The organism is Methylobacterium sp. Leaf112, assembly GCF_001423295.1.
Taxonomy (GTDB): Bacteria; Pseudomonadota; Alphaproteobacteria; order Rhizobiales; family Beijerinckiaceae; genus Methylobacterium.
Window position 1 is genome coordinate 57,672 of sequence record NZ_LMNG01000003.1, and the last position, 56,955, is coordinate 114,626.

Annotated in this window: 51 protein-coding genes (2 of these 51 running past the window's edge); 20 read left to right on the top strand and 31 right to left on the bottom strand. The window is 69.3% G+C overall.

The window, feature by feature from the left end; genetic code table 11:
- The 4 genes from ASF52_RS03200 to ASF52_RS03215 form a co-directional block, all read right to left on the bottom strand.
- On the bottom strand, nt 1–633 hold the 5' portion of the coding sequence (locus ASF52_RS03200; protein ID WP_056167491.1) for an MlaD family protein. 450 nt of this gene lie to the left of the window's left edge; the window shows 633 of its 1,083 coding nt (coding positions 1–633); its start codon is at nt 631–633; its stop codon lies off the left edge, out of view.
- 62 nt (nt 634–695) lie between these two features.
- Entirely contained in the window at nt 696–1,418 is a 723-nt protein-coding gene (locus ASF52_RS03205; RefSeq protein WP_244474187.1) for an ABC transporter ATP-binding protein, read from the bottom strand.
- 121 nt (nt 1,419–1,539) lie between these two features.
- Complete coding sequence (locus tag ASF52_RS03210; RefSeq protein WP_056167493.1) at nt 1,540–2,682, bottom strand: ABC transporter permease; 1,143 nt, start codon at nt 2,680–2,682, stop codon at nt 1,540–1,542.
- 47 nt (nt 2,683–2,729) lie between these two features.
- On the bottom strand, nt 2,730–3,956 hold the full coding sequence (locus ASF52_RS03215; protein ID WP_056167496.1) for an MFS transporter: 1,227 nt from the start codon (nt 3,954–3,956) through the stop codon (nt 2,730–2,732).
- Between the two features lie 139 nt (nt 3,957–4,095).
- Between ASF52_RS03215 and ASF52_RS03220 the strand changes: the two genes are divergently transcribed.
- Entirely contained in the window at nt 4,096–5,082 is a 987-nt protein-coding gene (locus tag ASF52_RS03220; protein ID WP_056167499.1) for a hypothetical protein, read from the top strand.
- Between the two features lie 78 nt (nt 5,083–5,160).
- The gene (locus tag ASF52_RS03225) at nt 5,161–5,601 is read left to right on the top strand and encodes a DUF1489 family protein (RefSeq protein WP_056167504.1); all 441 of its coding nucleotides are present in this window, start codon (nt 5,161–5,163) and stop codon (nt 5,599–5,601) included.
- Nucleotides 5,602–5,658: 57 nt separating this feature from the next.
- Here ASF52_RS03225 and ASF52_RS03230 read toward each other — a convergent pair whose 3' ends face one another.
- Nucleotides 5,659–13,662 carry a hypothetical protein gene (locus ASF52_RS03230; RefSeq protein WP_056167506.1) on the bottom strand — a complete coding sequence of 2,668 codons (8,004 nt, stop codon included), beginning with the start codon at nt 13,660–13,662 and terminating at the stop codon, nt 5,659–5,661.
- 286 nt (nt 13,663–13,948) lie between these two features.
- On the opposite strand from ASF52_RS03230, the gene ASF52_RS03235 reads away from it, so the two are divergent.
- Both ASF52_RS03235 and ASF52_RS03240 read left to right on the top strand, forming a co-directional pair.
- Entirely contained in the window at nt 13,949–14,260 is a 312-nt protein-coding gene (locus ASF52_RS03235) for an Hpt domain-containing protein (protein WP_056167508.1), read from the top strand.
- Nucleotides 14,261–14,456: 196 nt separating this feature from the next.
- Nucleotides 14,457–14,777 (top strand): 2Fe-2S iron-sulfur cluster-binding protein, encoded by a 321-nt coding sequence (locus ASF52_RS03240; protein WP_056167511.1) that lies wholly within the window; start codon nt 14,457–14,459, stop codon nt 14,775–14,777.
- Here the strand turns inward: ASF52_RS03240 and ASF52_RS03245 are convergent.
- On the bottom strand, nt 14,746–15,219 hold the full coding sequence (locus tag ASF52_RS03245; RefSeq protein ID WP_082515168.1) for a bleomycin resistance protein: 474 nt from the start codon (nt 15,217–15,219) through the stop codon (nt 14,746–14,748). The two genes, ASF52_RS03240 and ASF52_RS03245, sit on opposite strands and share 32 nt — an antisense overlap.
- Nucleotides 15,216–16,391 carry a vWA domain-containing protein gene (locus tag ASF52_RS03250; protein ID WP_056167515.1) on the bottom strand — a complete coding sequence of 392 codons (1,176 nt, stop codon included), beginning with the start codon at nt 16,389–16,391 and terminating at the stop codon, nt 15,216–15,218. The genes ASF52_RS03245 and ASF52_RS03250 overlap by 4 nt, the downstream gene beginning before the upstream one ends.
- A 272-nt stretch (nt 16,392–16,663) precedes the next feature.
- Here ASF52_RS03250 and ASF52_RS03255 point away from each other — a divergent pair, with 272 nt between their 5' ends.
- Nucleotides 16,664–17,098 (top strand): hypothetical protein, encoded by a 435-nt coding sequence (locus tag ASF52_RS03255; protein WP_056167519.1) that lies wholly within the window; start codon nt 16,664–16,666, stop codon nt 17,096–17,098.
- Nucleotides 17,099–17,102: 4 nt separating this feature from the next.
- On the opposite strand, the gene ASF52_RS03260 is transcribed toward ASF52_RS03255, so the two are convergent.
- The gene (locus ASF52_RS03260) at nt 17,103–19,241 is read right to left on the bottom strand and encodes a TonB-dependent receptor domain-containing protein (protein WP_082515169.1); all 2,139 of its coding nucleotides are present in this window, start codon (nt 19,239–19,241) and stop codon (nt 17,103–17,105) included.
- Between the two features lie 270 nt (nt 19,242–19,511).
- On the opposite strand from ASF52_RS03260, the gene ASF52_RS03265 reads away from it, so the two are divergent.
- The 4 genes from ASF52_RS03265 to ASF52_RS03280 all read left to right on the top strand — a co-directional run bounded on the left by ASF52_RS03265 (nt 19,512) and on the right by ASF52_RS03280 (nt 23,079).
- Nucleotides 19,512–19,787, top strand: coding sequence for a ferredoxin (locus tag ASF52_RS03265; protein WP_056167522.1), 276 nt, complete (start codon nt 19,512–19,514; stop codon nt 19,785–19,787).
- A complete protein-coding gene (locus ASF52_RS03270) occupies nt 19,784–21,064 on the top strand; it encodes an NAD(P)/FAD-dependent oxidoreductase (protein ID WP_056167526.1) in 1,281 nt (426 codons plus the stop codon). The genes ASF52_RS03265 and ASF52_RS03270 overlap by 4 nt, the downstream gene beginning before the upstream one ends.
- Entirely contained in the window at nt 21,061–22,308 is a 1,248-nt protein-coding gene (locus ASF52_RS03275) for a cytochrome P450 (protein ID WP_056167529.1), read from the top strand. Before ASF52_RS03270 ends, ASF52_RS03275 begins: the two co-directional genes overlap by 4 nt.
- 168 nt (nt 22,309–22,476) lie before the next feature.
- Nucleotides 22,477–23,079: an AprI/Inh family metalloprotease inhibitor gene (locus tag ASF52_RS03280; protein ID WP_056167758.1), complete on the top strand. Its 603-nt coding sequence runs from the start codon at nt 22,477–22,479 to the stop codon at nt 23,077–23,079.
- A gap of 10 nt (nt 23,080–23,089) precedes the next feature.
- On the opposite strand, the gene ASF52_RS03285 is transcribed toward ASF52_RS03280, so the two are convergent.
- Entirely contained in the window at nt 23,090–24,811 is a 1,722-nt protein-coding gene (locus ASF52_RS03285) for an outer membrane beta-barrel protein (protein WP_056167532.1), read from the bottom strand.
- A 329-nt stretch (nt 24,812–25,140) separates the two neighbouring features.
- Between ASF52_RS03285 and ASF52_RS03290 the strand changes: the two genes are divergently transcribed.
- Entirely contained in the window at nt 25,141–26,097 is a 957-nt protein-coding gene (locus tag ASF52_RS03290) for a KpsF/GutQ family sugar-phosphate isomerase (RefSeq protein WP_244472918.1), read from the top strand.
- Between the two features lie 101 nt (nt 26,098–26,198).
- Here the strand turns inward: ASF52_RS03290 and ASF52_RS03295 are convergent, their stop codons facing one another.
- Nucleotides 26,199–27,260 (bottom strand): glycosyltransferase family 61 protein, encoded by a 1,062-nt coding sequence (locus tag ASF52_RS03295; protein WP_162241012.1) that lies wholly within the window; start codon nt 27,258–27,260, stop codon nt 26,199–26,201.
- A 107-nt stretch (nt 27,261–27,367) separates the two neighbouring features.
- Between ASF52_RS03295 and mutL the strand changes: the two genes are divergently transcribed.
- Entirely contained in the window at nt 27,368–29,347 is a 1,980-nt protein-coding gene (gene mutL / locus ASF52_RS03300) for a DNA mismatch repair endonuclease MutL (protein WP_056167539.1), read from the top strand.
- Between the two features lie 54 nt (nt 29,348–29,401).
- Here mutL and rsmD read toward each other — a convergent pair whose 3' ends face one another.
- The 3 genes from rsmD to ASF52_RS03315 form a co-directional block, all read right to left on the bottom strand.
- The gene (rsmD, locus tag ASF52_RS03305) at nt 29,402–29,959 is read right to left on the bottom strand and encodes a 16S rRNA (guanine(966)-N(2))-methyltransferase RsmD (RefSeq protein ID WP_056167542.1); all 558 of its coding nucleotides are present in this window, start codon (nt 29,957–29,959) and stop codon (nt 29,402–29,404) included.
- A complete protein-coding gene (locus tag ASF52_RS03310; protein WP_056167545.1) occupies nt 29,956–32,202 on the bottom strand; it encodes a pseudouridine synthase in 2,247 nt (748 codons plus the stop codon). Before ASF52_RS03310 ends, rsmD begins: the two co-directional genes overlap by 4 nt.
- Nucleotides 32,203–32,363: 161 nt before the next feature.
- The gene (locus ASF52_RS03315; protein WP_056167761.1) at nt 32,364–32,567 is read right to left on the bottom strand and encodes a CsbD family protein; all 204 of its coding nucleotides are present in this window, start codon (nt 32,565–32,567) and stop codon (nt 32,364–32,366) included.
- A 156-nt stretch (nt 32,568–32,723) separates the two neighbouring features.
- Between ASF52_RS03315 and ASF52_RS03320 the strand changes: the two genes are divergently transcribed.
- Complete coding sequence (locus ASF52_RS03320) at nt 32,724–33,200, top strand: nucleoside deaminase (RefSeq protein ID WP_056167549.1); 477 nt, start codon at nt 32,724–32,726, stop codon at nt 33,198–33,200.
- A gap of 2 nt (nt 33,201–33,202) precedes the next feature.
- Here ASF52_RS03320 and ASF52_RS03325 read toward each other — a convergent pair whose 3' ends face one another.
- Both ASF52_RS03325 and ASF52_RS03330 read right to left on the bottom strand, forming a co-directional pair.
- On the bottom strand, nt 33,203–33,505 hold the full coding sequence (locus ASF52_RS03325) for a hypothetical protein (protein WP_056167554.1): 303 nt from the start codon (nt 33,503–33,505) through the stop codon (nt 33,203–33,205).
- Between the two features lie 90 nt (nt 33,506–33,595).
- Nucleotides 33,596–35,071, bottom strand: a complete 1,476-nt coding sequence (locus ASF52_RS03330) for an MFS transporter (RefSeq protein WP_056167557.1) — start codon at nt 35,069–35,071, stop codon at nt 33,596–33,598.
- Between the two features lie 123 nt (nt 35,072–35,194).
- Between ASF52_RS03330 and ASF52_RS22905 the strand changes: the two genes are divergently transcribed.
- Entirely contained in the window at nt 35,195–35,512 is a 318-nt protein-coding gene (locus ASF52_RS22905; protein ID WP_056167560.1) for a hypothetical protein, read from the top strand.
- On the opposite strand, the gene ASF52_RS03340 is transcribed toward ASF52_RS22905, so the two are convergent.
- The 7 genes from ASF52_RS03340 to ASF52_RS03370 all read right to left on the bottom strand — a co-directional run bounded on the left by ASF52_RS03340 (nt 35,496) and on the right by ASF52_RS03370 (nt 42,495).
- A complete protein-coding gene (locus ASF52_RS03340) occupies nt 35,496–36,587 on the bottom strand; it encodes an ABC transporter permease (protein ID WP_056167562.1) in 1,092 nt (363 codons plus the stop codon). The genes ASF52_RS22905 and ASF52_RS03340 overlap by 17 nt on opposite strands.
- A complete protein-coding gene (locus ASF52_RS03345; RefSeq protein WP_056167565.1) occupies nt 36,584–37,507 on the bottom strand; it encodes an ABC transporter permease in 924 nt (307 codons plus the stop codon). The genes ASF52_RS03340 and ASF52_RS03345 overlap by 4 nt, the downstream gene beginning before the upstream one ends.
- Complete coding sequence (locus ASF52_RS03350) at nt 37,504–39,099, bottom strand: peptide ABC transporter substrate-binding protein (protein ID WP_056167764.1); 1,596 nt, start codon at nt 39,097–39,099, stop codon at nt 37,504–37,506. The genes ASF52_RS03345 and ASF52_RS03350 overlap by 4 nt, the downstream gene beginning before the upstream one ends.
- 342 nt (nt 39,100–39,441) lie before the next feature.
- Complete coding sequence (locus tag ASF52_RS03355) at nt 39,442–39,876, bottom strand: GlcG/HbpS family heme-binding protein (RefSeq protein WP_056167568.1); 435 nt, start codon at nt 39,874–39,876, stop codon at nt 39,442–39,444.
- 18 nt (nt 39,877–39,894) lie between these two features.
- Nucleotides 39,895–40,935, bottom strand: a complete 1,041-nt coding sequence (locus ASF52_RS03360; protein ID WP_244472919.1) for a 5-(carboxyamino)imidazole ribonucleotide synthase — start codon at nt 40,933–40,935, stop codon at nt 39,895–39,897.
- A 104-nt stretch (nt 40,936–41,039) separates the two neighbouring features.
- The gene (gene purE / locus ASF52_RS03365; RefSeq protein ID WP_056167572.1) at nt 41,040–41,537 is read right to left on the bottom strand and encodes a 5-(carboxyamino)imidazole ribonucleotide mutase; all 498 of its coding nucleotides are present in this window, start codon (nt 41,535–41,537) and stop codon (nt 41,040–41,042) included.
- Nucleotides 41,538–41,805: 268 nt separating this feature from the next.
- Entirely contained in the window at nt 41,806–42,495 is a 690-nt protein-coding gene (locus tag ASF52_RS03370; protein WP_156629951.1) for a PAS domain-containing protein, read from the bottom strand.
- A 120-nt stretch (nt 42,496–42,615) separates the two neighbouring features.
- On the opposite strand from ASF52_RS03370, the gene ASF52_RS03375 reads away from it, so the two are divergent.
- Complete coding sequence (locus tag ASF52_RS03375; protein ID WP_056303913.1) at nt 42,616–42,972, top strand: hypothetical protein; 357 nt, start codon at nt 42,616–42,618, stop codon at nt 42,970–42,972.
- Nucleotides 42,973–43,048: 76 nt separating this feature from the next.
- On the opposite strand, the gene ASF52_RS03380 is transcribed toward ASF52_RS03375, so the two are convergent.
- Entirely contained in the window at nt 43,049–43,378 is a 330-nt protein-coding gene (locus ASF52_RS03380; protein WP_244473678.1) for a hypothetical protein, read from the bottom strand.
- 178 nt (nt 43,379–43,556) lie between these two features.
- Here ASF52_RS03380 and ASF52_RS03390 point away from each other — a divergent pair.
- Nucleotides 43,557–44,770 (top strand): IS3 family transposase gene (locus tag ASF52_RS03390; protein ID WP_156629952.1). Its coding sequence is split into 2 segments (ribosomal slippage): nt 43,557–43,836 and nt 43,836–44,770, totalling 1,215 coding nucleotides; the frame shifts between segments, so codons are not numbered across the junction.
- 214 nt (nt 44,771–44,984) lie between these two features.
- On the opposite strand, the gene ASF52_RS03395 is transcribed toward ASF52_RS03390, so the two are convergent.
- On the bottom strand, nt 44,985–45,758 hold the full coding sequence (locus tag ASF52_RS03395) for a dicarboxylate transporter/tellurite-resistance protein TehA (RefSeq protein ID WP_244473685.1): 774 nt from the start codon (nt 45,756–45,758) through the stop codon (nt 44,985–44,987).
- 106 nt (nt 45,759–45,864) lie between these two features.
- Nucleotides 45,865–47,253, bottom strand: coding sequence for an aminotransferase-like domain-containing protein (locus tag ASF52_RS03400; RefSeq protein WP_056167588.1), 1,389 nt, complete (start codon nt 47,251–47,253; stop codon nt 45,865–45,867).
- A 197-nt stretch (nt 47,254–47,450) separates the two neighbouring features.
- Between ASF52_RS03400 and ASF52_RS03405 the strand changes: the two genes are divergently transcribed.
- The 5 genes from ASF52_RS03405 to ASF52_RS03425 all read left to right on the top strand — a co-directional run bounded on the left by ASF52_RS03405 (nt 47,451) and on the right by ASF52_RS03425 (nt 51,801).
- The gene (locus ASF52_RS03405; RefSeq protein WP_056167591.1) at nt 47,451–47,855 is read left to right on the top strand and encodes a DUF983 domain-containing protein; all 405 of its coding nucleotides are present in this window, start codon (nt 47,451–47,453) and stop codon (nt 47,853–47,855) included.
- Between the two features lie 100 nt (nt 47,856–47,955).
- Nucleotides 47,956–49,182: a 5-aminolevulinate synthase gene (gene hemA / locus ASF52_RS03410; RefSeq protein WP_056167594.1), complete on the top strand. Its 1,227-nt coding sequence runs from the start codon at nt 47,956–47,958 to the stop codon at nt 49,180–49,182.
- A 45-nt stretch (nt 49,183–49,227) separates the two neighbouring features.
- Nucleotides 49,228–50,646: a cytochrome ubiquinol oxidase subunit I gene (locus tag ASF52_RS03415; protein WP_056167597.1), complete on the top strand. Its 1,419-nt coding sequence runs from the start codon at nt 49,228–49,230 to the stop codon at nt 50,644–50,646.
- Nucleotides 50,647–50,656: 10 nt separating this feature from the next.
- Nucleotides 50,657–51,664 (top strand): cytochrome d ubiquinol oxidase subunit II, encoded by a 1,008-nt coding sequence (cydB, locus tag ASF52_RS03420; RefSeq protein WP_056167601.1) that lies wholly within the window; start codon nt 50,657–50,659, stop codon nt 51,662–51,664.
- Complete coding sequence (locus ASF52_RS03425; protein ID WP_056167603.1) at nt 51,664–51,801, top strand: DUF2474 domain-containing protein; 138 nt, start codon at nt 51,664–51,666, stop codon at nt 51,799–51,801. Before cydB ends, ASF52_RS03425 begins: the two co-directional genes overlap by 1 nt.
- A 203-nt stretch (nt 51,802–52,004) precedes the next feature.
- On the opposite strand, the gene ASF52_RS03430 is transcribed toward ASF52_RS03425, so the two are convergent.
- From ASF52_RS03430 to ASF52_RS03455, 6 genes are all read right to left on the bottom strand, one after another.
- Nucleotides 52,005–53,087, bottom strand: coding sequence for an acyl-CoA dehydrogenase family protein (locus ASF52_RS03430; protein WP_056167608.1), 1,083 nt, complete (start codon nt 53,085–53,087; stop codon nt 52,005–52,007).
- Nucleotides 53,084–53,632, bottom strand: a complete 549-nt coding sequence (locus tag ASF52_RS03435) for an OsmC family protein (RefSeq protein ID WP_056167612.1) — start codon at nt 53,630–53,632, stop codon at nt 53,084–53,086. The genes ASF52_RS03430 and ASF52_RS03435 overlap by 4 nt, the downstream gene beginning before the upstream one ends.
- An 11-nt stretch (nt 53,633–53,643) precedes the next feature.
- Nucleotides 53,644–54,492: an ABC transporter permease gene (locus ASF52_RS03440; protein ID WP_056167613.1), complete on the bottom strand. Its 849-nt coding sequence runs from the start codon at nt 54,490–54,492 to the stop codon at nt 53,644–53,646.
- The gene (locus tag ASF52_RS03445) at nt 54,489–55,706 is read right to left on the bottom strand and encodes an ABC transporter substrate-binding protein (RefSeq protein WP_056167772.1); all 1,218 of its coding nucleotides are present in this window, start codon (nt 55,704–55,706) and stop codon (nt 54,489–54,491) included. The genes ASF52_RS03440 and ASF52_RS03445 overlap by 4 nt, the downstream gene beginning before the upstream one ends.
- A 14-nt stretch (nt 55,707–55,720) precedes the next feature.
- Nucleotides 55,721–56,518 carry an ABC transporter ATP-binding protein gene (locus tag ASF52_RS03450; protein WP_082515172.1) on the bottom strand — a complete coding sequence of 266 codons (798 nt, stop codon included), beginning with the start codon at nt 56,516–56,518 and terminating at the stop codon, nt 55,721–55,723.
- Between the two features lie 413 nt (nt 56,519–56,931).
- On the bottom strand, nt 56,932–56,955 hold the final stretch of the coding sequence (locus tag ASF52_RS03455; protein WP_056167620.1) for a LysR family transcriptional regulator. 864 nt of this gene lie beyond the right edge of the window; 24 of the gene's 888 nt are visible here — the last part of the coding sequence; its start codon lies beyond the right edge, outside the window; its stop codon occupies nt 56,932–56,934.

A 56,955-nucleotide genomic window follows, 5' to 3' on the forward strand; every position in this document is an offset into this window, starting at 1 on the left:
GTCGATGACGCGGTTGAGCTTCTGTCCATCGATGGCCTTCACCAAGCCGCTCACGGCCGGTCCGGCATCCGCCAGGGTCTTCGAGAACGCCTCGACGTTGGCCAGCGTCCGGTTGATGGCGCCCTCGTTGCCGGCCACCACCTTGTCGAGGCGCTGGAGTACGTCGTCGGCCCGTTGGGCGATCTGCTTGGCCGCCGCCATCATGTCTTGGATGTCGGACGAATCGGCGAAGATCGTCGGCATCTGGTCGCCCGTACCGGTGCCCAGGGCCGGTGCATCGGCGTTGCCGCCGGACAACGAGATGGTGGAGACGCCGGTCAGCATCGCCGAATCGAGGCGCGCGCGGGTGTCGGCGCGAAGCGGCGTGGTCCGCTCGACCTCGACCACGGCGACGACGCGGCGCGGGTCCTGCGGCAGCAGGCGCACGTCCGTGACCTCGCCGACCTTGATGCCGTTGAACGCCACCGTCGAGCCCTTGGCCAAGCCCCCGACGCTGCCGGAGAAGACGATCCGCACGGCCTGACGGGCCTGGCTGCGCGAGCCGCCCTGCAGCCAGAACACGAAGCCGAAGGCCGCGACGAGCACGGCGAGGGTGAAGGCGCCGATCAGGGCGTAGTTCGCGCGAGTCTCCATCGGATCAGCGATTGCCCGGGTTCGGGGTGGACGCGCGGTGCGTCACCACACGGTGAAGGGGATCAGGCCGCCGCATGGCGCGTGCCGTTGGGGATGACGGCGCGGCCGCGCTTGCCGTGGAAGTAGGAGCGCAACCACGGATGGTCACTCTCCAACATCTCCGAAATGGTGCCTTGCGCGATGATCTGGCCGTCGCCGAGCGCCGCGATGCGATCGCAGGCGGTGTAGAGGCTATCGAGGTCGTGAGTGACCATGAACACGGTCAGGCCCAGGGTCTGCTTCAGGGTGGCGACGAGTTCGTCGAACTCGCCGGCGCCGATGGGATCGAGGCCCGAGGTCGGTTCGTCGAGGAACAGGATCTCCGGGTCGAGGGCCAGGGAGCGGGCCAAGGCCGCGCGCTTGATCATGCCGCCGGAGAGTTCCGACGGCAGCTTGTCGGCGGCATCGGGCTTGAGACCAACCATCTCGATCTTGAGACGCGCGAACTCGTCGAGCAGGCGCTCGGACAGGTTCAGGTGCTCGCGCATGGGCATCTGGATGTTCTGCTTGACGGTCAGCGCCGAGAACAGGGCGCCCTGCTGGAACAGTACGCCCCAGCGCTGCTCGATCTGCCGGCGCCGGGTGACGGTGAGGCCGTCCACGTCCTCGCCGAACACGGTGATCCGGCCCGACCGCTTGGGTACGAGACCGAGGATGGTCCGGGTCAGCACCGACTTGCCCTGGCCCGAGGGTCCGACGAAGCCCAGGATCTCGCCCCGGCGAATGTCGAGGTCGAGGCCCTTCATGACGATCTTCGAGCCGAACCCGACGACGAGGTCGCGGACGCGGATGATCGCGTCCGGCTCTGTGCCGGCTACGTGTTCACGGGTCGGCCGCTCGGCCTGGGCGCGTTCGGTCTGCACAGGGTCAGAAATCGATTGCCGCGAAGAAAACAGCGAAGAGCCCATCGAGGACGATGACCATGAAGATTGACTTCACGACTGAGGCCGTGACGTGGCGCCCGAGGGATTCGGCCGAGCCTTCCACGGCAAAGCCCTCGATGGTCGCGATGATTCCGATGATCAATGCCATGAACGGCGCCTTGATCAGCCCCACGGCGACGTGGTGGAACGACACCGCCACCTGCAGCCGGGCGAGGAAAGCTTCCGTGGTCATGCCTCCGTAGAGCGCCGCCGTCAGGCCGCCGCCGGCGAGCGCTGCGAGGGATGCGAGAAAGGCGAGGATCGGCAGCCCGACCACGAGGGCGAGGATACGCGGGACGATCAGGATCTCGATGGGATCTAGGCCCATGACCCGGAGGGCGTCGACCTCCTCGCGCATCCGCATCGAGCCGATCTCGGCGGTGAAGGCCGAGCCGGAGCGGCCCGCCACCATGATCGAGGTGAGGAGCACGCCGAGCTCGCGCAGGATGAGGAGCCCGATGAGGTTGACGACGAAGCTCTGCGCCCCGAAGCGCTGGAGCTGGAAGATGCCCTGCTGGGCGACGATGCCGCCGACGAGGAACGAGATGAGGACGATGATCGGCACGCCCCGGAAGGCGACCTGATCGAGCTGGTTGACGAAGGCGGTTCCGCGGAACGTCCCGGGCCGGGCCGCGACGCGGATACAGGCGGTGACGACTTCCCCGAAGAAGGCGAGGCCGGCGACGAGGTCGGAGCGGGCGCCGACCACGCGCTTGCCGAGGTCGTGCAGGAAGCCGAACATCCGGCCGCGCCGTGCCAACACGGGCTCGGCCGCGGGCAGCTTGACCTCGCCCAGGAGAATTCGGTGTTCGGGGCTGGCACCCGCGTAGGCGAGGCGCCCGCCCGCGGCCTCGATCTCCGACCGGGTCCGCTCCAGGACCCAGGCCCCGAGGGTATCGAGGCGGGTCACCCCCGTCAGGTCGACGACGACGGAGCCCCTCTCGGCACCGCGAAAAATTCCCGCGGCGGCGGCCTCCACGGCGTTGCCCTGGTCGACGGTCCAGCGCCCGCGCAGGGCGATGCGTCCACCCGTGAGGGCGGAGGCGTCGGCGACGTCCGGGTTCGGCAGGGTCTCAGCGGTCGGCACGACACGCCACTCCGTTACTCGCGTTCCCCGTTCCTCACAGGTTAGGGTTACGCAATCGTATCCGGGTGCTGGCCCACAAAGGCGGCGCTGTGAAGACGCTGCCGCTGCGCGAGGCGCGCGGCGCGTGCCGTCAGGCACAGGCCGATCACCGCCAGCGGCGCCATGAGGCCGAAGGCGAGGGGTCCACCGCCATGCCCGTAGGCGAGCCCGCTGGCGAGGGTGGCGCAGGCCGACGCCAGGGCGTTGGTGGCGCTGAGCGTCCCCTGCGCCCGTCCGCGCGCGCCCTCTGGGGCGAAGCGCGACACAGCCGCCATGGCGCCGAGCTGGGTCGCACCGAAGCTGAAGCCGTGCAGGGTCTGCAGGACGATGACCGCCCCGAGGGTATCGCCATAGAACGCCATGCCGATCGCGCGCACGGCACCCGCGGCGGCCCCGAGGCCGAGCAGGCGGAACGGCGTTCGCCACCCCGCCGGACACAAACCGATGCCGGCGAACAGAACGATCTCGGCCAGCACGCCGATGGCCCACAGGGCTCCGATCCAGGCCACGGGAAACCCACTGAGACTCCAGTGGATGCTGGCAAAAGCGTAGAGCGCGGCATGGCTCGCCTGGATCGCCGCTCCGGCCGCGATGGTGAGCCAGAGAAGGCGGGGCAGGGGAACACGCGTCGCCTTCGTACGCGGGACGGCCGCCGTGGGAAGTTCGAGGCGGACACCCGCGCACACCGCCGCCGCCAGCAGGGCGAGGGCGGTGGTGAGGAGCGGCACGGCGAGCCGCTCGCCGAGAAACCCCAAGGCCGCGCCACCGGCGAGGTTGGCGGCGAGAAAGGCGATGGAACCGGCCATGCGGATCCGGGCGTAGTCGAGGCGGGCGCTGCGGCGAACGGCGGCGAGCGTCAGGTAGTCGATGCTCGGCACCAGGGGGGCGCCGGCCGCCGCGTTCAGCGCGATGAGGAGCGCGAGCACCGGCCAGCCGAGCGCCGCGCCGGCCGGCATCAGGGCGTAGGTGGCCGCCAAGGCGAGACTTCCCGCCACCAGGAGGGCGCGCGCACCGACGCCCCGGTCGATGAGTCCGACGAGGGGGGCGGTGGCGACGATCTTGACCGCGATGGGCAGGGCGAGGAGCACGCCGATGATCCCGGCCTCGAGGCCGAGGGCGTTGAGCCAGACGGGCATGAACGGCATGGCGATGCCGATCTCGACGAAGACCACGGCGTAGAGGCTCGCGAGCCGGAACGGGTTCGGCTCCGGTGGCGTGGCGGTGGCGTGGGGCACGTTGGCTCGGGGCCGCGAGAAGATTTGGGGACAGATCGGACCCGTAAAGCCCGCGTTAAAACCATCGTGTCAATCGTTCGGAATGTCTGTGGCCCCGATCGAACACCGGGGGTGCAGCAACCCGAGGACCCGGATCTACATGTCGCGTTCCCGCTCGCTGACGTCCATCGACGTTTCGGAATACGATCGCATCGAGACGGCGATGTCCGAGAGCGCACGGGGGCGCTGGTTCCTCGACGAATACGCCCGGCGCACGCGGGGCGAAGACACTCAGTCCGTCCTGGGCGCCATCGCACGCCTCGAAGCCGTCGTCACCCAGGAGCGCGACGGGTCCCAGGTCGGGCGCATGCGCGGCGACCTCCTCGACATGGCCAACGCCATCGCCCGCACCAAGGCGGAGATCGTCGCCCTCGGCACGCCGGACCACGAGAACAGCCGCCTCGGCATCGCCTCCGTGGCCCTCGACGCCATCGTGCGCTCTACGGAGCGGGCGACCTCCGACATCCTGAGCGCCGCCGAGGACGTTCAGGAGGCCGCCTGGACATTGCGGGAATCGGGCTCCGACGCGGCGCTCTGCGATGCGCTGGACCAGCGCGCCACCGAGATCTACACGGCCTGCTCGTTCCAGGATCTCACGGCGCAGCGCACGGCACGCATCATCCACACCCTGCGCTACCTCGAAGAGCGGGTCGCCGCGATGATGGCGATCTGGGGCGATAGTCTCGAGGCGGTGCCGCCCGCCCCCGGTGAGTCCAATCCTGCCCAGCCCCTCGATCTGTCGCAGAGCGACGTCGACCGTTTCATCGATGAGCCGGTCGCCGCGCAGCCTGCCCCCGCAGCGGTCGCGGAATCCGTTTCCGAAGCCCACACTGAACCGACGGCAATGGCCGAACGCGCTGTCGCCACGCCCTCTTCGGAGATGGCCGCCGACGCGACGCAAGGCGACGCAATGGCTGATCCGTCGGACGAAATCCTCGTGGAGGAGACCGCCGAAGACGAGATCCCCGAAGACGAGAGCCCCGAGGAGGAGCGCGTCGTTGACGAGGCCCCGAAGAAGGATATCGCCGCCGCGTTCGCCGATATCGACAGCCTTTCGGACGAGGAGAAGCGCGCACTGTTCTCGTGAGGGTGCGGCGTCGCGACCACGGCTTTTCTCCTCCCAAACAGGGTTCACGAACCGTCGGATCCGATTAGGAGAGCGGGCATGGCTCTCCACCTCCTGAAGCTGTGCGTCGGTCCCGCCTCCATCGCGGAGCTCGAAGCCCGGATCGCCCAGACCCGCGCCGACGCCCTGGCACAGGCGCGCGACCCGGCACCCGCCCACGTCACCCGCATGGTTCCGACCCGCTTGTCCGAGATCCTCGGCGGCGGTTCGATCTATTGGGTGATCAAGGGCACACTCGCCTGCCGGCAGACCATCGCGGCGATCGCACCGTTCACCGGTGCCGACGGTATCGGCCGCTGCCGCCTCGTTCTCGATCCCGTGGTTGTTCCGGTCTCGCCGCGCCCGTGCCGACCATTCCAGGGCTGGCGCTATCTCAAGGCCGACGACGCTCCGGCCGATCTCGACGCAGCGACGGCCGACGGTCTGGCGCAAATGCCGGATGCGCTACGCCGCGAACTGGCCAGCCTCGGCCTCATCTGACGCCATCGCGATACCGAGCCCCCTCCGCCCCAGAATGGGGGAAGGGGGTCCGGTGCCCTACGCTCCGTCGAAGCGTCCGCTGGCATGGGCCAGCATCGTGTAGACCTTGCCGGTCTCCGAGGTGAGGTAGGCGTCGGCGCGCTTCGAATCGCGGTCGTTCTTGGACACGTCCGCCATCAGGCGTTCGAACTCGGCGACGTAGCGGTCCACGGTGCGTCGGAAATCGGCATCCCCGGCGTAGCGGCGGCGGACCTCCTCGAAGGTCTGGCGCCCCTGCGCGGTGTAGATGCGGCGGTCGAACAGGTTCGCCTCACCCCGGCGATAGCGCTCCCACAGATCCACGGCCGTGCGGTGGTCGATCATCTTGGCGATGTCGGCCGAGATGGTCTCCAGAGCCGTGCGCCCACGCTCGGCCGCCGCCTTGGCCTCGGGGGACCCCTTCTCCGGTGAAGGTTTGGTTCCGGCGGTGGCCTGAGATTCGGATTCGGACTCGTCGCCATCATCATCGAGGGATGCTCGGGTCAGGAGGTCCGAGAGCCAACCACGGTCTCCCGCCTTGGCACCGTTGGCCTGCGCACGCTGTGCCTCGCCCGTGCGGGCGGCAACGTTGGCGGGCCGACCGGCGGGTGCCGGCACGATGGTCATGGTCTGCCCCGGCTTCGGCGCGGCCGCAGCGGGTGTCCGAACGGGGGCGACCGGTGTGGGAGCGACCGGTGCCTTGGCTGGGGCAACCGGCGCCGGAGCGGGTGGAGCCGCGGACGGCCGGGCGACATCGACACCGCGATCGGTGCGGGCGACGAGGGTGGTCAGCTCGCCCAGGGCCTTGATCTGATCCGAGACGACCCGGCGCATCTCGCCGGTGGCGTCCTGCGTCTCGCGCGGCAGGTCGAGGACACCGCGCTGGATCTCGGCGCGGGTGGCGTCGAGCTCGCGGCGGATCTCGCTCGCCATCTCGCGCAGGCCGGCCACGGAATCACCGAAGCGCCCCGAGGCCGTCTCGAACACCGCCGTCATCTCGCGGGACGCCGCGTCGATGGCGGCACGCACGCCCTGCGCCGTCCGCTCGCCCTCGCTGTCGGCGCCAGACCGCAGGCCCTCGAACGCCTCGACGACACGGGCGCCGGCGCCCTTCGCAGTCTCGGCCAGACCGGTGCCGATGGCGCGGGCTCGCTCCTCCGCGGTCCGCAGGGTCTGCTCGATCAGTGCATCGAAACGGGCGGTCTCGGCTTCCAGGGAACCCGAGCGTTCGTCGATCCGGGCGAGCACGCCCTCGATGGCGCCCCCGCGCGCCGCCAGAACCTCGGAGAGGCGACCTTCGGCCGTCTCAAGGGATCCGGCCGCGCCCGTGAGTGCCGCCGCATGGGTCCGTCCGAGATCTCCCAGGGACCGGCCGCTGGCGTCGAGCGACGCGGCGAGTTCGGCCGCATCACGCAGGGCACCCTGCGCGACGGACTTGAGCTCGTCGACCTGCTCGGCGACGCCGCGGCTCGCCCGTTCGGTCTCGCTGGCGATGGCGCCCAGGGCTTCCTGGACCTGCTCGATGCGGGCCGCGAGACCCGTCTCGATGGCGCCGAGGTTTTCGCCCGCCCCCGCCAGGAGTTCGGCAAGGGCCGCATTGGCGCTCTCGACACGCTGGAGGACGCTGCCGACGTCGTGACGCAGGGCGTCGTTGGCCTGCGTGAGGGTGGCGATGGCGCGCGAGGCGCCCCCGTCGATGGTTGCCAGCAGAGCTTCGGCCGAGGCCTGCGAACGGGCTTCGAGTTCGTCCGTACGCTGGCGGATCGCCTCCACGAGGGGTGTGCCGGTCTCGGCGAGGGCCCGCTCGAGGGCTTGGCCTCGCTCGGACAGAGCTTCGACCAACGATGCGGCCGGGCCATCGACGACGGCGCGGAGGCGATCGGACTGTGCCGCGAGAGCCTCGATCACGTGCGAGCCGCGCCCGTCGAGGGTCTCGACGAGGCTGCCGCCGCGCTCCTCGATGGCGCGGGTGATGGTCTCGGCGCTCGCAGCGAGGCGCTGGGCCAAGGACTGGCCACGTGCCTCGACGAGGGCGGCGAGCGCCGTGGAACGGCGGTCGAACGCTTCCGTCATCGTCGCATTGCGACCGTCGATGAGGGCCGCGACGGCCTCGTTGCGCTGATCCAGTGCTGAGGCAAGGGCGGCGGCATGGGCTTCGGCGGCGGCGGCATGACGACCGACCCGCTCGTCGAAGGCGGACAGCATGGCGGCGCTTCGCTCGTCGACCAGGGTCGCATAGGCGTCCTGACGATCGTCGAAGGCAGCGGCCAGGGCGTCGCCACGCGACGCGACCAGGGAGGCGAACACCTTCATGCGGCTGTCGATACGGCTGGTGAAGGCTTCGCTGCGGGCATCGACGGCCTGGGTGAGGGCCGCACCCTGCGTCTCGATGGTCCGGGCCAGGCCGGCGGCACGACCGGAAATCAGCGAATCCAGGGCGCCGAGGCGCTCGTCGAACACCGTCGCGAGGGCCTGGGTCCGGGTATCCACCTGGAGGGTGAGGGCGCCGGAACGGCTCTCCACAACTCCATCGAGGCGGGCGAGGCCCTCGTCGAACAGGGCCGCGAGGGTGCGGGTGCGCTCCTCGACCCGATCGGTGAGCGAACCGGCACTCTCACCGACCAGCCCGTCGAGGGCCTTCATGCGCTCGTCGAACAGTCCGACGAGAGCCTGGGTGCGGGCATCGATCCGATCGGTCAGCGTCTCGGCGCGGCTGTCGACGAGACCGTCGAGGGCCGTGAGCATCTCGTCGAACAGGGCGCGCAGGCCCTGGGTCCGGCTGTCGACGGCCTCGGCCAAGCGCGTGCCGCGTCCCTCGACCAGGTCGTCGAGATGTCCGAGGCGGGTGTCGAACAGCGTCGTCAGCGCCTGGGTGCGCGCGTCGATCGCGTCGGTGACCTGGGCGCCGCGCCCGTCCACGATCTGGGCGAGGAGGTCGATCCGGTGATCGAACATGGCCGCCAAGCTGCGGGTCCGGCCGTCCACGCTCTCCGCGAGGCCGCCGCTGCGGCGCTCCACGAGGGTGTCGAGCTCGCCGATCCGGGCGTCGAACAAGGCGGAGATGGACTGAACACGCCCATCAAGTGCCGTGGCAAAGCCGCCGGCATCCTGTGCGACCAGGGCGTTGATCTGCTCGATCCGGCCGTCGAACAGAGCAGCGAGCGCCTCCGTGCGGGTATCGAGGGCCTGACCGATCTGGCGGCCGCGACCGTCCACGAGATCCGAGAGACCGCCGAGGTGCTCGTCGAACAGGCTCGCAAGGGCGCGGGTGCGCTCGTCGAGAGCCTGGGACACCTGCGCGCCGCGTCCGTCCACCAGGGCATCGAGGCCGCTGAGACGCTCGTCCAGGAGCGTGGCCATGGTCTTCGTACGGGCGTCGATGGCGTCGGCGACCTGGGCGCCACGTCCTTCGACGATCTGTCCGAGGAGACCGATGCGGTGATCGAACAGCGCGGCGAGATCGCGGGCACGGCCGTCCACCGATTCGGCAAAGCCGCCGGTGCGGCGCTCGACCAGGCTGTCGAGCTCACCGATGCGGCTGTCGAACAGGTTGCCGAGGGCGGCGATGCGCTGCTCGACGGCCGCGATCAGGCTCGAGTCGTCCTGGTTCGCGATGGCGTTGAGCTGGCCGAGACGGGCGTCGAACGTCGTCGCGAGGGCCTGGGTGCGGGCCTCGACGGCATCGGCGAGGCCTGCGCCGCGCTGCTCCACGACCTCGTCCAGATGACCGATACGCTCGTCGAAAAGGGCCGCGATGGCCTGGGTCCGGGCATCCACGGCGCCCGCGGCGCTGCCGAGGCTCGCCTCGATGGTCTCGACGAGGCGGCGGCCGCGCTGGTCGAGGTTGTCCTGCAAGGGCGCCAGGCGATCCTCGAAGCTCGTGCCGAGGACCTGGGCATGGCTGTCGAGAAGCGCGCGGATCTCGCCCGTGCGATCGTCGAGGAGCTGGTGGACCGTACGCACGCCCTCGTCGAGGAGCGAGCTGATGTCGAGGGTGCGCCCGTCGAGGGTGCGCCCGAGACGGTTTTCGCCTTCGCCGAGAAGCCGGTCCGCTTCCGCCACGACTTCGCGCAGGCGAGCGAGGATGGTCTCGCCGCGGGTCTCCAGGAGGGTGCCGAGGGCGTTGGTGCCGGAATCGAGGAGGCGGGCGAGCTCGGTGATGCGACCCCCGAGAGCTCCGAACACGGCACGGCCCTTCTCGTCGAGCTCGCTGCCCATGGCGGCGGTGCGCTCGTCGATAAGGCTGACGAGGTGATCGGTCCGCTCGGAGAAGGCGTCGCGGAGGCTCTGGGCCTGCTGGGACAGGGCCGCATTGGCTCCACCCGTGCGCTCGACGATCATGTCGACGAGTTCGCGGGTGCGGGCGGCGAGGTCTTCGTCCACGGCGCGGGTGCGGCTCTCGATGAGGCGGATCGCCTCCAGGGCCTGGGTGCCGAAGGCTTCGTCGATGAGGCGGCCGCGCTCTTCCAGTGTGGCGCTGATCACTTCGAGGCGGGTCAGAATGCCCGAATCGAAGCGCGTCGCGCCGTCATCGAGGCGCTGGACCAGTTCCCGGGTCTGGACGTCGAGGTGGCTGGTGATCTCGGTCGCGCGCGCGCCGAGGGTATCACCGAGGCTGAGGCTGCGGGCGGCGATGTCCTGCGCCATGGTATCGGCGCGGGCGTCGAGGGTCTCGACGAGGTCGCGTCCACCCTCGGTCATGATCCGCGCCATCTCGGCCGTGCGCAGGATCAAGGCTTCGTTGAGGGCGGTGGCACGCGAGCCGAGCTGGCCGTCGATATGGGTGATGAGGTGCGAGAAGGTCTCGCCGATCTCGGCGGTGCGCTTGATGCCGCGCTCCTCGAGGGCACCGAGCTGGGTCTCCACTGCCTCGCGGGCCTCCCGGGTGCGCTCGGCGATGGTCTCGGCCACGGCTTGGCCGCGAACGGAGATGATCCGGTCCATCTCCTCGAGCTGGCCGCCGACGCTCTGCGATAGGGACGTCGTATCGCGGGCGATGCGCTCCGCAATGATGTCACCCCGCGCGATGGTGTCCTGAAGCGCGGCGAGGCGATCGGTGAAGACCGTTTCGATGGCGTCGGCCCGAGCCTTCGTGGTCTCGTCGAAGCGCTCGCCCGATGCGCCGAGGGCCTCGCTGACCCGTGCGCTCTGGGCGGTGATGGCGAGGGTGATGTCGCGGCCGGCCAGGGTGAGTTGCGAATGGGCGTCGTGCGTGTGGGCGGCGATGAGCTCGCCGAGGGTTCGACCGTGGTTGCCGAAGGCGACTTCGACGTCGCGAACGCGGGCGTCGAGGCTGCCACCGATTCCCTGAGCGGCGCGATCGATGACGCCGGCGGCCTCGTCGGCGCGCGCGGCCAACTCGGCGTTGATTTCCTCGAGGGTCCGGCGCAGGGCCGCCACGGAGGCTTCGGTGCGGCCGGCGACGGTGTCACCGGTGCCCTCGGCGAGCTGGCCGAGCAGGGCGGCGGCCTGTTCTGTCCGGCTCGACAGCGCATTGGCATTGGCGGCGAGGCGGCGCTCGAAGATCTCGACGGCCTCCACGGTGCGGGCTTCGAGTTCGCCCGTGGCGCCGGCGGCGGAGCGGCGCAGGGATTGTGCGGCCTCGGCCGCGCAGGCGCCGAGCGCGACGGTGATCTCTTCGGCGCTGCGGCGCAGGGTCTCGGTCGCCTCCAGGGTCTGGGCCCCGAACTGACCATCGAGTGTCGCGGCGGTGGCTTGGAGTGCCGAAACCGTCTGACCGGTGCGGGCCTCCAGGGCGTGCCCGAGCTCGGCCAGGAGGCGCTCGACTTCGGCCGTCGCCGCGTGGGTCCGCTCGGTGATGAGACCGCCGGCCCGATCGCCGGCGAGGGCAAGGGCGCTCTCGAGGCTGCCACCCTGAACGGTGACGGTGTCGTGCAGGCGCCCAGCCACGGCCTCGATCCGGGAGGCCAGGGCGCCGCCGCTCGCGTCGATTCCGGCCGCGAGGCCGTCGACGGAACTGACGAAACGCTGGCGCAGGGTCTCGCTGCGGGCATCGAAGGCCTCGATCAGGCCATCGGTGCTCCGGTTGAGGCTCGCTTCGGCCTCACGACCACGCGTCTCGATGAGTTCGGCGACGCCGACGCCCTGGACCGCCAGGGTTTCGTGCAGGCGTCCCGTCACCGTCTCGATGCGCTCGGCGAGTGCGCCGCCGCGCGCGTCGATGTCGCCGGTGATGCCTTCGACCGCGCGAGCCAGGCTGTCGCGCACGGATCCGGCGCGGGAATCGAGGGTTTCGATGAGGCCGCTGGCCGTCAGGGCGAACCCGGCCTGGGCATCGCGGCCGCGGGCCTCGATGAGGTCCGCGATGCCGGTGCCCTGGACCGCCAGGGTCTCTCGCAGCCGACCCGTGACCGTATCGATGCGCTCCGCCAGAGCGCCGCCGTTGCGGTCGACGAGGGCGGTCGCCTCCTCGATGGAACGAACCAGGCCGTCGCGCAGGGCGTCGGCCCGCGCTCCGAACGTCTCGATGACGCCGCCGGTCGCCTGGGCCAGACGCTCCTCGGCCTCACGGCCGCGCGCCAGGATGGCATCGGACACGCCATCGCCGATGGTCGCGATGTCCCGGGTCAGGGTCGAGCCCGTGGCGGCGAAGTGTGCGCGCAAGGCGTCGCCGGTCTCGGCGAAGCGGGCGGTGATCTCACCGCCGGTGGTGGAGAACTGAGCGGTCAGCTCACCGCCGCGCGCCAGGAAGGCGCTCTCGAGCCCGCGGGCGGATTCCTCGAAGGTCCTGCGGACCTCGCTGCCCTCGCGGTTCAGGGTTTCGATCACCTCGGCGCCGGTCTGGGCGAGGGTGCGTGCGACGTCGCCGGCGTTGGTGGCCAGCGTCGTGGTGAGGAGCCCGCCGGTGCGCTCGAAGGCGCGGGTCACTTCCTCGGCTCGGCTCTCCAGGGATTGGGTCAGCGTGTTGCCGACATCCGTCAGGCTGCCGCGCACGCCTTCGCTGGTGGCGGCGAGGCGTTGGACGAGGTCGTCGCCCCGATCGGTCACGAGACCGACGACGCGGTCTCCGGCCAGGGCGAGCGCCGACGTGATGGCGTCGCCGCGGTCGCCGAGTGCCGTGGTGATGGCGTGCCCGCGCGCATCGAGGGCGCCGGTGACGCGCTCGCCGGCGCCGGTGACGGCGGCGACGATGCGCTCTGCGGCCCCGTCGAGTTCCTGCGTCAGGTTCTGGTGCGAGCCCGTGATGGCTCCGCGGACGCGCTCTGCGTTGGCGACGATGGATTCGCGCTGGGCGACGAGCTCGTCGACCAGGGACCGGATGCGGATCTCGTTCTCCGAGTACGCACGCTCCAGGGTGGCGATCTCGCCACGCACCAGGGTCTCGAGTTCGCCGGCGCGGGCGAGCGCCCGCTCGACACCGTCGCCCACGGCCGCCACTTCGCGGCGAACGGTCTGCGACATGGTCAGCACGGCGTCGGTCGAGAAGTTCTCCGGCTCGGCCAGGCGAATGGCGACTTCACCCACGGCGCGAGCGACGAGACGCATCTCCTGCGCCCGCACGGCCAGCATCGCCATGATCGAGAACAAGACCACGGGTCCGACGAGGGCGGTGGCCGCCACCGCCGACTGGAGCGCCGTGAGGCCCTGCGCGTAGGTCTTCAGATCACCGCCGGATTGGATCCAAGCCAGGGCGAGAAGGCTCGCGAACCACACGGCCGATGCGACGGCCGCGACGACGTAGGGCATCGGAGAAGGCCGAACCCGCAGGGTCTGCTGCAGGATGCCGATGTTCTGGCGATCGTCGTTGGCGACCAGCGAGCGGTCCGGGGGCAGCAGTCCACCTTCGCGGCGCGGGCGGGCGCGGTCCGGCGGCGGAAGGTCGGACGCCAGAGGCTCGTCGAGGCGGGGCGGGCGGTTACGTCCGCTCGGATCGAGGAGCGGATCGCCGTCACCGACGTCGGGCAGGCGCGGTTCGACGCGGTTCTCGGACGCGTCGGGCGTGAGCATGTCCAAGTTGAGGGCCTGCTCGATCGCGGACAGGGCTGCCTCCGCCGGATCCTTGAGCTTCTTTTCCGTGGCCATGCAACGCCTCGTTACCCGTATTCTCCCGCGTCGGCCGCACCCGGCGAAGGAGACACTTTTACCAATTTATCAAACGAACTTTAGACACCGGCACCGGGGGCCGATACCCGACCGCCTGCGTCCGCCGCAAAAACCTTAACGGAATGGTTACCAAGCCCGGGGGCCGGCTTCCCGCCGTCGGCTTTATCCATGGGCCCGCAATGCTTAAACGCAAACCAAACCCGCTTCCGCGCCTGTGGATAGGGAAGCCCGGCCATCGCCGCCGCAGACGAATCGAAAAGTGCCCGTGCCGCCCATCGATCACGATCACCTCACCCGGCAGACGTTCGGCGACGCGGAACTCGCCCGTGAACTCCTGATGCTGTTCGCCGGTCAGTGTCACCGCCTCCTGCCGGAGATCGGCGATCCGGCCCGCACACGGGCCGAGCGCGCGGACCTCGCCCACACCCTGAAGGGTTCGGCCCTCGGCATCGGCGCCGTCTCCGTGGCGGCGGCGAGCGCGATGGTCGAGGATGCGTTGCGGAGCGACGGCGATCCGGCACTGGCGCCCCTGGCCGGAGCCGTCGCCGCGGCCCTGCGGGCGATCGCCGAGGTGTGAGCCGAGCGAACCCGCCGCAGTGTCCGGCATGGAACGGCGCGGCGTGTCCCGCGTAAGCGAAAGGTCGCCGGTGCCAGCGAAGGAATGATCGCCGGGCGTCGGCGAACGCTTGCATTCCGAGGCCTGCCCCTTCAAGGCAGACCTCGCGCCGCACAACCGACCACACACGCGTTGTACGAGCCCGGAGCCCCAATCGATGCCCAAGATCACCTACGTCGACCATGCCGGCACGGCCCGGACCGTGGAAGCCGACGTGGGATCGACCGTGATGGAAGCGGCGATCCGAAACAACGTGCCGGGGATCGACGCGGAATGCGGCGGCGCCTGCGCGTGCGCCACCTGCCACGTCTACGTCGACGGCGAATGGGCCGCCATCGTCGGGCCGGCAGAGGACATGGAGCAGGACATGCTCGATTTCGCCTCGGACGTGCGTGCGACCTCGCGCCTGTGCTGCCAGATCCGGATCAAGCCGGAACTCGACGGCCTCACGGTGACGACGCCGGCGCGTCAGGGCTGAACGAGGGGCCGATCGTCCGGACCCCGAGGGTTTCGCACAGACGCACGAGATAACCGTCGGGGTCCTGAACCAAGACCTGACGGAGGCCCGCCTCGACGTCGCCGACCCGGTACCAGGCGTCATGGACGTCCCGGAACAGCGGCCAGTCCTGAGCCGCCAGCCGTTCGAGCACGGGGACGAGGACCGCGACGGTGATCTGTAGGTTGAGGCCTCGGCCGAGCGGTCGCTTCAGGTCGCCGACCGACCAGTTGCCGTTGACCCGGTTGAGCATGACCTGGGCACCCTCCCGTTCCAGGTAGGCGAACCCATCCTCCGGCCTCGCATAGACAACGGAAAAGTCGAGGGCGTCGCACCAGAATGCGAGGCTCCGCCCGAGGTCGAAAACGTCGAGTTCCGGGACCAGTGCGGCGAACCCGCCGTGGGGAAGGCGATCGCGGGTCAACGCACCAGTTCGCGCATGGCGGCGTCGATCCCCTCAAGGTTCAGCGGGTACATGCGCCCGCCGAGGATCCGGCGGATCATGGTGATGGACTGAGTGTGGCCCCAATGTTCCGCGGGCACCGGATTCAGCCACACCGCCTTCGGAAACCGGTCCAGCAGTCGCCCGAGCCAGACCTCTCCGGATTCGTCGTTCCAGTGCTCCACGGAGCCACCCGGCGTCGCGATCTCATAGGGGCTCATGGAAGCGTCGCCGACGATCACAACCCGGTAATCCGCCGGATAGGTCCGCAGCACTTCGAGCAGCGGCAGGGTCTCGTCGTGGCGGCGGCGGTTGTCCTTCCATACCCGCTCGTAGGGACAATTGTGGAAGTAGTAGTGCTCCACGTGCTTGAACTCGGACCGGGCCGCCGAGAACAGTTCTTCGGCCAGACCGATATGCCAATCCATCGACCCACCGACGTCGAGGAAGAGCAGCACCTTCACGGCGTTGCGCCGCTCGGGCCGCAACTTCACATCGAGATAGCCCTTGGCGGCCGTCTCCCGGATCGTGCCGTCGAGATCGAGTTCCTCCGCCGCCCCGGTGCGGGCGAAGCGCCGGAGACGCCGTAGGGCCACCCGCATGTTGCGGGTGCCGAGTTCGACGCCGTCGTCGAGGTCGCGGAACTCGCGCTTGTCCCAGACCTTGACCGCGCGAAAGTTGCGGTTGCCGTCCTGGCCGATGCGGATGCCTTCCGGATTGTAGCCATAGGCGCCGAACGGCGAGGTCCCGCCGGTGCCGATCCATTTCGAGCCGCCCTGGTGACGTTCCTTCTGCTCGGCGAGGCGCTGCTTCAGGGTTTCGAAGAGCTTGTCCCAGCCGAGTGCCTTCAACTCGGCTTTCTCGTCGTCGGTGAGGTATTTCTCCGCGAGCTTGCGCAGCCATTCCTCCGGAATCGTGGAGGGCTCCGTCGCGGCGCCTACGGTCTCCAGCCCTTGGAAGACCGTGCCGAACACCCGGTCGAACCGATCGAGATGGCGTTCGTCTTTCACAAGGGCCGTCCGGGCCAGCAGGTAGAACGCGTCCACCCGCTTCTCCGCGAGATCGCGGTCGAGGGCCTCCAGGAGGGTGAGGAATTCCCGTAAGGTGACAGGAACCTTGGCCTCGCGCAGGGCGGTGAAGAACTGGAGCAGCATGCCGCGACAACGCGGCAAGGCCTGGTTCGGGTCAAGGCTTGGTGCGGGTCAAGGCTCGGTTCCGGTCGAACGAATTGTCGGCGGCGCGCGGCATCCACAGCCGGCCGAGAAGTATGGGTAGAACCAGCGATTTCTGTGGGTAACCCGGACCTGGCCCCATGCAGTGGGACATGTCGCGTCACAGGAACGGAACACTTGCCCTGCAGCATCGCGGATGAGTTCGGACACGGTGTCGGAGCGAAACTTCCACGGCTCCATCGAGGGTGACCGCCATGGCACTCGTCCTGCACTCCCTCGGCGATTTCAAGCGCTTCCTCGCCGAGCCCGGCGCGACCATTCAGGTCGTGCGCAACACCTTCATGGACCGTCAGGGCCCCGCCCTGCGGGAGGCCTATCGTCAGAAGGGGATGTACGCGCCGCGCACGGTCCAGGCCCTGTCGAAGAAGGCGGCGGTGTTCGGGGTACAAGGGCACCCGACGACGATCTGGCTCTATTGGGATCGGGGCACCCGTCACTGGCGCTTCTCCGACGACACGGTGGCGATCCCCCTCCACACCGGCCTTGGTCCGCCCGACGAGATCGTCTATCGCTGCGGATACACTTCGGACGACGATGCGTCCGACCCGCCGGCCGAACACGATCCGGCGCATCAAGCCCCGACACCGGTGCCGACGATGCCCGACCAGGGTCAGGGACAACTCCTCTGATCGATTAGAAGCGCGCCGTCAGGAAGATCCGCAGGTTGCGGCCCGGCAACAGGATCTCGTCTTTCTTGAACGAGGCCGAGTTGCGAATCCGATCGTCGAGGAGGTTGCGCCCCTGGAGGCCGAGGGTCACCTCGGTGGCACCGTAGAGGACGGGATCGAGGGGCTTGGTGTAGCTCACCTCGGCGCGCAGGTCGTCGAAGCCCGGCGTCATCGTCTCGATGGGGGCGACCTCCGTGTGAGCGAAGGCGTGGAGCAGGTTCACCCGGGCGAACCAACCGTCGGCGCGCACGAACAGGCCGCCGCCGACACGGTGGGGCGGGATGCGCGGCACGAAGGTGCCGTCGTCGAACCGGGCGCGGACGAAATCGTACTGGGCGTCGAGGCCGGCCCAGCCGTTGCCCACGGGCAGGAGGTCGAGCTGCGCGCCGATCTCGGCGCCGTAGAAGGTCGCGTTGCGCTGGGAATAGACGATCTGTTGCAACTCGTCGTCGCTGCCGCATGAGGCGAAATCGTCGCCGCAGCGGCGTCCCGTGTCGCGCTTGTAGATGAAGCCGGTGTAGCGGGTGTAGTAGCCGGTGGCGTCGAGACGCAGCGGCCCCTCGGCGCGGCGAAGGCTGGCTTCCACGGTCCGGGCACGTTCCTTCTTCAGGGCGGCGTTGCCGATCTCGAAGGTCTCCGTGGCATCGTGGGCCCCGCGGGAATAGAGTTCGAAAGCCGTCGGCGCACGCTCGACGAAGCTCCCATTCAGGCTGGCGACGAACCCGTACGGCAGATCCTGCAGCGCACCGAAGCTGATGCTTTTCGGTGCGAATCGGCGGCGTCGACCGTAGGACAGCGGGTCCTCGCCCTCGATCGGTCGATAGTCGCCGGGAAACTGGGTGGCGGTGCCCGCGGAGCGATCTCCCTCGATTCGGCCGGCGGCCTGGAAGCGCAGGCCGTTGCCCACGGCCAATTCCTCGAAGAGGTACACGGCGTTGCTGCGTGAATCCGTCGGCGCCAGCAGGCCACCCGCCTCGCCGGCGGTGCCGAGGGTGCGGCGTCCGGCTTGCAGACCGAGCGCCCCCGTCAGGGTCCCGAGGGCGGTGAAGACCGGCACGTGCTGGAACTCGATCCGGGCCTCCGCTTCCCGGTTCTTGAAGGTGGCCTGGATGCCGTCGCGGCCGTCCTCGCCGATCCCGGTTTCGTCGTGGCGATAGACGGACCCGCCGACCCAGAAGCGGATCGCCGCGATGGGACCGTCGAGGGGGCGGAACTCGCCGCGGGCCAGCAGGCGGTCCTGCCGCGGATCGAGGCGCGTGCGGTTCTCCGCCGCCGAACCGCCGGGGATCTGATAGAGCGCATCGTAGTGACTGTAGGACAGGCCGACGAAGCCACGGTCGCCGATGAACGACATTCCGACGGAGCCGCCCTGGGACTCGTTGGCGGAGTTGCGCTGGATGCCGAGCGGCGTGGCGTAGCTGTCCGCCGCCGTCCTGAACCCGTCGGCGTGAACCGCGACGTTGCCCGCTCCGGCATCCACCGTGACGGCGCCGAGACGACCGTTGTCGACGGTGGAATACCCCGTGGTTGCCGACCCGGAGATGCCGCGCTCGGGGATGAAGGTCGGGACGCGGTTGTTCTCGACGCTGACCACCCCGCCGATGGCCTGGGAGCCGAACCGGAGGGACGCCGGCCCCCGGATCACCTCGATCCGATTGGCCACCAGCGGATTGATGGGGACGCCGTGATCCTCGCCGAGTTCCGAGACGTCCTGGATGCCGACGCCGTTTTCCTGAATCCGGACCCGGTTGTTGTCGAGGCCGCGGATGATCGGACGGCTCGCGGCGCCGGGCGCGTAGGTCGAGGCCGAGATCCCGGGCCGGTCGGCGAGGGCGTCGCCCAGGGTCCGAGGCTGATCGCGGGCGATCTGGTCGGCGGTCACCACGGTGACGGGCGAGAAGGTGTTGGTCGCCACCGGCAGGATCCCGACCGGCGGCGCGGTAGCCAAGCCGTTGCCGCGAAGGGGGACGATGGGGCTCGGGGATGTGACGCTGAGTTCGGACAGCGTCGTCTCGGCCTGCTGGGCCATGGCACCGGAGGACGCGAGGCCAGCACCGGCGATGACCGTTCCTGCGAGCATGCTCTTCGAGAAACCGGACCGCATCACGCCTCGCACGACAAATGTTATGTTGTTTCATTGCGCGAACGGAATAACGTTACAAGAGAAACGTGGTCACCCTCGGCGAGCGTCGCCCATCTGTTGCACCGATGCATCAGCTGCCGACGTGGCAGGGTCCTTTTCGACACTGCATGCCGGCTCGAGATCGTAGATTCGGCCCTTTCCGCACAAGCGCCGGTAGCCGGAATCATGCGTCGGACGCTGTGACGCGCGTGCAGTGCGGAACCGGTGAACCACCGTGGGCATTGCGCCTGCATGCCCGTCTCGAACCACGACCGCATCGGCACCTCGCCGAGCCCCGATCCCTCGCGCGCAGCCGGCGGGCTGCAGGTCAGCGTCGATCTGAATCTGTGCCAAGCCTACGCTCAGTGCTGCTACGCGGCGCCTGAGCATTTCGTGCTGCACGGGGCCGAGGCGCTTCACTACGATCCGGCGCCGTCGGCGGCGGCGCGCCAATCCATCGAGCGCGCCCGCGTCGCGTGCCCGGTCCAGGCGATCCTCGTCGAGGATGCCGGAAGCGGCCGCTCGTGAGCCAGGATCACCTCGTCGTCGTGGGTGCGTCGCTGGCCGGATTGCGCGGGGCGGAAGCCGCCCGCAAGGCAGGCTTTGCCGGCCGCCTCACCATCGTCGGCGCGGAGCCCCACCGGCCGTACGACCGTCCACCCCTGTCGAAACAGGTCCTCGGCGGTTCGGTGGCGCCCGGTGCCACGACCCTTCCGATCCTCGAACCGCTCGATGCCGAGTGGCGTCTGGGATCGGCCGTCACCAGCCTCGACAGGATTGGGCGGACCATCGATCTCGAAGGCGGTGAGCGCATCGCCTACGATCGCCTCCTCATCGCCACGGGCGCCCGGCCACGACCCTGGCCGGACGCGGCGCAAAACGATCTCGCAGGGATTCATACCCTGCGTGGGCGGGACGACGCGGCGGCCCTGCGTTCCGCGCTCGCGGCACGGCCCGAGCGTGTCCTGGTCGTCGGCGGCGGATTCATCGGCTGTGAGGTCGCCGCCGCCTGCCGTGACCTCGATCTGCCGGTCACCCTGGTGGAGACCGGCCCGACGGTCCTGGCGGCAATCCTCGGCGTCCACCTCGGCTCCGTCGTCGCGGCCCTACACGAGGCGCGCGGTGTCGATCTGCGCTTCGGCAGCGAGGTCGAGGCGTTCGAGGACGACGGCACCGGCCATGTGGTGCGTGCGCGCTTCGCGGACGGACGGACGCTGGAGACAGGGTGCGTGGTGGTGGCCTTGGGGGCCATCCGCAACACCGAATGGCTCGCCGGTTCGGGCCTCGCCTTCGACGAGGGGGGAGTCGATTGCGACGCGGACGGATACGTCCTCGACGCGGAAGGTCGCCCCGACCGGGCGATCGCGGCCGCTGGCGACGTGGCGCGCTTTCCCCACCCCCTCTACGACGGGCGCTTTGTCGCCCTTGAGCATTGGGGGCATGCCGCGGCGCAAGGCGCCCACGCCGCACGTCTGCTCGTGGGACGCGGGACCGGCGAAGCCTACGCCGAGGTACCGGCCTTCTGGTCCTCTCAGGGCGGACTGACGATCAAGTCCGTCGGACTGACGGAGGGGGCGGACGGCCTCGTCATCGCCCAGGGCGACCCGAAGACCGGCCGGTTTCTCGCCCTATACGGCCGCGCAGGTCGCTGCATCGCGGCCGTCTCCTTCGATTCCGTACGCTGGCTTCCGGCCTATGCCGAGATGGTGGCGTCCCGGGCGCCGTTTCCGCCCCCTGGGGGCGCGGTGGACCAGGGTGGCCTAACCATGCTGACGCCGGGGTTTCCCGGAGAGGACGATCGATGAGCGACGCGACCCTGTTCGAACAGGCCAAGGACGAGGCCAACCGCGTCGATCCCTATCCGCTGTTCGCCCGCCTGCGCGAGACCCCCGTATCGCGTCAATCCGACGGCACCTACGTCGTCGCGACACACGCGGCGATCACCCGGTTGCTGCACGATCCGCGCGTCAGCTCCGAGACCCTGCCGCCGGCCGACCGGCCGAAGACCGGCAATCCGATCTCCGACTGGATCGTCAAGCCGATCCGCGATCGGATCACCGATACGCACCGGCCGTTCATCTTCCGCGATCCGCCCGACCACGACACCCTGCGCCGGGCGGTGATGCACGAGTTCACGCAGGCGCGCGTCCAGGCGCTGCGCGACCGTTCGCACGGTCTCGTCGATGAGATCCTGGACAAGCATGCCGGGTCGCGGAGCTTCGATATCGTCGACGATCTCGCCTATCCGCTGCCGGTGACCATCATCTGCGAATTGCTCGGGATCCCGACGGAGGACGAACCGCAGTTTCACGGCTGGGCGACGCAACTCGCCACGGCGCTCGAACCCGACACCATGGCGGACAAGGAGGCCCGCTCTGAGAACAGCCGGACCTTCGAGACCATCTCCGACTACATGACGGGCCTGATCAAGGAGAAGCGCCGGCATCCCAAGGACGACATGCTGTCGGGGCTTGCCGTCGCGGGCGTTCAGGGTGTGCCGCAGATGGGGGATTACGATCTCATTGCGACGTCGATCCTGATGCTCGTGGCGGGTCACGAGACCACCGTGAACCTGATCACCAACGCCATGCTGGCGCTCCTGCGGAATCCCGATGAGCTGGTGCGCCTGCGCGACGACCCCGCCCGTGCGCCGCGCCTCATCGAGGAAGTCCAGCGCTACGATCCGCCCGTGCAATTCCGAACCCGACGGGCCCTCACGGATATCGCCATCGGCGGCGTGACGATCCCGGAGGGCGCTGACATCGTTCTTCTCCTCGCATCGGGCAACCGCGATCCGGCGGTCTTCACGGAGCCCGATCGCTTCGATCCCGATCGGAGCGGAGTCCGTCATCTCGGCTTCGGCGGGGGACTGCACTATTGCGTCGGGGCACCGCTCGCCCGCTTCGAGGCGGAGGCCGCTCTGACAGCCCTGGCTCGCCGCCTCCGCAACCCACGCCTCCCGGCCGATCCGCCTCCATACCGGCCCGGCTCGGCCTTGCGCGGGCCGAAACACCTCAGGCTCGCCATCGATGGCATTGCCCCGTCCTGAGGCGACAGTCTTGAGGCGTCCCGGCCACACCGGGGCGCAAACTCGCCGCCCCGCACGGGAATCCCCACGACCGAGATAGGCGTGCCTTGCGGCCATCGCATTTGACGGTGAGGCACCCAGCACAGGGGCCGTGTCCACGACCCCGAGATGTTCGGGATTTGCCACAAGATGCCGCGTCCGCTCCTGTCGACCGTCGCCGTCCTGGCGCTCACTGCCGGCCTCGGCGCCTGCGCTTCGTCGCGCCTGGAAGGCCAGCCCCGCAACCGTGGGCTCGGGCCTCAGGCCGCCCTGGATATGTCGGTGCCGGCCATGCCCTCCGCCCCCATCACGTCCGCGCCTCTGGCACCCCCGCCGGGGGCAGCCGCCGCCGTGGACGCCCCTCCGCCCGTCGGTGCGGACGTCGCCGTGGTACCCGCGACCCCCGTCATCGCGCCCGAGCCGAGCGTGGCGTCCGTCGCCCCGCCGGCTCCGCCGCCCGTGGTGGTGGCTTCGGGGCGATCCTCCGTGGTTGGCAACTGGACCGCCAAGGACGCGACGGGCGCGAGCTGCAGGGTGTCCCTGTCGAGCGCCCCGGCCCTCGATCTCTACAAGGCCAGCGCCGCCGCCTGTCCGAACAAGGATCTGTCCAAGGTGACCGCCTGGGATTACCGCGACGGTGAGGTCTACCTCTATCAGCCGGGCGGCACCGTGACGGCCCGCCTGCGTCAGGGCGGCGGCGCCCTCGATGGGGCGCTTTCGAAGTCCGGCGCGTCCCTGGCGATGGTGCGCTGAAGCCGGCGCGTCAGGGGTTCACCCGCAGACCGAGCAGCCACGTGTTGGAGTGGAAGCTCGACGTGGCGATCGAACTGTCGACCTGCTGGTAGACGTAGGTGCCGCGCATGGTCAGCCACCGGTTGAAGCGGTAGTCGATCCGCGCCGTACCGGAGAATCCACGGTCGGAGATGTTCACCCGGTCGTAGTCGCTGGCCACGAAGGTGAGCCCGCCGATGAGCGAGAGGTTGCGCAAGAGATCGTGCTGGACTTCCAGTGTGACGGCCTGGGTACGCACGCCGCTGGAGCCCGCGACGGACGTCTCGACGATCCCCGCCGTCGCGTTGAGACGAACCGCCGTGAGGGGACTGACCGTCCACAGCAGGGATGCGTTGAGGACCGGAGCGGTGAGGTCGCGCAGGTTCGGGTCGTTGTAGGTGCGGTGCTGCAACCCGGCCGAGACCTCGCCCGCGAGGAAGCGCGTCAGTGCGATGCTGCTGCCCGCCGAGAGGGTCAGCCCATCGGAAGCGCGCCGCGTGCCGGTGGAATCGACCCGCTGGTCGTAGACGCGGGTGTCGGCGAGAACGTCGACGAACGGCGTGAGGCTGGGCGAGATCTCGTAGCCGGCCCGGAGCTGCAGGCCGTACTGGTTCAGGTTGCGGTCGCTCTGGGTGATGATCGTGCCATCGGTCAGTCGGGCATCCTCGAACTGCGAACGATCGAGGAGGCCGCGCAGCGAGACCTGGACGCGATTGAACACCTCCGTCACGCCGACCGTGGTTCCGTAGCTCATGACGAGGGGGCGCGTCGCCGCGCCGATGTTGAGGTCGGGCGTGCCGGTGCGTTGCGTCTCGATGAGAAAGCGGCCTTCGACGTCGACGCGGGTGTCGCGGTTGGCGTCGATCCGCAATCGGGTCACGCCGAGGCCGTTGGGCCGGCTCGCCGCGTCGTTGTCCGGAAACTCGAGGTACGAGCCGCGCAACTCGCCGGTCAACTGGCTCGACGACCAGTCGCTGCGAAAGGCGAGATCCGCTTCCGTTCGCAGCGCCACCGACGGCCTGACGGCCTGACGCGTGGTTTGATCGGGGTTGGTGTCGTAGCCGAAGCTCTGCTCGAAGCCCGGCAGGAACGTGAAGGTGCCGAGCTTGATCCCGAGTGGGGCATAGGCCGGGTCGACGGCCAACGGCTGGCGCAGGCTGCCGCCGAAAAGGAAGCCCGGGGTCTGGATTCCGGCGAGCGGCAGAAGCGTGGGAAGGGAGGTCGGGAGGGGGACGCCGACCACGGGCGTCCGGATGACCGGGGTGAGCCGGAGATCGGTGGGCGATGTCTGAGTGATCTGGCGCGTGATCCGGGTCGTGGCCGATCCAAAACGGCGGGCCGGCGCCGCTCGACGACGGAGCACGGCGCCGAGGTCACGGTTGTTCGGTCCGCTCGACGCACCGGACACCCGCGTACCGCCAGCCGCGCGGTTCGGGATCCGCAGTCCGGCTCCGGACTCTCCCCCCGCTGCATCGCCGCTTCCCGCTACACCCGCACCGCTATCGGAAGCCGGCGGGATGCGTGGCGAGGCAGCGTCGGTTGCCGTTGCGTCGGCGAGGGGGTCGGTCTGGGCCGTGGTGCCGAAGCTCGGAGCCGTGTTGCCGCGCGAGACCTGCGCCGCGACGGTGCCGGTGCCGGCGAGGACGGCCACCGCCGTCAGGGCGAGGCCGGGCAGGCTCCGCTTTCGCCACTCACCCGTCGGCCGCACACGCATCACGGACCATCGTCCTTCGAGGCGAAGCCGGACGTCCCCACATCCGGGAGCGCCCCGGCCTCGGGGGGATCGCCCCGTTGGAAACGGGTGGATCATGGTTAAAACCGCTACAACCGACAGGGTTAATGCGGCGTCAACGGCGCTTCCCGACGGGGCGCCGTCCTCGGCGCCCGGGCCGCCGTGCGACCACATTCGCGCGCCATAGGCGCGGCATGGAGGACCGCCGGACGGCCTCGGGTTCAAGGAGACGGGGTGGAATGCCGCCAGCGAACACGGCCCTGGACGGGGCGTCGGCGATTGATGGTGCGATCGACGGTGTGACGCCGGCCATGGCTTCCGCCCTGCGCACCATCGGAACCGAGCGCGATGGGCTCGCGTGCCTGATGGAGGCCATCGGCAACGGTCTCGGCGATCCGTTCACGGCGGCAGTGGCTCGCCTCAGCCGTGCCAAGGGCCGGGCGATCCTTACGGGAATGGGCAAGTCCGGTCATATCGGACGCAAGATCGCCGCGACCTTCGCATCCACCGGAACGCCGGCCCTCTACGTTCATCCGGCGGAGGCGAGCCATGGGGACCTCGGGATGATCCAGCCCGAGGACGTCGTGGTGGCGCTGTCGTGGTCGGGCGAGACCACGGAACTCGCCGACATCATCGGCTACGCCCGTCGCTACCGTGTCGGCCTCATCGCCATCACGGCCAATCCGGGCTCAACCCTCGGACGGGAGGCCGATGTCTGCCTGACCCTGCCGAAAGCCCGCGAGGCCTGCCCCAATGGGCTCGCCCCCACCACGTCGACGGCCATGCAGTTGGCACTGGGCGACGCGCTGGCCGTCGCGTTGCTCGAAGCCCGCGGCTTCTCGGCCCGTGAATTCGGCATCTACCATCCGGGCGGCCGCCTTGGCGCATCCCTGCGTCAGGTCCGGGAGGTGATGCACACGGGAGAGCGCCTGCCCGTGGTTCCGCGCGGCACGCCCATGCGCGCGGCCATCCGCGAAATCGACGCCAAGGGCTTCGGCTCGGTCCTCGTGGTCGATCACGAAGGGCGACTCGCCGGCATCGTCACCGACGGCGACCTGCGCCGCAATGTCTTCCGCAGCGACCTCGACAGCCTCGCCGTCGAAGCCCTGATGAGCGGGACGCCGCGCACGGTGGTGCCGGAAACCCTTCTGGCGAAGGCCCTCGAGATCCAGGAATCGATGAAGATCACCACCCTGGTGGTGATCGAGGACGGTCGCCCCGTGGGCCTCGTCCACTACCACGACCTTCTGCGCGCCGGCGTCGCCTGACGGCGAGAGCATCGGCCCGCAGGGTGGAAACGGGCTACGCGGGGAACCGGTACAACGACGGGTTCGGGCGTCGTCGCGGAGACGGTAAGCAGGACGATGCCCTAGCGGCGTCTGAGCCAGCGCGCGACCCGTTCGGCGAGCGGGCCCTGTGCGATCCGGCGGCGGGCGGCGTCCTGGTCCGCATCGATGGCGTCGAGATCGTCGAAGTGGGCGGCACGGTGCACGAGATCCTCGGCGACCGCGTCCGGGTCAGGCACCCACCATCCGAAATGGAACCCCTCGTCCGGACCGGATTCGGTGCCGACGGGATGGTAATACCGCCCCCGTGTGTGGTTCAGGGCGTCGAGCAGGGGAAAGTTCGCATTGAGGTGCGGGGCCCAGTTGAGGCCGAGGATGCGCCGGCCTGGCGCGGCGAAGGCCGCCGTATGGAAGGCCGAGCCCGTCGTGCCCATCACCACCCGACGCTCCGAGAACAGCCGCACGAGGTCGGGCAGTTCGAGCTTCTCCGGATAGACGATATCGACACCGCGCCGGGCGAGCGCCGCTTCCAGCGCCGCCTCGTTGCGCAGGCGCGAGATACCGGCGACCAACCTGGCCTTCGACAGGTAGGCGGGACGCGCCGTACCATCCACCACGGCATTTTGCCAGAATGGGCGGCCGATGGCCTGGACGAGGCCGGCATGGACCGCGTGTGCGAAGGCCTGTTCCTTCAGGCTCGGTGCCGGCAGGACGAGGTGCGGGATGCGGGTCGGCCGATCGAAACGGATCACAGCGTTCGGGGTCAGGCCGAAGGCTGCCAGGATCGGGGCCAGGAAGGGCAGGGCGGCCGGATCGCCGGTGGCGTGGCAGAGCAAGCGGGGCGGCGGGCCGCGCCAGTCGAGGAGAGGCCAGAGCCGGCCGAGCGTGCCGACGAGGAAGTGCCCGTAATGCGCGGCGAGGGCGCCGAGATAGAGGTGCGGAACCGCGTCGGCGCAAGCCTCAGCCTTCGCTTGCGAACCGCCGGCGCCCTCGAGGAGGGCGCCATCCGGACCGGTCAGGTTCCAGGGCGCTGTCCCGATGTCCGGACGGTAGATCGCATCGGTCACGACGCGTAGGGCCGGCGGGGCGGCGATGCGGTCGGTCCGCCCCCAAACCACACGGCAGCGCTCCAGCGTATCCGTCACCCCATGCCTCGTCGCCGTCAGGACATTCTCTCGGTCCATGCGGGAGAGCGCGCCGGGAGTCGGCCGTTCACCTTCCGGCTGCCGGCAGGCGGTCGTATAGTCCCGCCATGCCCCTCGCGCCATCCCGCCCCCTCGCACCGGTCCGCCGCCTCGACCCGATCCTCGTTGATCGCATCGCGGCGGGCGAGGTGGTGGAGCGTCCGGCCTCCGCCGTGAAGGAACTCGTGGAGAACGCCATCGATGCGGGCGCCAGGAGCATCGAAGTCACCATCGAGGGCGGGGGTCGGCGCCTTATCCGGGTGGTCGACGACGGCGCCGGCATGGATGCCCAGGATCTCGCCCTGGCGGTGGAGCGCCACGCCACCTCGAAGCTGCCCGACGGCGACCTCACCCGGATCGACACCCTCGGCTTTCGCGGCGAAGCGCTGCCCTCCATCGGCGCGGTGGCGCGGCTGACCCTCACGAGCCGCACGGCGGAGGGCGAGACCGGGCACAGCCTGACGGTGGATGCGGGCGTGCGCGGTGAGGTGCGACCGGCGCCGAGTCCGCGCGGGACCCGTATCGAAGTCGCGGACCTCTTCTCGGCGACGCCGGCCCGCCTCAAGTTTCTCAAATCCGACCGGGCCGAGACGGCGGCCATCAGCGAAGGCCTGCGGCGCCTTGCCGTGGCCGAGCCGGGCATCCGCCTCGTGCTGCGCTCGGAGGGTGGCAATCCCCTGGTGTTTCCGGCCGAGGGCGAAGGCGGGCCCGCCGCCGTGCTGCGACGCCTGACGGCGGTGCTCGGTCCGGAGTTCGGCGCCAACGCGATCCCCCTCGACATGGCGCGGGAGGGTTTCGCGCTCTCCGGCCATGTCGGTCTGCCGAGCTTCCACCGGGGCAACGCGAACCAGATCCATTTCACCGTGAACGGCCGGCCCGTGCGCGACCGCCTGCTACTCGGTGCCGTGCGGGGCGCCTACGCCGACACCATGAGTTCCGATCGCCATCCCGTGCTCGCCCTGTCGATCACGTGCGACCCGGCCTTCGTCGATGTGAACGTCCATCCGGCCAAGACCGAGGTGCGGTTCCGCGATGCGGCCCTCGTGCGCGGTCTCATCGTCAGCGCGATCCACGAGGCGCTGCGCCGAGCCGGCGCCCGTACGGCGACGACGACGGCGGCTCGCACCCTCGACGCCCTCCGATCGGAATCACTTCCGATGGGTTCCGCGGCAGCCCACGGGGAGCCGAACGAAGGGCGCTCGCTGCAGGCGCATACGGGGTGGGGTGCGCGGCCGTCCGCATCGCCGACCCTGCCGCGTGGCCTGCCGTCGTTCGGTGCCCCGGGGCGCTTCCCGGCGGCCCGGGACGGGACGCCGTTCCGGGCCGGGTTCGACGAGGCACCCCAGGCTGCGTTCACCCACGATTTCGCCCCGCCGAGCGCCGATCTGCGCCGTGAGGGCGCGGCACATCTCGAAGAGGCGGAGGCCGCCGCCGACCATCCGCTCGGCGCAGCGCGGGCTCAGCTTCACGAAACCTACATCGTCGCCCAGACCCGGGACGGCCTCGTGCTGGTCGATCAGCACGCCGCGCACGAGCGCCTCGTCTACGAGCGGCTGAAGCGCGAGCGCGCGGGTGGCGGTATCGCCCGCCAAGGCCTGCTGATTCCCGATGTGGTCGAGATGGCGCCCGACGATGCCGCCCGCCTCCTCGACGCCGCGCCGGACCTCGAGCGCCTCGGGCTCTCACTCGAGGCCTTCGGCACCGGAGCCGTGCTCGTCCGCGAAGTGCCGGCGGTCCTCGCCGGCGCCTCGACCCGAACCCTCGTCATCGATATCCTCGACGCCCTGGCGGGCAGCGGACTGGAGGACGGCAGCCTCGACGGACGCGACGAGGGCGGTGGTCCCCTCAGCCGACGCCTCGAAGCCATCCTGTCCCGCATGAGTTGCCACGGCTCGATCCGCGCGGGCCGGCGCCTGCGTCCGGAGGAGATGAACGCGCTCCTGCGGGAGATGGAGGCGACGCCCCTGTCGGGCACGTGCAATCACGGTCGCCCGACCTTCGTTGCCCTGAAGCTCGCCGACATCGAGCGGTTGTTCGGCCGGCGTTGAGCTCACCGCTTGGGGATGCCGGCCTTCGAACAAGCCGAGGCCCGCGAAAAAGCGTCAGCCGGTGAAGCGGACGAAAGCCACGGCGGTGTCGCCGTAGACCCGGCGTTCCAGCTCGCGAAAATCCAGCGGCAGCGTGATGGTGACGCTCGCGGTCTCCTCGACCACCACCAGGGCGTTGGGGACGAGCCACCCCCCGGAGGCCGCCGAGGCCAAGGCCGCGGGAGCGAGATCACGCCCGTACGGCGGATCGCAGAAGACGAGCCCGAAAGTGCCGCTGGTGCCGACGGGCCCGAGGCGGGTCGCGTCCCGGCGAAACAGCCGGGTCCGCCCCTCAGCGCCGAACGCTTCGATATTCTCTCGGATCAAGCCGCGTGCCTCCGCCCCCTCGTCGACGAGGAGCGCATAGGCGGCCCCCCGTGACAGGGCTTCGAAACTGAGCGCCCCCGTCCCGGCGAAGAGATCGAGCACTCGCGCGCCCACGACCGCGTCGTCGTAGGCGTGCGTCAGCACGTTGAAGACCGCTTCCCGCAGGCGGTCCGATGTCGGACGGATGGCCTCGGTCTTCGGGGTGGCGAGGCGGCGACCGCGCTGGTCGCCGCCGACGATCCTCACCGGCTACCGCCGCGCGGCGGGCGACCCGCGCCGCCGCCGGGCTTGCCGGCCGAGCCACCGCGACCGCCAAAGCCACCAGGTTTGGCTCCGCCGACGCGACCCGCGCCGCCGGCCTTGAACCCACCCGGCTTGCCACCGCTGCCGCCGGGCTTGCCGCCACCGGGCTTGCCGAAACCGCCAGGCTTGCCGAAACCGCTGGGTTTTCCGCCGGCCTTGAATCCACCCGGCTTGTCCCCGGGACGGAAGCCGCCGCGATCGGCCCCGGAGCGCTCAGCACCGATGTCGCGATCCCCGCCGCCGGAGCGTTCGCCCCCCTTAAAGCCACCCGCCTTGAAGCCGCCGGGCTTGAAGCCGTCAGGCTTGCCCCCACCCGCGCGGAACCCGCCGGGACGATCGTCGCCACCCCGGAATCCTCCGGGCTTGTCACCTTGGAAACCGGATGGCTTGTCGCCTCGCGGCGCGCCTCGGTTGAACGCCGGGCGCTCGCCTCTCTCGGCGAATCCTCCGCCATCGCGTGGCTTGAAGGTGCGCGGACGTTCGTCGCTACCCCGGGGAGGACCACGCCGCTCGGCATTGTCCGGTCGGGCGAAGGGACGGGGCGCACCCTGGCCGCGGGGAGCGTCGTCCCGGCGCTGGAGCCGGGCATCGGCGTCGAAACGGCGCTGTGGGCGCTCGGCGGCTTCGTTCTGGCGCGCGGCACGGGCATCGGCCTGACGAACCGTACGCACCGGACGTTCACCGGTTGCCGCATCGTCGCGACGGGCACCGCGATCGCGGCGATGCGGCTCGGGCGCCGGCTCCTGCGGACTGGCCTTCAGGCGTTCGACCAGCACGCGGCGATCGCCCGTGCCGATGGAACCGACACGCTCGCGGCCCCGTGCGGCAGCGGCCTCCCGCTCGGCCTTCGGATCGGCGCCCCGGCGGGGAATCTTCACCCGGCGCGGGCCATCGTCCTGCGGAGCCTCCTCCTCGGCGCGCCAGACGGAGCGGCGCGGGCCGGCGCTGTTGCCGCCGGTGGGCACGCGCGCGGGTGCGGTCGGCTTGTACATGGGGCGGTCGCCCCCGCGCGATGCGCCACGATCGGCGCTGCGCTGAGGCCGCGCCTCGCCGTTGTCGAAGTCGCGGCGTTCACGCTGCTGGGCGGCCGAAGCGCTACGCGCGGGCTGCTTCGATTGCTGTTTTGGCGACCCGAACGGCGCGATGGGCTCGCGAACCGGGCTTTCGAAATCGACACCCGCCTGCTCGGACAGGCCGGGGCCAAGCTGTTCCTTGAGGACCTTGGTGCGAATTTCCTCGGTCAGGCCGGCTTCGAGGTCTCCGAGCTGAAACGGCCCGAAGGAGAGGCGAATCAGCCGGTTCACGGCGAGCCCGAGGTGCTCGAGGATCCGTTTGACTTCGCGATTCTTTCCCTCGCGAAGGCCCAGCGTCAGCCACAGATTGTCCCCGGATGCCCGGTCGAGCACCGCGTCGATGGGGCCGTAATCCATCCCGTCGATGGTCACCCCCTTCCGCAGCTTGTCGAGTTCGGCCTGGGTCGTGTCGCCGTGGGCCCGGACGCGGTAGCGGCGCAGCCAACCCGTATCAGGGTGAGCGATGACCTTCGCGAGACCACCGTCGTTGGTGAGGAGCAGCAGGCCCTCGGTGTTGATGTCGAGACGGCCGATGGCCACGACCCGAGGCAGATCCTCCGGCAGCGCCTCGAACACCGTCTGGCGCCCCTCCGGATCGCGTGCCGTCGTCACCAGACCGCGCGGCTTATGGTAGATCCACAGGCGGGTGCGTTCGCGCTCGGGCAGCGGATCGCCGTCAACGGTGATCTCGTCGGCGGCGGTCACGTTGATGGCCGGCGAGGTCAGGATCTTGCCGTTCAGGGTCACCCGGCCCTGCTCGATCATCAACTCGACGTCCCGGCGCGACGCGATGCCGGCCCTGGCGATGGCCTTGGCGATGCGCTCACCCTCATGGGTCGATGCCGTACCTTCCGGCTCGTCGGCTTCTCCCGCAGCCGGCTTACCGGCGGGCTTTGCCGCGGCAGGCGCCGTGGGCTTGCGCCGGAGGGGCGCGTCGCCGCCGCGCGAAGGCATCGCGGCCTTGCGCACCTTCGGCTGTTCCTCGGCCGAGGGGCCCGGTACGCCGGCATCGGTTGCGGGTGACCAGGGGGCTGCTTCGGCCTGCGTCGATACGGAAGGTGTGGCGGGCGTGTCGTCGGACCCGCCCGTCTTGTCGTCGATGTTGTCGCTCATCGTGCCCCCATAACAGAGCAGGGGCGCTGTTGCGAGATATCCCGATCGACAGCCGCTTCCCGACCGTGCAGGCGCACGAACGCGAAAAGGCGGCCCAAAGGCCGCCCTTCCGGATTTCTGCGTCACCAATCTCTGCTGGGACGCTCACGCCAAAACAAGGTTCAGATCTTGCTCTTCACCGTGTCGGCGGCATTCTTGATGCCGTCCTTGGCATCGCCCACAGTCTTCTGGGTCTCACCCTTCAGTTCCTGGGCTTTTCCCTCGGCCTTGAGCTTGTCATTATCGGTCGCGTTGCCGATACCTTGCTTGATGTTGCCGATGGCCTCGTTGGCGACGCCCTTGATCTTGTCGGTGGTGCTGCTCATCGTGAGACCCTCTTTCGAAACGGGCGGCTCGGCCGCGTTGCACATCAAACGGTACCAGCTCGACTGTTGTTCCCATCTCTCGCTCGGCAGAACCACACCGGGCGCGATAAAAGCCAACATTTGTTCGGGTCGCGGCGACCCGACTGTAAGGGATGGATGTCTGTGCGCTTTCCTTTCGACACCGATGATCCTTTGGGACACGCCTTCGACGCTGCCCGTCATGCGGCGCTGGAAGGGGAGGTGCCAGTGGGCGCGGTGGTGGTCCTGGACGGTCGGGTGGTCGCCAAGGCGCACAATCGTCCCCGTGCCCTCAAGGACCCGACGGCGCATGCGGAGATTCTGGCGATCCGCGCCGCCTGCACGGCGCTCGGCACGGAACGTCTGACGGATTGCGATCTCTACGTGACCCTCGAGCCCTGCCCGATGTGTGCGGGCGCGATATCGTTCGCCCGGATTCGCCGCCTGTACTTTGGGGCTTACGACCCGAAAGGCGGCGGTGTCGAGCATGGCCCGAGGGTCTTCAACCAGCCGACCTGCCACCACGCACCGGAGGTGTACGGCGGGTTTCGCGAGTCCGAAGCCGCCGCACTCCTGCGGGGGTTCTTCCAGGCGCGCCGCGACGGAGAAGGGTAGCCTCAGCTTCCGCCGCCGCCACCGCCGCCGGTGTTGCCGATCGGCTTCGTGTTCTGCTCGGCATTGCCGCTGGCGCCGGAATTATTCGAGCGGGTCTCCGCGCCCGTGGCGCCCGGGGCCACCGAGCCGATCGAGCCCGGGCCGCCATTGTCGATCCCACCCGGTTTCACCACCGGCGTATCGGATGTCCCGGGCGTCGTGATCCGGGGCGGTCCCGGCTGACGGATCTCGGCGGGGCCGGTGCCCTGTGCGAGAGCCGAGGTTGCTAAAACGAGTGCGGTGGACGTCAGGAGAAAGCTGCGCATCGATGGGGTCCCGCTCAGAGTTCCGAAGATCTGTGTTCCATCAACACGATGTGAGAGCTCCGGTTGCAGCTCGCCCGGCATCACGAAACCTCACGCCGCGGCAAGCGGCTTCGAGACGTCTTCCAGCGACTTGCCTTCGGCGGCCGTGCCCCAGATGCCACCGACGATGGCTGCGATCGCCATGAGCGTTGCACCGATGGCGTAGCCGATGAGGACATTGTCCCGCGACCCCGTCTCCACGAGGGCGCCGAACAGGAGCGGCCCCGAAACGCCACCGATCCCGGTGCCGAGCGCGTAGAACACCGCAATGGCCAGCGCTCGGATCTCAAGCGGGAAGGTCTCTGCTACGGTGAGGTAGGCCGCGCTCGCGGCGGCGGAGGCGAAGAAGAATACCACCATCCAGGCCGCCGTCTGGCCGACGGGGCCGAACACTTCGATCTTGAACAGGTAGCCGGTGATGGTCAGCAGCACCGCCGAGATGCCGTAGGTGAAGGCGATCATCTGGCGGCGGCCCCAGGTGTCGAACAGGCGTCCCAACAGCAGCGGGCCGAGGAAGGAGCCTAGCGCGAAGGGGAGCAGGTACCAACCGACATGATCGCCCGGAACGCCGTAAAAGCGCTGGAGCACGAGGGCGTAGGTGAAGAACAGAGCGTTGTAGAAGAACGCCTGCGCCACCATCAGGGCGAGGCCGACGAGGGTCTGCTTGCGGTGGCCGCCCAGCATGGTGCCGAACACCTCACCCAAGGGGGTGTGGCTGCGAGTCCTCAACTTCATGCGCTTGGCCGGATCGACGGGCGGCAGGGTCAGACCCTCGTCGATGAAGCGCTTCTCGATACCGGTGACGACCCGGTCGGCCTCGGCCACGTAGCCGTGGGTGGCGAGCCAGCGCGGGCTTTCGGGAATCCAGGTCCGCAGGAGCAGGATCACGAGGCCGATGCCGCCGCCGACGAAGAAGGCGATGCGCCAGCCCCAGGCCGGGTCGATCATGCCCGGGCGCAGGACGGCGATGGACAGGAAGGAGCCAAGGGCGGCGCCGATCCAGAACGACCCGTTGATGACGAGGTCGGTCCAGCCGCGCACGCGGGCGGGGACGAGTTCCTGGATCGTCGAGTTGATGGCCGTGTACTCGCCACCGATGCCCGCCCCGGTGAGGAAGCGGAAGATGCAGAAACTCCAGATGTTCCAGGAGAGGCCCGTGGCGGCGGTGGCCGCGAGGTAGAGGGCTAGGGTGATGAAGAAGAGTTTCTTGCGCCCGATGCGGTCCGTGAGCCAGCCGAACCCGAGGGCGCCGACGACGGCACCCACGAGGTAGGAACTCGCCGCCAAGCCGATGTCGAACTCCGTAAAACTCATGGGCGCGGCGCGGAGTGCGCCGACGAGGGAGCCGGCCAGGGTCACTTCGAGCCCGTCGAGAACCCACGTGATCCCCAGCGCCACGATGACGAGGACGTGGAATCGTCCCCAGGGCAGGCGGTCGAGGCGGGCGGCGATGTCGGTGTCGATGACGGTGCCCATGGGCACCCGCTCCGGCGTAGGGCCGGACGCGGTCTCTGCCTTGGTCGCCATCGATACCTCGTTAAGCGTATTGGGACTGAAGTGTGGGCAATCCGCCGGACTCGGCAACGGTTCCGCCAAGCTTTCATCGTTCGTCGGGTGGAATAGCATCCTCGTTCCGGATGCACCGTTCCCATGCTGTCCCGCGCCGGCCTCGCGGCCCTCCTGATCATCGTATGTTCTCGATCCGTCGCTACGGAGGATCCTGCACGATCCGGCTTCGCGTGGTGGCACCTGCGGCCGACCGATGTGATCACGACCTGGTCGACGGGCGCGGCGGAGCCCGAGCGGCGCAACGCCAAGCCTGCCAACGCCAAGCCTGCCAACGCCAAGCCTGCCAACGCCAAGCCTGCCAACGCCAAGCCTGCCAACGCCAAGCCTGCCGTCGCCGAACCGTCGCGGGAGCGACTCTCCGTCCGGGTGGTCTATCCGGGGCTCACCGCGGGGCGGTGAGGGCGTCGCGGCGCGGGTCGAGGGCTTCGCCGAGGGCATCCCCCAGCACGTTCAGGGCCAGCAGCGTCGTCACAAGGAAGGCGGCGGGGGCGGCGAGCATCCACGGGGCGGATTCGATGGCCCGCGCGCCCTCCGCGATGAGGGCGCCCCAGCTCGTCTGCGGTTCCTGCACCCCGAGGCCGAGGAACGACAGGAAGCTCTCCAAGAGAATGACCTTTGGAACCAACACCGTAGCGGCGACGGTGACGGGCCCGAGGGTGTTCGGCACGATGTGACGGACGAGGATCCGCGCCGAGGACAGGCCCAGGGCCTCGGCGGCGCGGACGAAGTCTCGCTGGCGGAGCGACAGGGTCTGGGCCCGGACCATCCGGGCCATGTCGAGCCATTCGACGGCGCCGATGGCGACCAGGATGAGCCCGAGACCGGCGCGGAAGAACACCAGCAGCATGATCACGAAGAACACGAACGGCAGGGCGTAGAGCACGTCGACGAGGCGCATCATCACGGCATCAACGCGCCCGCCGGCGTAGCCCGCCACCGCCCCGTAGGTGAGCCCGATGAGGAGGGCGACGCCGGTGGCGACGAGGCCGATGACGAGGGAGACGCGGCCGGCGACGAGGGTGCGGGTGAGGAGATCGCGCCCCAGGACGTCGGTGCCGAGGAGAAAGCGCTGTTCCAGCACCGGCACGGAGACCACGAGGCGGCGCCCGTCCTCCGCCCGCTCGAGGATCGTCGCCGGTCCGAACAGGTCGGAGCGGGGCAGGTAGGTCAGCACGCGCGGGTCGATCGAGCGCGGCGCATCCACGGTCACGTGCGCCGTTCCATCCCGGATTGTAACGGCGCGCACCGTCACGCGCATGCGGAACGCGAGCCGTTCCAGGGCCGGGCGCACCGTTCCAGGCCGGGGATGCGCCGCGAGGCCCGGTGGCGTCCCGACGAGGTCGGGATAGATTCGCCCCGGGTCGTGGCCCGTGAGTTCGGGACCCACGAGACAGGCCAGCGCCACGGCCGCGAGGAACCCGAGCGCGACGGTGGCCGAGCGGTGGCGGAACAGGCGCCGGACGAAGCCCCTCATCGAGCGATCCGCAGGCGCGGGTCGAGGAGGGCGCAGAGGATATCGGCGACGAGGTTGAGGCCGATGACGAACACGCCGACCAGCACGACGGTGCCCATCACCAACGTATAGTCGCGGTTGAGCGCGCCATCCACGAAGGTGCGGCCGAGGCCGGGCAGGCCGAACAGGGTCTCGACCACCACGGACCCGGTGAGGAGCGCGGCGGCGGTGGAGCCGAGGATCGCCACGATGGGCAGGAGGGCGCCCCGCAGGGCATGACGGGCGATGCGCCGGCGCGGCAGGCCCATGGCGCGCTGGGTGCGGATGTGCGGCAGGGCGAGGGTCTCGCGCAGCGACGCCCGGGTGAGGCGGGCCAGGAGGCCGGCCTGGGGCAGGGCCAGGGTCAGCACCGGCAGGACGAGGTGGGCGGGGGCACCGCCCTCCCAGCTTCCGACGGGGAGCCAGCCGAGGCCGAGGCCGAACACGATCTGCAGGAGGGGGGCGACGACGAAGGTCGGCACCGCGACCCCGAGGCCGGCGCCGAGGCCGACGACGCGATCGAGGAGGCGGCCCGGACGGAAGGCCGCCCCGGCGCCGAGGCCGATGCCGAGCGCGAGGGCCAGCCCCAGGGCGAGGCCGCCGATGGTCATGGAGACGGGCAGGCCGTGGCCTAAGATTTCGGCGACGCCGCGGTCGCGAAACGAGAAGGACGGCCCGAAATCGCCGCGCGCCAGGGCGCCGAGGTAGCGCAGGTACTGCACGGCGAGGGGCTGATCGAGACCGTAGGTCTCCTGCAGCGCCGCCATGGCGGCCGGCGCCAGGGGGCGTTCGAGGTCGAACGGCCCGCCGGGGGCGAGGCGGATGAGGAAGAAGCTCACGGTCACCACGGCGAGCAGGGTCGGCACCGCCTGGAGCAGGCGGCGCAGGACGAAGCCGATCACGCCTCGAGCCTCAGGAAGCGGGTCGGCGCGGCGTTGCGGAGGTTCGGACGGTAGCCCGAGAGGCGCGGGCTGATCAGGGCCTTCGAACGGGTGTGCATCACGGGGATCCAGGGCAGATCCGTCACCACGATGGTCTCAGCCCGGAACAGCAGGTCGGCCCGGCGGGCGAGGTCGGTCTCCCCGGCGGCGTCCCGCATCAGGCCGTCGTAGGCGGCGTCGGCGTAATGGCCGGGGTTGAGGGTGTCGTTGCCGCTCTGGAGCAGGAAGAGGAAGTTCTGCGGGTCGGAATAATCCGCGATCCACGAGACCCGCGCCACGTCGAAGGGCCGGCCCTCGCGCAGATAGGCGAAGTGGGTCTTGGCGTCCGTGTAGGTGAAGCGCGTGGCGACGCCGATGCCGCGCCACATCTCCGCCAGGGCCACCGCGGTGTTGCGGTTGTTGTCGCTCGCGTTGAAGCGATACTCGAGGGCGAGGGGGCGGCCCGGTCCGAAGCCGGCGGCCGCGAGGAGGGCCCGGGCCTCGTCCTCGCGGTCGATGGGCAGGGCGTCGCGGCCGGCGAGTTCCGGCGGCGCCCGGTAATGGTCGAGGCCGGGCGGACACAGGGAATAAGCCGGGTCCATGGTCTCGCCCCACAGGCGCTGGGCCAGGAACTCGCGGTCGATGACGAGGGACAGGGCGCGGCGCACCCGGACGTCGTCGAAGGGCGCCCGGCGGGTGTCGAGGGCGAGGGCGTAGAGCCCGAGCGACGGTCCGAGCACCACCTGCCCGCCGAACCGCGCCCGGAGGGAGGCCATCTGATCGGCGGGGAGGTCGGCCAGGGAATCGATCTCGCCGCCGGCGTAGCGCCGCACGGCGCTGGCGAGGTCCGGCGTCGGCAGGAACGCCACGCTGGGGATCGCGACATCGGCCGCCGCGTGGAAATGCGGGTTGCGGACGAGGATGACCCGGTCGTTCGGTGCCGCCTCGCGCAACGCGTAGGCCCCGTTGGAGACGAGGTTCTCCGGCCGGGTGAACGCCGCGCCGAATCGCGTCACCGTGGCCGGATGGACCGGCAGGGCGGTGGAATGGGTGAGGAGTTCGAGGACGTACGGCGTCGGCCGCTCGAGGGTAAGGACGAGGGTCCGGGCCGACGGCGCGTCCACCCCGATCGACTCGGGCGCTGCCGCACCGCGATTGACGGCCGCCGCGCCCCGGATCGGAAACAGCACCTCGGCGTATTTCGCCGCCAGGGCCGGATCGAGGATGCGGCGCAGGCTGAACACAAAATCGTTCGCCACCACCGGATCGCCGTTCGACCAGCGCGCGCGCTCCCGCAGGGTGAAGGTGTAGGTGAGGCCATCGCCCGACACGGTGCAGGCCTCGGCGCATCCGGGGATGATGCGGCCGTGGTTGTCGTAGGTGAGCAGGCCCTCGTAGAGGTCGCGCAGGATGTGTGCCTCGGCCACCGTCGAGGATTTGTGCGGATCGAGGGTCCCGGGATCGGCGTCGTTCCCGCGCCGGTAGAGACCGGCCGGCGCGGCCTCGGCCGGGCGCGCGAGGGCGGCGGCGGCGAGTCCCGCGAGGCACTGGCGGCGGTGCGGGGCGGGTCTCATGCCGCCTTCGCCGAACCGATGGCGTGGAGCGCGCCAGGCCTCCAATCCTTCCAGGCAATGCCGGTACAGACGGAGGATCGCGCCTGCATCAGCCCTCGGCCCGTCGCGCGGAGCGCTTGGGCGCATCCCCCTCTCCCCGCAGGCGGGGCGAGGGGATGCGCAACGGGCGCTTCGCGTCTTCGACACTGTACCTCTGACGAAGACAGACCGCTACCCGCATCGACGATCGCCCTCCCTGACAGGAAAGAAGCCCGGCGCTCGCCGCGACAGGTTAGGAATGCGAATTCCAGGCCGCTCGATGAGGATCGTACGGCGTGGCACAGGGCGTATCGTCGTACGATCTCAAGCGCCGGTCTGCGCCGAAAACCCCGCCGCCTCGATGCCGGCGACGGCGCAGAGTTCGTCGTTGTCCGAGGTGTCGCCCGAGATGCCGACGGCGCCCAGCAGCGTGTCGCCGTGGCGGATGAGGACGCCGCCCGGCACCGGCACCAGGGCGGCGGGGCCGACGAGGTGGCTCATTGCGGCGATGAAGGTCGGGTCGGCCTCGGCCCGCTTGGCGATGGCGCGGGACCCCAGCCCGAGCGCGAGGGCGCCGTTGGCCTTGCCCATGGCGATCTCGGCCCGGCGCAGGGACGTGCCGTCTTCGGCGGCCAGGGCCTTCAGGGCGCCGCGGGCGTCGAACACCGCCACCACGAGGGGCTTCAGCCCATGGGCGCGGCCGGCCTCGAGGGCCTTGGCGACGAGGGTCTGGGCGGCGGCAAGACTGAGTTCGGACATGGGGCGCTCGCGGGACGATCAGGGTTTGGGGAGGAGCCGGGTGACGTGGCCCATCTTGCGGCCGGGCCGGGCCTCGCCCTTGCCGTAGAGGTGCAGGTGCGCGCTCGACTGGGCCAGAAGCGCGGTCCAGTCCGAGACCTCGTCGCCGATGAGGTTGTGCATCTCGACGGCCATGCCGCCGACGCGGGCGGGGTCTCCGAGAGGCCAGCCGCAGACGGCCCGCACATGCTGGGCGAATTGCGAGGTGGTCGCGCCCTCGATGGTCCAGTGGCCGGAATTGTGGACCCGCGGGGCGATCTCGTTGACTACCACCCGGGCGGGGCCGTCGGCCTGGGGCACCAGGAACATCTCGACGGCGAGGATGCCGACATAGTCCAGCGCCTCGGCGATGCGGCGGGCCATGGCGATGGCGGCGGCCTCGGTCTGGGGCGCGATGCCGGGGGCTGGCACGCGGGTGACCGCGAGGATGTGGTCGCGGTGCTCGTTGGCGCAGGGCTCGTAGGCGGCGAACGCCCCGTCGGGGCCGCGTGCGGCCACCACGGACACCTCGGTCTCGAAGGGCACGAAGCCTTCGAGGATGCAGGGCGCGCCGTCGAATTCGCCCAGGATCGCGGCGGCGTCGATCGCGCCCTCGGCGCGGATCATGCGCTGCCCCTTGCCGTCGTAGCCGAAGCGCCGGGTCTTCAGGATCGCCGGGCGGCCGATCTCTTCGAGCGCCCGCACGAGGTCCTCGGCGGTGTCGACGGCCCGATACGGGGCGGTCTCGATGCCGAGGCCGTTGATGAAGCTCTTTTCCGTCAGCCGGTCCTGCGTCGTGGCGAGGGCGCCGGCATTGGGGTGCAGGGGGGCCTTGGCGGCCAGCGCCTCGGCGGCGGCGGCCGGGATGTTCTCGAACTCGTAGGTCACGACGTCGACGCTGGCGGCGAACCGCGCGAGGGCTTCCACGTCGTCGTAGGCCGCCACGGTCTGGTGCGCGCAGACGTCGAAGGCCGGGCTGTCGGCATCGGGGGCGAAAACGTGGACCTTGAGGCCGTAATTCGCGGCGGCGAGCGCGATCATGCGGCCGAGCTGGCCGCCCCCGACGATGCCGAGGGTGGAGCCGGGCTGGACTTCGGGCAAGCCGGGCTGGACTTCGGGCAAGGTGTTCACGACAAACGGCACGCTCAAGGGAGATCGCTTTGCGGATGGTCGGCGACGCTCGCGGTCTGCGCGGCGCGCCAGGCTTCGAGGCGGGCGGCGAGGTCCGGGTCGGTCAGGGCCAGGATGGCGGCGGCGAGGAGCGCCGCGTTGACGGCGCCGGCACGGCCGATGGCGAGGGTGCCCACGGGGATGCCGGCGGGCATCTGGACGATGGACAGCAGGCTGTCCTGGCCCGACAGGGCCTTCGATTCCACCGGAACGCCGAGCACGGGGAGGGGGGTCATGGCGGCGGTCATGCCGGGGAGGTGGGCGGCGCCGCCGGCCCCGGCGATCACCACCTGGAAGCCTTCGGCCTTGGCGCCCTTGGCGAAGGCGACGAGGCGGTCCGGGGTGCGGTGGGCCGAGACGATGCGATCGCTGTGGGCGACCCCGAGGGCATCGAGGGTTTCGGCTGCATGCCGCATGGTCGCCCAGTCGGACTGGCTGCCCATAATGATCGCGACCGGAGCGGCTCCCGCCATCGTCGTCCCATCCCTATTGATTCAAGGGGGCGGGGGCCTGCGGCACCCCAATCCAGCCGCATACGCGGGCGGTGGCCGGGCCGCAAGGCGGGGCCCGGGACGAGGCGGGTGGCGGCGGGGGGCCGTCCCCTGCGGATTGCGGGTCGGCCCGACGGTGGGAGGCCGGATGATCGATTCGGTTCACGGTTGGTCACGAGCCTATCGGCGGGCGGGCTGTCCTCGAACCGAATTTGCCGTTCGGAACGGGAATGCCGCGTCCAGGGTCAGATCATCCGCCCTGATGCCGGACGTCCGTGATCTGCGCCAGCCGCCGTCCGATCTCCAGCAGGAGCATGTCGCTCATCTGGTGCAGCACGGAGGGCGGAAGTTCATGGATCGCCGCGCGAACGACGAGGCCATGCTCGGCCGCGCGTTCCAGGGATCCTCTGAGATTGGAGGGTCTCAGATCGGAGGTTCTCAGATCGGATGCGGAGAGGCCCGAGACCGTATCCGGCTTCGTCTGGGTGATGTCGACGAGGATACCGCTGCCCCGGGTCGGGCGTCCTGCACGATCATGGGCGAAGCGGCCGCGATCGAGGACCCGGCGCGTCACCCCATCGGCGGAGCGAACGCGATACTCCAAGGTACATACGAGGCCGTCCTCGGCGCTGCGAGCAATGGTCTGGGCCGCGCGTTCGCGATCATTGGGATGAATGCCGGCCAGGAAGGCCTTCAGGGGAGCACCGCTCTTGGCCGCGATGGGGTCGAGGTTGAACACCCGGGCCACGAGCGCGTCCGCGTACGCCCGGTCGTTCGGAACGTCGTACTCCCAACGGCCGATCACATCGGAGGCATCGAGGGCATCCTGCAATAAAATCTGCATCGCTGCGTCTTCGTATGATGTGCGTTGTTCCACTGCGCCCCGCAGCTCTCCCAGATAGTTGTCGTTAAGCAACATAGCCGATGCTAGAGATACCAAACAGAGGTCCGAATAACAAATGTAAATTCTCGCATATTAATCCATGATAAGATATGGCAATAAAATCATATGCGCCGCTGCACATCCAGGACGGATGCTCGTTCAACCGGGAGACCTACGATGGGCCGTAGATTGAATGCCCTCGAAGAACTCCAGGCCAACCTCGCGGATCCCGACGCCGAGCGACGACAGGGCCCTCTCCAGATCCGGCAGCACTACCTGGCGCGGATCGCGGACACGCTCGGGATCACCACGGCGCAGCTGGGGGAGACCCCCGCCCTCCCAGGGGCAGGCCAACCCGCGATGGACGGCGCGCGGCCAAACGCGGCCGTAAGGACCGAACAGGCCGTCCTGATCGAGCAATGCGCGGCCTTGGTCGACGCCTTTCGCCGGATCCAGGACCCGCAGGACCGCTCACGCTGCCTCCAGATCGTCTGCGAGGCCGCCGGGGTGGAGTCGTCGCGATCGACTTCATAGAAGGGTCGAGCGGTCGGAGGGACGTGGCCGTCACCGCCGTTCGGCTCCGTTGGCTCGCGGCTCGATGACGGCCTACCTAACAGGGTGTTGAAGAAGTCAGCCAACGGCGGGCAATGAAGGGGATTTCGTCGCCGTGGTGGACGCGGATTTTGCCGCGAAGCGAGCCGTCGGCCTGGACCTCGGCCGATCCCGAGCCGCAGACCGCATCCCCCTCGTCATTGCCAATCCAGTCGAACACGATGGCGGCGCGATCGCTCCCGCGGGTGGCTCCGCCAGCGGAAGCTCCGGTGACACACCCGAAGGCGAACTCACCGCGGCCGTCCTCGAAGAGGATGCCGTCCTCGAAGAGGATGTAGAGCCGGCTCGACCATGTCGGCGTAGTCGTCCGCGTAGCCGGGCAGCTCAACGATCCGCCACTTGCCCAGGACGCTCACGCCAGGGCTCTGAGCGGCTTTGGCAGGCGGACGAGGTTGTAGGCCGCAGCCGTCAGAGTGAAGGCCCATCCGACCTTGTCGCGGCCTATGAAGTGGGATTGCCCCGGTTTGGTGGACACCGAGAACGCTTTCGCGTGAGGTGTTTGTCCGATGCCCAAGACCCGTCCCGCATACCCAGCCGAGTTCCGCCGGCAGATGGTCGATCTGGTCCGCGCCGGCCGTGATCCCACCGATCTGGCTCGCGAGTTCGAACCCTCGGGGCAGACTATTCGGAACTGGGTCGCTGAGGTCGACCGTGGCGAGGGGCGTCGGGAGGAGAAGCTCCCAGGTGCCGATCCCGGCCTGACGACGGCCGAGCGCGACGAACTCGTTCGGCTACGGCGTGAGAATCGTCAGTTGAAGCTGGAGCGCGATATCCTCTCTCGCGCGACAGCCTGGTTTGCGCGGGAGACCGGAGTTCTGCCGTCGGGGTCTTCCGGTTCATGAGCGCCAACCAGGCCGACTTCCCGATCACGGTGATGGCGCGCACCCTCGGCGTGTCGAAGGCCGGGTACTATGCCTGGGCCGGCCGGCAGCCCTCGGCGCGACGCGTGGCGGACGCTGCCCTGCTGAAGCGGATCCGCACTGTCCATCTCGGCTCGCACGAGACCTATGGCGCGCCGCGCGTCCACGCCGACCTGCGCGAGCAGGGCGAGCGGCATTCCCGCAAACGCATTGCCCGGCTGATGCGCGAGGCCGGCCTCGTCGGGGCCAGCCATCGGCGCGGTGGCTCTGTTACGACGCGGCGGGACCAGGAGGCGCGTCCGGCTCCCGACCTCGTCGACCGCAACTTCGCCGCCGCCGCCCCGAACCAGCTCTGGGTGGCGGATATCACCTACGTGCCGACTGCTGCCGGCTTCCTCTACCTCGCCGTCGTGCTCGACGCCTTCAGCCGCCGGATCGTCGGTTGGGCGATGGCCAACCACCTCCGGTCGGAACTCGTCCTGGACGCCCTGGAGATGGCCGTCACCCAGCGCAGGCCCCGCGACGTGATCCATCATTCGGACCAGGGGTCACAATACACGTCGCTAGCCTTCGGCAGCCGCTGTCAGGAGGCGGGCGTGCGACCCTCAATGGGCTCGGTCGGCGATGCCTACGACAACGCCATGGCTGAAAGCTTCTTCTCGACCCTCGAATGCGAACTGCTCGCCCGCCGTCGCTTCCGCTCACAGGCCGAGGCACGGATGGCCTGCTTCAGCTACATCGAGGGCTTCTACAATCCGCTGCGACGGCACTCGGCGCTCGGATACCGCTCGCCCGTCGTCTACGAGCAGGAAACCCAGCCGGACCCGTTACCCGAGCCCCTGTTCAGCCAAGCCCCCTAACCGTCCACAGAAACGGGGCAATCCCAACCGAGGGATCGCAATCTCATTCTTGGCATCTGCTTGCAGCATTGCCGTCATGATCGACTGTCCGGAAACAACTTGCCTTGATGCAGTAGAACGACGGTCCTGATCGCGGTCCAGCCAATGAAAAGATTGGCGACGATGAACAGCGGGATGGCGAGGCTGCCGTTCGGCCCCTCCAGCCCCCGCTCCGTCAGGCGCAACGAGGCAAGCGGAAGGGCCGATACACCGAAGGTAAGGCCCAGGCTGCCGGCGAGAACGGCTGCATCCGCAGCCAAGGAACGAGCCGAACCATGACGAGAGCCTGAAACAGGGCATACCCGAACAGGATCTGCGCCAGCCGGTCCGGCGGCCCGTCGGTGACGGCGAGGTAGGCTACGCAGGCGACCGCCGGCGGCGCGAGGTGCAGCCCGAGTGAGGCCCGCAACGGCACGGGAAGGGTCCTCAGGATCATCCGATTCAGGACGACGGACTCCAGCGTCAGCCAGGACAGGAGACCGGTCCCGAAATAGAGCAGGCCCAGGTCCTTCATCCCGAACGTTGCGCACGTGATGGCCGCGACGAAGCCACCGCCGACCGTTGGCATGTAGAGGATCGGCGTCGTTGCATCGAAGCGACGGTCGCCCATCCAGAGGGTGCCTGCGCCCCAAGCGGCAAAAAGGGTCACTCCGACGAGGCCCACCAGGGCCATCACCCATGCGGTGCCCGGCCAATGGGGCGCGAGGCCGACACTTGCGATCATGGTGGCGACGGGTGCCAACGAGGCGAAGAACGAGGACGTCGGGTCGCGCGCCTCGGTCAGGACGGCATCCCGGTCGTTCAGCCACCGAGCGGCGTAGAGCGCCATCCAGGTCGCCCAAACCGTCACGCCACATACGGAAACGGCTTCCCCGACCCACCCAGGAGCCAGTCCGAGCCGAGCGGCGGTGCGCCACCCATTGCCCAAGCCACAGAGTCCCAGGACCATACCGAAGAAGGTTGCCGGGACCCGCGCTCGCGGCAACCACGCGAACCGACCCGGTCGAGCGGCCGGACATTCCGGGTCTGTGGAGACGCCCCCCACGTCAGGCAAGTCAGACGACCGTGGAGATCGCCCCTGGCGGATGCGCCAGGAGCGTCGCCAGCAGGCTCAGTCCGTATCGCAGGGTCTCGGCGTCGGGGGCGGCACCCAGGGAAACACGGATGGCCTCGGGCGCGGGTCCGACCGCGAAGGCATCGCTCAGGATCACCGACAACCCGAGTTGACGTGCATGGGCCCCGAACTCGCCTCGTCTCCAGGGCTCCGGGAGCCGAAGCCAAAGGTGATGCCCGCAGGGATGCGCCGTGACGTCCAGGCCCTCAAGGACCTCTCGCGCCACCGCCTGCCGGAGGCCGTTCTCCTGCCGGATGGCGGCGATAATCGCATCCAGGTCGCCGTTGGCGATCCACTGCGAGGCGAGGGCGGCCGTGAGCGGGGACGCCATCATGTTGATGGCACGCAGCTCGGCGGCGAGCCGTACCGCCTCATTGGTCCCCGGTACCGCGACATAGGCGATGCGCAGACCCGGGCTGACGCACTTCGAGAGCGTCGCGATGTGCCAGGTGATGTCGCCGGCAAGGGCGGCGATGGGCGCCGGAGCCTCGGGCGGGAGCGCGCCGTAGGCGTCGTCCTCGATGATTGCGACACGGTACGAACGCGCAATCTCGGCGATCCGCTCGCGCCGCGCCATCGGCAGCGTCGCGGTGGTCGGATTGTCGAGCGTCGGCACGAGGTAGAGGGCCCGCGGACGCTCGGTCTTGCAGCTTTCCAGGAACGCTTCCGGGTCGAGTCCCTCCGCGTCGCAGGCCACCGGAACGAGACGAACGCCCCGTCGCTCCGCGGCCATACGCAGGCCCGGGTAGGTCAGGGCCGGGACGCAGAGGGCGTCGCCGGGCTTGAGGACCGCGGCCAGGACCGCGGAAAGGACCACTTGGGCGCCTCCCCCCACCAGGACGCGCTGCGTCGGAAGCGGCCCGAGCCGGCGGCCGAGCCACTGCCCCGCCGCAACCCGGTCCGCCATGTTCCCGGCGCTGTCCTGATACTGCATCCGGTCGAGGAAGCCCGGCGAGCCGGCCAGGCGCGAGAGACCTGCTTCCATACGCTCGGCCAGATGCGCCGCAACCGGCTGGGGCGGCATGTTCATGCTGAAGTCGACGCTCCCGGACGGGTCCGCTTGGCGCATCTCGACGGTCGATGGCGCGGAACCGCGAACGAAGCTGCCCCTTCCGGTGTTGGCATCAATCAAGCCGGTCCTGCGGGCCTCGTTGAAGGCGCGCGTGACCGTAGTGAGATCGACGTTGAGGTGCTTGGCCAGGGTACGTTGCGGTGGCAAGCGCACGCCCGGAGGGAGCCGCCCGGCGCGGATGTCCTCAGCCAATGCCTTGACAATGGCCAGGTACTTGGGGCCTGCGTCTCCGGTGATTGTAGGGTTCCAGGATTCCATCGTTGACCCCTGTTCTCGCGATAGTGTATGCATACACACAACATACAGGCAAAGCGAGACGCGCTTCTGTCTGGGAAAGCGCCTTCGGAGCAGCCTTCTTCCGTCGCGAGTGTATGGATACCTAAGCCATACATTACTGGCGTGCAAGGCGTACCTCCATACCGCCGGACACAACGAGCGGTTCAGGGAGTTGAGTGATGCAAGGAACGACCGATCAATCCCTCCTGTCAGTGGGCCTGCGGTGCCGTTGCCCGCGCTGCGGCGAGGGACGTCTGTTCGACGGCTTCATTACCCTGAAGCCTCACTGCGAAGCCTGCGGCCTGGACTACGGGTTCGCCGATCCGGCAGACGGTCCCGCCTTCTTCATCATGATGACGATGGCCTTTCCGGTGACCGCATTCGGCATCTGGCTGGAGCTCGCCTATGACCCGCCGCTCTGGATCCATGCGGTCTTGACGCTTCCGCTGCTGCTGCTGGCCTGCGTGCCAGTAATCCGGCCGCTGAAGGGGCTCTTCATCGCCAGCCAGTACATCAACAAGGCCGAGGAAGGACGTTTCGAGGTTCGGAAGGCGCCTGGTGGTCATCCCGTGCCCAGGGACTGATGCCGCTGCTTTTCCGCGCGGCCCGGACGGACGCGCGCCGGCGGCATGACCCGTCCCTAGGCCTGCCGTAACCTGACATGACGTGACGAGGACCGGGACGATGCTCCCCTATTCCGACCTGTTCGATGCCTCCCTCATGAAGCTGCGCGAGGACGGCCGCTACCGGACGTTCATCGAGCTTGAGCGGAACGTCGGTACGTTTCCGACAGCCGTCTGGAGGCACCCCGACGGCAGTCGCCGCCCTGTCACGGTCTGGTGCAGCAACGACTACCTCGGGATGGGACACAGCCCCGAGGTCCTCGGCGCCATGCACACGGCCCTCGACCGCTACGGCGCCGGTGCGGGCGGCACCCGCAACATCTCCGGCACGGCCCACGAGCATGTGCTTCTGGAGCGGGATCTGGCCGAACTACACGGTAAGGAGGCCGCCCTCCTGTTCACCTCGGGCTACGTCTCGAACCTCGCCGCGCTGAGCGTCCTTGGACAGGTGCTGCCCGGCAGCGTGATCCTGTCCGACGCCGGCAACAACAACTCGATGATCGAGGGCATCCGTCGCGCGGGGACCGAGAAGGTGATCTTCCCGCATAATGACGTCGGCGCGCTCGACGCGCTGCTATCCCGGTACGATCCCGCCCGACCGAAGATCGTTGCCTTCGAGAGCGTCTACAGCATGGATGGCGACGTGGCGCCCATCGCCGAGATCTGCGACGTCGCTGAGCGTCATGGGGCGCTGACCTACCTCGACGAGGTGCATGCGGTCGGGATGTACGGCCCGCATGGCGCGGGTATCGCCGAGCGCGAGGGCGTCGCCCATCGCGTCACCCTGATCGAGGCGACGCTCGGCAAGGCCTTCGGCGTCATGGGCGGCTACGTCGCCGGGCCGTCCACGGTCGTCGACGTCATCCGCAGCCACGCGGCGGGCTTCATCTTCACGACCTCGCTGTGCCCGCACCTTGCCGCCGGCGCCCGGGCGGCGGTGCGGCACCTCAAGCACAGCCAGGCGGAGCGGGCGGCGCAACAGCGGAACGCGGCGATCCTGATGGCGATGCTGCGCAAGGCCGGCCTGCCGGTCCTGCCGAGCCAGAGCCACATCCTGCCGGTGATGGTCGGAGACGCCCACCTCTGCCGGCGGATCAGCGAGGAGTTGCTGGAGCGCCACGGAATCTACGTGCAGCCGATCAACTATCCGACCGTCCCGCGCGGCGGCGAGCGCCTGCGCATCACCCCGACGCCGCTCCATACCGAGGGGCACATGCGAGCCCTCGTGGGAGCGCTTGTCGAGGTTCGCTCACGCCTGGGCTGGGGCGATGTCCCGCTGGCTGCCTGACGGCGCCTGCCCTCCACCCCATTGAGATACGAACAGGTGACCGACATGCTGGCGAACGTTGACGCCCTGCTGCTCGCGAGATGGCAATTCGGGTTCACGGTGGCGTTCCACATCGTGTTCCCGGCCTTCTCCATCGGCTTGGCCAGCTACCTGGCGGTGCTGGAGGGTCTTTGGCTGGCCACCGGCCGCCAGGTGTTCATCGACCTGTTCCGGTACTGGATCAAGATCTTCGCCATCGCCTTCGCCATGGGCGTGGTCTCCGGCTTGGTGATGTCCTACCAGTTCGGCACGAACTGGTCGGTCTACGCCGACAAGACGGGGCCCGTGCTCGGCCCCCTGATGGCCTACGAGGTGCTCTCGGCCTTCTTCCTGGAGGCCGGCTTCCTCGGGGTCATGCTGTTCGGCATGACGAAGGTCGGCCCGCGGCTGCACTTCCTCGCGACCCTGATGGTGGCAATCGGAACGTTCTTCTCGGCGTTCTGGATCCTTTCCGTGAACTCCTGGATGCAGACGCCCCAGGGTTATGCGGTCAACGCCGCCGGACAATTCGTGCCGGACGACTGGTGGGCCATCGTCTTCAACCCGTCCTTCCCGTATCGCCTCGTCCACATGGTCCTGGCCGCCTACCTGACCACCGCCCTCGTGGTCGGCGCGGTCGGTGCTTGGCACCTGCTTCGCGACCGGTCGAACCAGGGCGCGAGGACGATGTTTTCCATGGCGATGTGGATGCTGGCCATCGTTGCGCCCCTCCAGATCCTGGCCGGCGACGCCCACGGCCTGAACACGCTGGAGCACCAGCCCGCCAAGGTCATGGCCATGGAGGGCCACTTCGAGAGCCATCCGGACGGAGCCCCCCTCATCCTGTTCGGCCTGCCCGACCAGGAAGCCGGCGTGGTCCGCTACGCGCTGTCGGTCCCGAAGCTGTCATCCCTTATCCTGAAGCACGGCCTCAACGAGCCCCTGAAAGGTCTGGACACCGTGCCGCGCCAGAACTGGCCGCCGGTCCCCGTTGTGTTCTGGTCCTTTCGGGTGATGGTCAGCCTCGGCATGCTGATGCTCCTGCTCGGCGTGGCAAGCCTCGTCGCACGCTACAGGGGCAAGCTCTACGAGTGGGTGGCCCTCCACCGCTTCGCCCTCGCCATGGGCCCAGCCGGCTTCGTCGCCGTTGTGGCGGGCTGGATCACCACCGAGGTCGGACGCCAGCCCTTCACCGTCTACGGGCTCCTGCGCACGGCGGAGTCGGCCTCGCCGCTGTCCGCGCCGGCGGTCGCGACGTCGCTCGTCGCCTTCGTGGTGATCTACTTCGCCGTTTTCGGCATGGGCATCCTCTACATCCTGCACCTGATGGCGAAGTCGCCGCACCTCGGGGAGCACGGGATCGAGCCCGGGGCTCCGATCCGGACCGCCGGCATTACGCCCGCGTCCTCCGTCGACCCCGACAGACACATGCAGCCGGCCGAGTAGGAAAACCGACATGCTCGACAATATCGACCTGACGGTGGTCTGGGCCCTCATTATCGCCTTTGCGGTCTTCGCCTATATCGTGATGGACGGCTTCGACCTCGGCATCGGCATCCTGTTCCCGGCCCTCCGGCCGGGCCCCGAGCGCGATACGGCGATGAACTCCATCGCGCCGGTCTGGGACGGCAACGAGACGTGGCTGGTGCTGGGCGGCGGAGGCCTGTTCGCGGTGTTCCCGCTGGCCTACGCGGTGATCATGCCGGCTCTGTACGCCCCGATCATCGCCATGCTGCTCGGCCTGATCTTCCGTGGCGTCGCCTTCGAGTTCCGCTGGCGCGACCCGCGCCACCGGGCCCTCTGGGACGTCGCCTTCACCGGGGGCTCGGTCGTCGCGGCGTTCGCCCAGGGCATGACCCTCGGTGCGCTTTTGCAGGGCATCAAGGTCGAGGGCCGTGCGTACGCCGGCGGCTGGTGGGATTGGCTGTCGCCGTTCAGCCTGCTCGTCGGTGTCGGCATCGTCTTCGGCTACGCCCTGCTCGGCGCCACCTGGCTGGTCATGCGGACGGAAGGGAGCCTGCAGGACCGGGCGCGCACCTTCTCGCTGTGGCTCGGTGCGGCAACGGTCACGGTCATCGCCGCCGTCAGCGCGGCGACGCCCTTCCTGGAAGGCAGGTATTGGGAGCGCTGGTTCGCGATGCCGAACGTGCTCCTCACCGCCCAGGTGCCGCTCCTGGTCGCGGTGGCCTCGTTCCTATTCTTCCGTTCGCTGCGCAGTGATGCGGACAGAACCCCGTTCCTGCTGGCGCTCGGCCTGTTCCTGCTGTCCTTTGTCGGGTTGGGGATCAGCATCTTCCCTGACGTCGTGCCGGGGCGGATCACGATCTGGGACGCCGCGGCACCGCATTCGAGCCAGGTCTTCCTGCTCGTGGGCGCATCGGTCCTGATACCGATCATCCTGATCTACACCGCCTATTCGTACTGGGTCTTCCGAGGGAAGGTCGACGCCGTGGGATACCACTGATGGAAGACGCATCCGCTCACCACGTCCAAGTTCCGTTGTGGCGTCGGCTCCTGTGGTTCGCCTCCCTTTGGGCCGGCAGCGTCCTGGCACTCGGAATCGTGGCCTGGGCCCTGCGGACCTGGCTCAAGGCGACCTGACGCACCGAGGAAGGACGATTTTGGCGTCCTGGTCGGCGCCGGCGGGCCTAGACTACTTCCGTGTCTCCGGTGCGACCGAAATCGGCCGTACGTTCCCGCCCCAAAAACCCGCCATCCGTCACTTCAAGCCGGAAGAGCCGACTCGGCCGAGCGCGTGCTCGTCCGGCCGCACCTGTCCCGTCCCTCGCGCTGACAGGCGGTCGTCACCCGCTCGCGAGTTCCCGTGTGATGTGCTTCACCGAGGGCGTGACGATGGCCACGAACTGCGCCTCGCGCAGCCGTCGGAAGGGTTCTGAGCCTTCAAGATAGCCGCGCGCGCCGAACTGGAGCATGGTGGCTTGCGCCGCGTCCAGGGCGAGCCAGGAAATGTCGAGGCGCAGGCGCAGGGTCTCGCGGAAGGCGCCCGCCGCCGGATCGGCATGGCGTTCGACCGCGTGCACCAGCCGCGTCCACAGGTCGGCCGCCCGCGCGTCGATCCCCTCGGCCCCGAGGGGGAGCGCCGCGCCGTCGCGGCTGCCTCGGGCATCCGCGCGCATCAGCGCGGCGACGCCACGGGCGAGCCCCAGTCCCATGCCGGCCTGGAGCAGCACGAAGCCGTTGCGGATGCGGGGGACGAAGGCCGCGGCGTCGGGGGCGATCACGTCGTCGTCAGGCACGAAGGCGTCGCGGACCATCACCGTGTAGGTCCCGGTGCCCTCAAGCGCCACGAAGCGGGCATTGGCCGCGATGTCGACCCCTTCCTGGCCTGCCGCGAACACGGCCATGACTCGGCGGCCGTCGTCGAGGGCGAAGATGCTGGCGAAGGGGTGACCGGGGCCGAGATTGGAGACCCAGGGCAAGCGCCCGCGCACCCGGTAGCCGCCCGGCACCCGCCGACCCGTGAGGGCGAGGGGCTCGATGCCGGCGAACGCCTTCATCGGATTGGACAGCCCGGTGCCGCCGAGGCGTACGCCGCTGGCGATGCCGGACAGATGGCGGTCGCGGGCAGGTGCGTCGCCGTGGGCGAGGTACCAGACGAGGGCGTCCTGGCACCAGACGCAGAAGGCCGTCGACAGGCAGGCGGACCCCACCAACGCCATCGCTTCCACGGCCGCGATCAGTCCCTCGGGCGTGCCCGGCGCGTGGTGGGCATAGGCACCAGCTGCGCCGAGGCCGCGCAGTACGCCATCCGGATAGAGCCCCCCGTCGATCGCACCTACGAGGGGCCCGAGTTCGTCCCGCACGACGCCGGCGACGTCCCTGGGGGCTTCGGGCAGCGCCGCGGGACGAGCAAGGGCCGCGCTCATCGATTGCGGACGAGGCTGACGGCGACGGGATTTCTGACCGTGTTGAGCACCGGCGACCAATCACCGGCATGGGCCACGAGGTCGTCGAGCTCGGCCTGGCTCGCACCCTCGATGTCGAGGTGCGCGGTCAGGCGCACGGCGGTGAGGCCAACGGCCTTCGACGACAGGTCGCCTGTCCCCCAGACCGAGGTGATGTTGATATCGCCCTCGCTCTCGATCTCGATGCCGCGCACGGTCCAGCCGCGCGCGACCGCGTTGGCCTGGAGGCCAACCGCCACGCAGGTGCCGAGGGCTGCGAGCAGCGCCTCGGTGGGGTTCGGGGCGGTGTCGTCGCCGAGGAGGCCCGGCGGCTCGTCCACCACGTGGGCGTCGAGGTTGCGCACGTAGTTGAGATGGCGGAAGCGCCGACCCTCGGCGATGGTCCGGGCGCGCACGGTGCGAACGGCCGTCGGATCGGCGCGGCCCTTCTCCGACAAGGCGGCTAGGGCATCCCGGTCGATGGTCTCGAAGGTCTGGACGATCTCTTTCACGGAGGCGGACGACATGGGCGTTCCTTTCAGGTCGCGGGAATCCAGCGGGCACGGGCGGCGAGCCGTCCGAGGCCGCTGTCGAGGGCGTAGCCGATCAGTCCGATCAGCAGGACGAGGGCGGCCAGGCGGTCGTACGAGAGGGTGTCGCGCGCATCGTTGATCGCGTAGCCGAGGCCGCTGGTGACCCCGAGATACTCGGCCGGCACGAGGACGATCCAGGCGACGCCGAGCGCCAGGCGCAGGCCGGTGAGGATGTCCTGCAGCACGGCCGGAACCACGATCCGGCGCAGGGTGGCGATCCGGCTGCCGCCGAGGTTTCGCGCGAGGGTGAGCCAGATCGGATCGATCCGCTTCACGCCGGCCGCGGTCGAGAACAGGATCGGCCAAATTGCGGCGGCTGCGATGAGGAACACGATGGCGCCCTCCCAGGTCGGGAAGGCCAGCACCGCCACCGGCATCCAGGCCAGCGGCGAGACCATGCGCAGGAGCTGGAAGGGAGGCTGCAGGGCGCGTTCGGCGAGCGGCGAGGCCCCGATGAGCAATCCGAACGGCACCCCGAGCGCGAAGGCGTAGGCGAGGCCTTGGCCTATCCGGGCAAGGCTCGGCAGCGCGGCCCGCCAGGCCTCGCCGGAGGTGAGAAGATCGGCGAACGACGCGAGGGCCGGGCCGGGAGCGAAGCCCGCGAAGGCGGTATAGGCCGGATCGTTCGCGAGGAGATGGCCGGCCGCGAACCACAGCACCAGGAGGGCGCCGACACCGAGGAGCGGCGCTGTCCGATTCAGCAGGCCGGCAAGGAACCGGCCCTCCGGCCAGGCGCGCGATGACGTGGGGCCGCCGATGTCCGATGAAGCGGTCTTCAGGAGGCCCGCGGTCATAGCGACAGCGTCTCGGTGCGGTCGGGGCCGGACCCGGGGAACGCATCGGGGAAGCGCTTGAGGGATGCGGCCACGAAGCGGTCGTCGACGAGGTCGCGAGCGACGAAATCCGGATCGAGCCCGTTCAGGAAGGTGGCGTCGCCCTCCACCACGGTCCGGCCCATGGCTTCGACAATCAGGCGGGTCGCGGAGGGATAGGGCCAGGGTTGGAAGTCGATGCGGCTCGCCGACCAGTCCGCGTGGCGGATGGCACCGCTCGCCTCGTAGGAGGGCCCGTAATCGGTCATCGCCTTGACCACCACGTCGGCGGCCATCGGCAGGTAACCACGCCCCTCCTTCGAGATGAGCCGGGCCACGGCCTCCTTGTTGGCGGAGGCATAGGCCTGCGCGCGCACGATGGCGTCGATGGCCTTGCCCGTCCATTCGGGCCGCTCCACAGTGGTCCGGTCATGGGCAACGACTACGCAGCAGGGGTGGTTCTTCCAGATGTCCCCGGTGAAGCGCAGCATCCGGGCGCCGGCCTTGATCTCGCCGAGCGCATTGAACGGCTCGGCCACGATGTAGCCGTCGACCTTGCCGGCCGCCAGCGCCGCCGGCATCTCGGGTGGCGGGAGGATCTGGAGGGCGCATTCGCCCGGGCCCGCATCGCCCCGGATCACCGGCGTGACCCCGGATTCACGCAGTGCGTATTGCAGCACCACGTTGTGCATGGAATACCAGTACGGAACCGCGACCCGCTTGCCGGCAAGGCCCTTAAAGTCGGTGATGCCGCTCCTGCCCCCGACGACGATGCCGGAGCCGTTGGTGTGGGCCCAGGCCAGAACCTTGACCGGGAACTTGTTGTTGTAGCGCATCCAGACCGGGATGGGCTTTAGGAGGTGGGCGAGGTTGAACTTGCCGGCCGCGAAGCCCTCGACCAGGGCCGACCAGGACCGCACGGGGGTCGGCTCGGCCACCTTGAGGCCGGCCTCCTCGAAATAGCCCTTGGCATGGGCGACCAGGAGGGCGGCGGCATCGGTGATCGGAAGGTAGCCGATACGCACCACATCGTCGTCGGCCGCGTGCACGGCCCGGCTTGACAGGCCGAGGCCGGCACCACCCAGCAGGGCGGCGAGGCCGCCGCGCGCGAGGCCGTCGAGGGTGTCGCGGCGGGTCCAGTCCGCGCGCGCCCATTCATGCGTCCACAGGGCGGAGAGGTCGTCGGGCGCTGTCATCACGGGGGTCCGGTTCACGCCGCTTCGCGGTCGACGGGGAGAGGGGGTGCGCCGAGCCGCGACCTCAGGTCGACCTCGGACCGGACGGGGAAATCCGCGACGATGCCGGCGGGGGTCCCTGCGAGAACGAGGGCACGTTCGGCCAGACCGGCGACGTCGGCCGGATCGTGGGTCACGATCACGAGTGTCAGCCCACGCTCGCTCGCAAGGCGCTTCACGTCCGCGCGAAGGGCTGCCCGCATTTCGGGATCGAGGGCCGAGAACGGTTCGTCGAGGAGAAGGAGGCGCGGCCGGCTCGCGAGCGCCCGCGCTAGAGCCACGCGCTGCTGCTGTCCGCCCGAGAGCTCATGTGGCTTGGCATCGACCCTGTCCGCCAAGCCGACTTCGCCGAGGATGCGCAGTGCGTCCGCGCGGTCGCCCTCGGGGCTTCCCAGGGGTCGGCCGGACAGGCGGGCCGGCAGGAGTACGTTGTCGAGGACGCTCGCCCAGGGCAGCAGGGCGGGCCGCTGGAACATCATCGTGGCCCCGGGAACGGGTCCCTTCACGGGCAGACCGTCAATCGTCAGAGCACCGGACGTCGGAGGAACCAGGCCGGCGGCGATCTGCAGAAGGGTTGACTTGCCGACGCCGGACCGCCCGACAATGCCGATACGCTCACCGGGGGCGATCCGCAGCGAGATCCCATCGAGGATTGGCCGGCCGCCGTGCCGGAATCCAACGGCATCGAAGGCGAAGTGTGGCGATGGCACAAGATTTTCAGACAAAGGGAAGGGTAGGCCGAACAGAGAGTTCTTCCATCGACCTAAGAGCATCAGGTCTCGTATCTGAATTATGCAGGCATCAACGGGATAAGTCGATAAATTATTATAGTTAAAATCCAGGTCAAAGTAGAAGATAGCCTCACGAGGATCTAGGCAACGAGGAAGAAACTTCCCCCTATCGGATGCTTGTTACATAGCGCGCCAACGAGTGAAGCCTTTGAAGGCTGAGGCGCGAACGGGTTTCATTCGGCACATGCGCGAGGTCGACTATGATCGATATCGTAAGGGGCCGAATTGGCCGGGCTTCATCGAGGTGGATGCGCCCCGGAAGGCCCATGAACTCAAAGATCCAACTCGGCGGCGGTTGAATTGAATTCGGCGACAACCGCGGCCCTGACGCCGCCGATGCATATTCGAGGAAGGACCCGTCCGTCCGCCCTACGGCAAGGCTTCGTAGGAAATCGTCATTTTTGCCGAGGGACGATGCC

Coding starts and splice junctions, on each gene's coding strand:
- ASF52_RS03205 (WP_244474187.1), bottom strand. CDS start 1,418: ATGAAGGGCCTCGACCTCGACATTCGCCGGGGCGAGATCCTGGGCTTC.
- ASF52_RS03220 (WP_056167499.1), top strand. CDS start 4,096: ATGTCGCGTTCCCGCTCGCTGACGTCCATCGACGTTTCGGAATACGAT.
- ASF52_RS03225 (WP_056167504.1), top strand. CDS start 5,161: ATGGCTCTCCACCTCCTGAAGCTGTGCGTCGGTCCCGCCTCCATCGCG.
- ASF52_RS03230 (WP_056167506.1), bottom strand. CDS start 13,662: ATGGCCACGGAAAAGAAGCTCAAGGATCCGGCGGAGGCAGCCCTGTCC.
- ASF52_RS03240 (WP_056167511.1), top strand. CDS start 14,457: ATGCCCAAGATCACCTACGTCGACCATGCCGGCACGGCCCGGACCGTG.
- ASF52_RS03250 (WP_056167515.1), bottom strand. CDS start 16,391: ATGCTGCTCCAGTTCTTCACCGCCCTGCGCGAGGCCAAGGTTCCTGTC.
- ASF52_RS03255 (WP_056167519.1), top strand. CDS start 16,664: ATGGCACTCGTCCTGCACTCCCTCGGCGATTTCAAGCGCTTCCTCGCC.
- ASF52_RS03260 (WP_082515169.1), bottom strand. CDS start 19,241: ATGCGGTCCGGTTTCTCGAAGAGCATGCTCGCAGGAACGGTCATCGCC.
- ASF52_RS03265 (WP_056167522.1), top strand. CDS start 19,512: ATGCCCGTCTCGAACCACGACCGCATCGGCACCTCGCCGAGCCCCGAT.
- ASF52_RS03275 (WP_056167529.1), top strand. CDS start 21,061: ATGAGCGACGCGACCCTGTTCGAACAGGCCAAGGACGAGGCCAACCGC.
- ASF52_RS03280 (WP_056167758.1), top strand. CDS start 22,477: ATGCCGCGTCCGCTCCTGTCGACCGTCGCCGTCCTGGCGCTCACTGCC.
- ASF52_RS03285 (WP_056167532.1), bottom strand. CDS start 24,811: ATGCGTGTGCGGCCGACGGGTGAGTGGCGAAAGCGGAGCCTGCCCGGC.
- ASF52_RS03290 (WP_244472918.1), top strand. CDS start 25,141: ATGGCTTCCGCCCTGCGCACCATCGGAACCGAGCGCGATGGGCTCGCG.
- mutL (WP_056167539.1), top strand. CDS start 27,368: ATGCCCCTCGCGCCATCCCGCCCCCTCGCACCGGTCCGCCGCCTCGAC.
- ASF52_RS03310 (WP_056167545.1), bottom strand. CDS start 32,202: ATGAGCGACAACATCGACGACAAGACGGGCGGGTCCGACGACACGCCC.
- ASF52_RS03315 (WP_056167761.1), bottom strand. CDS start 32,567: ATGAGCAGCACCACCGACAAGATCAAGGGCGTCGCCAACGAGGCCATC.
- ASF52_RS03320 (WP_056167549.1), top strand. CDS start 32,724: ATGTCTGTGCGCTTTCCTTTCGACACCGATGATCCTTTGGGACACGCC.
- ASF52_RS03325 (WP_056167554.1), bottom strand. CDS start 33,505: ATGCGCAGCTTTCTCCTGACGTCCACCGCACTCGTTTTAGCAACCTCG.
- ASF52_RS03330 (WP_056167557.1), bottom strand. CDS start 35,071: ATGGCGACCAAGGCAGAGACCGCGTCCGGCCCTACGCCGGAGCGGGTG.
- ASF52_RS22905 (WP_056167560.1), top strand. CDS start 35,195: ATGCTGTCCCGCGCCGGCCTCGCGGCCCTCCTGATCATCGTATGTTCT.
- ASF52_RS03340 (WP_056167562.1), bottom strand. CDS start 36,587: ATGAGGGGCTTCGTCCGGCGCCTGTTCCGCCACCGCTCGGCCACCGTC.
- ASF52_RS03350 (WP_056167764.1), bottom strand. CDS start 39,099: ATGAGACCCGCCCCGCACCGCCGCCAGTGCCTCGCGGGACTCGCCGCC.
- ASF52_RS03355 (WP_056167568.1), bottom strand. CDS start 39,876: ATGTCCGAACTCAGTCTTGCCGCCGCCCAGACCCTCGTCGCCAAGGCC.
- ASF52_RS03360 (WP_244472919.1), bottom strand. CDS start 40,935: ATGATCGCGCTCGCCGCCGCGAATTACGGCCTCAAGGTCCACGTTTTC.
- purE (WP_056167572.1), bottom strand. CDS start 41,537: ATGGCGGGAGCCGCTCCGGTCGCGATCATTATGGGCAGCCAGTCCGAC.
- ASF52_RS03375 (WP_056303913.1), top strand. CDS start 42,616: ATGGGCCGTAGATTGAATGCCCTCGAAGAACTCCAGGCCAACCTCGCG.
- ASF52_RS03395 (WP_244473685.1), bottom strand. CDS start 45,758: ATGGTCCTGGGACTCTGTGGCTTGGGCAATGGGTGGCGCACCGCCGCT.
- ASF52_RS03400 (WP_056167588.1), bottom strand. CDS start 47,253: ATGGAATCCTGGAACCCTACAATCACCGGAGACGCAGGCCCCAAGTAC.
- ASF52_RS03405 (WP_056167591.1), top strand. CDS start 47,451: ATGCAAGGAACGACCGATCAATCCCTCCTGTCAGTGGGCCTGCGGTGC.
- hemA (WP_056167594.1), top strand. CDS start 47,956: ATGCTCCCCTATTCCGACCTGTTCGATGCCTCCCTCATGAAGCTGCGC.
- ASF52_RS03415 (WP_056167597.1), top strand. CDS start 49,228: ATGCTGGCGAACGTTGACGCCCTGCTGCTCGCGAGATGGCAATTCGGG.
- cydB (WP_056167601.1), top strand. CDS start 50,657: ATGCTCGACAATATCGACCTGACGGTGGTCTGGGCCCTCATTATCGCC.
- ASF52_RS03425 (WP_056167603.1), top strand. CDS start 51,664: ATGGAAGACGCATCCGCTCACCACGTCCAAGTTCCGTTGTGGCGTCGG.
- ASF52_RS03430 (WP_056167608.1), bottom strand. CDS start 53,087: ATGAGCGCGGCCCTTGCTCGTCCCGCGGCGCTGCCCGAAGCCCCCAGG.
- ASF52_RS03435 (WP_056167612.1), bottom strand. CDS start 53,632: ATGTCGTCCGCCTCCGTGAAAGAGATCGTCCAGACCTTCGAGACCATC.
- ASF52_RS03440 (WP_056167613.1), bottom strand. CDS start 54,492: ATGACCGCGGGCCTCCTGAAGACCGCTTCATCGGACATCGGCGGCCCC.
- ASF52_RS03445 (WP_056167772.1), bottom strand. CDS start 55,706: ATGACAGCGCCCGACGACCTCTCCGCCCTGTGGACGCATGAATGGGCG.
- ASF52_RS03450 (WP_082515172.1), bottom strand. CDS start 56,518: ATGCTCTTAGGTCGATGGAAGAACTCTCTGTTCGGCCTACCCTTCCCT.